The sequence below is a fragment of the Enterobacter nematophilus genome (genome assembly GCF_026344075.1).
Classification (GTDB): Bacteria; Pseudomonadota; Gammaproteobacteria; order Enterobacterales; family Enterobacteriaceae; genus Enterobacter; species Enterobacter nematophilus.
Genome location: NZ_JAPKNE010000001.1, coordinates 1,195,545 through 1,253,215, shown reverse-complemented (window position 1 = coordinate 1,253,215; position 57,671 = coordinate 1,195,545). Strand labels below are relative to the sequence as shown.

51 protein-coding genes (2 of these 51 cut by a window edge) are annotated in these 57,671 nt (G+C 55.5%); 33 read left to right on the top strand and 18 right to left on the bottom strand.

The window, feature by feature from the left end; genetic code table 11:
* The 3 genes from glnS to chiQ form a co-directional block, all read left to right on the top strand.
* Positions 1-1,264, top strand: partial view of a glutamine--tRNA ligase gene (gene glnS, locus OSH03_RS05940; RefSeq protein ID WP_266178525.1) — the 3' portion only. The gene continues 404 nt to the left of window position 1, outside the view; 1,264 of the gene's 1,668 nt are visible here — the last part of the coding sequence; its start codon lies off the left edge, out of view; its stop codon occupies positions 1,262-1,264.
* 447 nt (positions 1,265-1,711) lie between these two features.
* Positions 1,712-3,109, top strand: a complete 1,398-nt coding sequence (chiP, locus tag OSH03_RS05930) for a chitoporin ChiP (protein WP_028012359.1) — start codon at positions 1,712-1,714, stop codon at positions 3,107-3,109.
* 47 nt (positions 3,110-3,156) lie between these two features.
* Positions 3,157-3,483 carry a ChiQ/YbfN family lipoprotein gene (gene chiQ / locus OSH03_RS05925; protein ID WP_266178647.1) on the top strand — a complete coding sequence of 109 codons (327 nt, stop codon included), beginning with the start codon at positions 3,157-3,159 and terminating at the stop codon, positions 3,481-3,483.
* Between the two features lie 92 nt (positions 3,484-3,575).
* Here the strand turns inward: chiQ and fur are convergent, their stop codons facing one another.
* From fur to ybfF, 4 genes are all read right to left on the bottom strand, one after another.
* Positions 3,576-4,022 carry a ferric iron uptake transcriptional regulator gene (gene fur / locus OSH03_RS05920; protein ID WP_028012361.1) on the bottom strand — a complete coding sequence of 149 codons (447 nt, stop codon included), beginning with the start codon at positions 4,020-4,022 and terminating at the stop codon, positions 3,576-3,578.
* 289 nt (positions 4,023-4,311) lie between these two features.
* The gene (gene fldA, locus OSH03_RS05915; protein ID WP_061098867.1) at positions 4,312-4,842 is read right to left on the bottom strand and encodes a flavodoxin FldA; all 531 of its coding nucleotides are present in this window, start codon (positions 4,840-4,842) and stop codon (positions 4,312-4,314) included.
* A 155-nt stretch (positions 4,843-4,997) separates the two neighbouring features.
* Positions 4,998-5,285 carry a LexA regulated protein gene (gene ybfE, locus OSH03_RS05910; protein ID WP_061098866.1) on the bottom strand — a complete coding sequence of 96 codons (288 nt, stop codon included), beginning with the start codon at positions 5,283-5,285 and terminating at the stop codon, positions 4,998-5,000.
* Positions 5,286-5,413: 128 nt separating this feature from the next.
* Entirely contained in the window at positions 5,414-6,187 is a 774-nt protein-coding gene (gene ybfF, locus OSH03_RS05905; RefSeq protein WP_151412741.1) for an esterase, read from the bottom strand.
* A 183-nt stretch (positions 6,188-6,370) separates the two neighbouring features.
* Between ybfF and seqA the strand changes: the two genes are divergently transcribed.
* Positions 6,371-6,919, top strand: a complete 549-nt coding sequence (seqA, locus tag OSH03_RS05900) for a replication initiation negative regulator SeqA (RefSeq protein ID WP_028012363.1) — start codon at positions 6,371-6,373, stop codon at positions 6,917-6,919.
* Positions 6,920-6,943: 24 nt separating this feature from the next.
* Positions 6,944-8,584 carry a phosphoglucomutase (alpha-D-glucose-1,6-bisphosphate-dependent) gene (gene pgm, locus OSH03_RS05895; RefSeq protein WP_028012364.1) on the top strand — a complete coding sequence of 547 codons (1,641 nt, stop codon included), beginning with the start codon at positions 6,944-6,946 and terminating at the stop codon, positions 8,582-8,584.
* 103 nt (positions 8,585-8,687) lie between these two features.
* Here the strand turns inward: pgm and potE are convergent, their stop codons facing one another.
* The 9 genes from potE to kdpF form a co-directional block, all read right to left on the bottom strand.
* On the bottom strand, positions 8,688-10,001 hold the full coding sequence (potE, locus tag OSH03_RS05890; RefSeq protein WP_061098864.1) for a putrescine-ornithine antiporter: 1,314 nt from the start codon (positions 9,999-10,001) through the stop codon (positions 8,688-8,690).
* Positions 9,998-12,196: an ornithine decarboxylase SpeF gene (gene speF, locus OSH03_RS05885; protein WP_266178524.1), complete on the bottom strand. Its 2,199-nt coding sequence runs from the start codon at positions 12,194-12,196 to the stop codon at positions 9,998-10,000. Before speF ends, potE begins: the two co-directional genes overlap by 4 nt.
* Positions 12,197-12,450: 254 nt before the next feature.
* Entirely contained in the window at positions 12,451-12,555 is a 105-nt protein-coding gene (speFL, locus tag OSH03_RS05880; RefSeq protein WP_003858645.1) for a leader peptide SpeFL, read from the bottom strand.
* A gap of 279 nt (positions 12,556-12,834) precedes the next feature.
* The gene (gene kdpE / locus OSH03_RS05875) at positions 12,835-13,512 is read right to left on the bottom strand and encodes a two-component system response regulator KdpE (RefSeq protein ID WP_008501074.1); all 678 of its coding nucleotides are present in this window, start codon (positions 13,510-13,512) and stop codon (positions 12,835-12,837) included.
* Positions 13,509-16,196: a two-component system sensor histidine kinase KdpD gene (kdpD, locus tag OSH03_RS05870; protein WP_061098862.1), complete on the bottom strand. Its 2,688-nt coding sequence runs from the start codon at positions 16,194-16,196 to the stop codon at positions 13,509-13,511. Before kdpD ends, kdpE begins: the two co-directional genes overlap by 4 nt.
* Positions 16,197-16,772, bottom strand: a complete 576-nt coding sequence (kdpC, locus tag OSH03_RS05865) for a potassium-transporting ATPase subunit KdpC (protein WP_266178523.1) — start codon at positions 16,770-16,772, stop codon at positions 16,197-16,199.
* Positions 16,773-16,784: 12 nt separating this feature from the next.
* Complete coding sequence (gene kdpB / locus OSH03_RS05860; RefSeq protein ID WP_266178522.1) at positions 16,785-18,833, bottom strand: potassium-transporting ATPase subunit KdpB; 2,049 nt, start codon at positions 18,831-18,833, stop codon at positions 16,785-16,787.
* A gap of 18 nt (positions 18,834-18,851) precedes the next feature.
* Positions 18,852-20,531, bottom strand: a complete 1,680-nt coding sequence (gene kdpA / locus OSH03_RS05855) for a potassium-transporting ATPase subunit KdpA (protein ID WP_266178521.1) — start codon at positions 20,529-20,531, stop codon at positions 18,852-18,854.
* Entirely contained in the window at positions 20,531-20,620 is a 90-nt protein-coding gene (kdpF, locus tag OSH03_RS05850; protein WP_014069365.1) for a K(+)-transporting ATPase subunit F, read from the bottom strand. The genes kdpA and kdpF overlap by 1 nt, the downstream gene beginning before the upstream one ends.
* 308 nt (positions 20,621-20,928) lie before the next feature.
* On the opposite strand from kdpF, the gene OSH03_RS05845 reads away from it, so the two are divergent.
* From OSH03_RS05845 to nei, 7 genes are all read left to right on the top strand, one after another.
* The gene (locus OSH03_RS05845) at positions 20,929-21,135 is read left to right on the top strand and encodes a YbfA family protein (protein WP_061098857.1); all 207 of its coding nucleotides are present in this window, start codon (positions 20,929-20,931) and stop codon (positions 21,133-21,135) included.
* A 598-nt stretch (positions 21,136-21,733) separates the two neighbouring features.
* The gene (phrB, locus tag OSH03_RS05840; RefSeq protein WP_266178520.1) at positions 21,734-23,146 is read left to right on the top strand and encodes a deoxyribodipyrimidine photo-lyase; all 1,413 of its coding nucleotides are present in this window, start codon (positions 21,734-21,736) and stop codon (positions 23,144-23,146) included.
* Positions 23,147-23,156: 10 nt separating this feature from the next.
* Positions 23,157-23,900 (top strand): type 2 GTP cyclohydrolase I, encoded by a 744-nt coding sequence (locus tag OSH03_RS05835; protein WP_266178646.1) that lies wholly within the window; start codon positions 23,157-23,159, stop codon positions 23,898-23,900.
* A 14-nt stretch (positions 23,901-23,914) separates the two neighbouring features.
* The gene (gene pxpB, locus OSH03_RS05830; protein ID WP_266178519.1) at positions 23,915-24,571 is read left to right on the top strand and encodes a 5-oxoprolinase subunit PxpB; all 657 of its coding nucleotides are present in this window, start codon (positions 23,915-23,917) and stop codon (positions 24,569-24,571) included.
* On the top strand, positions 24,565-25,497 hold the full coding sequence (pxpC, locus tag OSH03_RS05825) for a 5-oxoprolinase subunit PxpC (protein WP_061098854.1): 933 nt from the start codon (positions 24,565-24,567) through the stop codon (positions 25,495-25,497). Before pxpB ends, pxpC begins: the two co-directional genes overlap by 7 nt.
* The gene (pxpA, locus tag OSH03_RS05820) at positions 25,484-26,224 is read left to right on the top strand and encodes a 5-oxoprolinase subunit PxpA (RefSeq protein ID WP_266178518.1); all 741 of its coding nucleotides are present in this window, start codon (positions 25,484-25,486) and stop codon (positions 26,222-26,224) included. Before pxpC ends, pxpA begins: the two co-directional genes overlap by 14 nt.
* Before the next feature lie 18 nt (positions 26,225-26,242).
* The gene (gene nei, locus OSH03_RS05815) at positions 26,243-27,049 is read left to right on the top strand and encodes an endonuclease VIII (protein WP_266178517.1); all 807 of its coding nucleotides are present in this window, start codon (positions 26,243-26,245) and stop codon (positions 27,047-27,049) included.
* 85 nt (positions 27,050-27,134) lie between these two features.
* On the opposite strand, the gene OSH03_RS05810 is transcribed toward nei, so the two are convergent.
* Positions 27,135-28,418 (bottom strand): citrate synthase, encoded by a 1,284-nt coding sequence (locus OSH03_RS05810; RefSeq protein WP_047347070.1) that lies wholly within the window; start codon positions 28,416-28,418, stop codon positions 27,135-27,137.
* Positions 28,419-29,056: 638 nt separating this feature from the next.
* Here OSH03_RS05810 and sdhC point away from each other — a divergent pair.
* The 8 genes from sdhC (at position 29,057) to sucD (ending at position 38,817) form a co-directional block, all read left to right on the top strand.
* Complete coding sequence (gene sdhC / locus OSH03_RS05805; RefSeq protein ID WP_026080740.1) at positions 29,057-29,461, top strand: succinate dehydrogenase cytochrome b556 subunit; 405 nt, start codon at positions 29,057-29,059, stop codon at positions 29,459-29,461.
* Positions 29,455-29,802 carry a succinate dehydrogenase membrane anchor subunit gene (sdhD, locus tag OSH03_RS05800; protein WP_008501088.1) on the top strand — a complete coding sequence of 116 codons (348 nt, stop codon included), beginning with the start codon at positions 29,455-29,457 and terminating at the stop codon, positions 29,800-29,802. The genes sdhC and sdhD overlap by 7 nt, the downstream gene beginning before the upstream one ends.
* Complete coding sequence (gene sdhA, locus OSH03_RS05795) at positions 29,802-31,568, top strand: succinate dehydrogenase flavoprotein subunit (RefSeq protein WP_059355294.1); 1,767 nt, start codon at positions 29,802-29,804, stop codon at positions 31,566-31,568. Before sdhD ends, sdhA begins: the two co-directional genes overlap by 1 nt.
* A gap of 15 nt (positions 31,569-31,583) precedes the next feature.
* Positions 31,584-32,300: a succinate dehydrogenase iron-sulfur subunit SdhB gene (sdhB, locus tag OSH03_RS05790; RefSeq protein ID WP_008501090.1), complete on the top strand. Its 717-nt coding sequence runs from the start codon at positions 31,584-31,586 to the stop codon at positions 32,298-32,300.
* Between the two features lie 344 nt (positions 32,301-32,644).
* Positions 32,645-35,452, top strand: coding sequence for a 2-oxoglutarate dehydrogenase E1 component (sucA, locus tag OSH03_RS05785; protein WP_061098851.1), 2,808 nt, complete (start codon positions 32,645-32,647; stop codon positions 35,450-35,452).
* A 14-nt stretch (positions 35,453-35,466) separates the two neighbouring features.
* Positions 35,467-36,687 carry a 2-oxoglutarate dehydrogenase complex dihydrolipoyllysine-residue succinyltransferase gene (odhB, locus tag OSH03_RS05780; RefSeq protein WP_041910762.1) on the top strand — a complete coding sequence of 407 codons (1,221 nt, stop codon included), beginning with the start codon at positions 35,467-35,469 and terminating at the stop codon, positions 36,685-36,687.
* Between the two features lie 94 nt (positions 36,688-36,781).
* Positions 36,782-37,948 (top strand): ADP-forming succinate--CoA ligase subunit beta, encoded by a 1,167-nt coding sequence (sucC, locus tag OSH03_RS05775; protein WP_059355295.1) that lies wholly within the window; start codon positions 36,782-36,784, stop codon positions 37,946-37,948.
* Positions 37,948-38,817, top strand: coding sequence for a succinate--CoA ligase subunit alpha (gene sucD, locus OSH03_RS05770; RefSeq protein ID WP_008501094.1), 870 nt, complete (start codon positions 37,948-37,950; stop codon positions 38,815-38,817). Before sucC ends, sucD begins: the two co-directional genes overlap by 1 nt.
* A gap of 85 nt (positions 38,818-38,902) precedes the next feature.
* Here sucD and OSH03_RS05765 read toward each other — a convergent pair whose 3' ends face one another.
* From OSH03_RS05765 to OSH03_RS05750, 4 genes are all read right to left on the bottom strand, one after another.
* Positions 38,903-39,676, bottom strand: a complete 774-nt coding sequence (locus OSH03_RS05765) for a hypothetical protein (protein ID WP_266178516.1) — start codon at positions 39,674-39,676, stop codon at positions 38,903-38,905.
* A gap of 13 nt (positions 39,677-39,689) precedes the next feature.
* Complete coding sequence (locus OSH03_RS05760) at positions 39,690-40,613, bottom strand: transporter (protein WP_151412745.1); 924 nt, start codon at positions 40,611-40,613, stop codon at positions 39,690-39,692.
* Positions 40,614-40,675: 62 nt separating this feature from the next.
* Positions 40,676-42,631 carry an alkyl/aryl-sulfatase gene (locus OSH03_RS05755; RefSeq protein ID WP_266178515.1) on the bottom strand — a complete coding sequence of 652 codons (1,956 nt, stop codon included), beginning with the start codon at positions 42,629-42,631 and terminating at the stop codon, positions 40,676-40,678.
* A 329-nt stretch (positions 42,632-42,960) separates the two neighbouring features.
* Positions 42,961-43,677 (bottom strand): GntR family transcriptional regulator, encoded by a 717-nt coding sequence (locus OSH03_RS05750; RefSeq protein ID WP_266178514.1) that lies wholly within the window; start codon positions 43,675-43,677, stop codon positions 42,961-42,963.
* Between the two features lie 181 nt (positions 43,678-43,858).
* On the opposite strand from OSH03_RS05750, the gene mngA reads away from it, so the two are divergent.
* The 13 genes from mngA to cpoB form a co-directional block, all read left to right on the top strand.
* Complete coding sequence (gene mngA, locus OSH03_RS05745) at positions 43,859-45,775, top strand: PTS 2-O-a-mannosyl-D-glycerate transporter subunit IIABC (RefSeq protein ID WP_266178645.1); 1,917 nt, start codon at positions 43,859-43,861, stop codon at positions 45,773-45,775.
* A gap of 24 nt (positions 45,776-45,799) precedes the next feature.
* On the top strand, positions 45,800-48,430 hold the full coding sequence (gene mngB, locus OSH03_RS05740; protein WP_266178513.1) for a mannosylglycerate hydrolase: 2,631 nt from the start codon (positions 45,800-45,802) through the stop codon (positions 48,428-48,430).
* Positions 48,431-49,108: 678 nt separating this feature from the next.
* On the top strand, positions 49,109-50,677 hold the full coding sequence (gene cydA / locus OSH03_RS05735; protein WP_045261075.1) for a cytochrome ubiquinol oxidase subunit I: 1,569 nt from the start codon (positions 49,109-49,111) through the stop codon (positions 50,675-50,677).
* Between the two features lie 15 nt (positions 50,678-50,692).
* Entirely contained in the window at positions 50,693-51,832 is a 1,140-nt protein-coding gene (cydB, locus tag OSH03_RS05730; protein WP_028012386.1) for a cytochrome d ubiquinol oxidase subunit II, read from the top strand.
* Between the two features lie 14 nt (positions 51,833-51,846).
* Positions 51,847-51,960 carry a cytochrome bd-I oxidase subunit CydX gene (gene cydX / locus OSH03_RS05725; RefSeq protein ID WP_003858598.1) on the top strand — a complete coding sequence of 38 codons (114 nt, stop codon included), beginning with the start codon at positions 51,847-51,849 and terminating at the stop codon, positions 51,958-51,960.
* Positions 51,960-52,250 (top strand): cyd operon protein YbgE, encoded by a 291-nt coding sequence (ybgE, locus tag OSH03_RS05720; protein WP_266178512.1) that lies wholly within the window; start codon positions 51,960-51,962, stop codon positions 52,248-52,250. The genes cydX and ybgE overlap by 1 nt, the downstream gene beginning before the upstream one ends.
* Positions 52,251-52,398: 148 nt before the next feature.
* Positions 52,399-52,803 (top strand): tol-pal system-associated acyl-CoA thioesterase, encoded by a 405-nt coding sequence (gene ybgC / locus OSH03_RS05715; RefSeq protein ID WP_003858593.1) that lies wholly within the window; start codon positions 52,399-52,401, stop codon positions 52,801-52,803.
* Entirely contained in the window at positions 52,800-53,492 is a 693-nt protein-coding gene (gene tolQ, locus OSH03_RS05710) for a Tol-Pal system protein TolQ (protein ID WP_008501101.1), read from the top strand. The genes ybgC and tolQ overlap by 4 nt, the downstream gene beginning before the upstream one ends.
* A gap of 3 nt (positions 53,493-53,495) precedes the next feature.
* Positions 53,496-53,924, top strand: a complete 429-nt coding sequence (tolR, locus tag OSH03_RS05705; protein WP_003858589.1) for a colicin uptake protein TolR — start codon at positions 53,496-53,498, stop codon at positions 53,922-53,924.
* A gap of 28 nt (positions 53,925-53,952) precedes the next feature.
* Positions 53,953-55,206: a cell envelope integrity protein TolA gene (gene tolA / locus OSH03_RS05700; protein ID WP_061098844.1), complete on the top strand. Its 1,254-nt coding sequence runs from the start codon at positions 53,953-53,955 to the stop codon at positions 55,204-55,206.
* 134 nt (positions 55,207-55,340) lie between these two features.
* Positions 55,341-56,633 carry a Tol-Pal system beta propeller repeat protein TolB gene (tolB, locus tag OSH03_RS05695; RefSeq protein WP_013097529.1) on the top strand — a complete coding sequence of 431 codons (1,293 nt, stop codon included), beginning with the start codon at positions 55,341-55,343 and terminating at the stop codon, positions 56,631-56,633.
* A 35-nt stretch (positions 56,634-56,668) separates the two neighbouring features.
* Positions 56,669-57,190 carry a peptidoglycan-associated lipoprotein Pal gene (gene pal, locus OSH03_RS05690; protein ID WP_003858578.1) on the top strand — a complete coding sequence of 174 codons (522 nt, stop codon included), beginning with the start codon at positions 56,669-56,671 and terminating at the stop codon, positions 57,188-57,190.
* 9 nt (positions 57,191-57,199) lie between these two features.
* On the top strand, positions 57,200-57,671 hold the 5' portion of the coding sequence (gene cpoB / locus OSH03_RS05685) for a cell division protein CpoB (RefSeq protein ID WP_116343917.1). It continues 323 nt past the right edge of the window; the window shows 472 of its 795 coding nt (coding positions 1-472); the start codon lies at positions 57,200-57,202; its stop codon lies beyond the right edge, outside the window.

The following is a 57,671-nucleotide window of genomic DNA, read 5'->3' as shown; positions in this document are numbered from 1 at the left end:
TACGCTGACCGCGCCGGGTAAAAATAGCCCGTTCCGCGACCGCAGCGTGGAAGAGAACCTGGCGCTGTTTGAAAAAATGCGTGCCGGTGGCTTCGAAGAAGGCAAAGCGTGCCTGCGTGCCAAAATCGACATGGCATCGCCGTTTATCGTGATGCGCGATCCGGTGCTGTACCGCATTAAGTTCGCAGAACACCACCAGACCGGCAACAAGTGGTGCATCTACCCGATGTACGACTTCACCCACTGCATCAGCGATGCGCTGGAAGGCATTACGCACTCGCTGTGTACGCTGGAGTTCCAGGACAACCGTCGTCTGTACGACTGGGTGCTGGATAACATCACCATTCCTGTGCACCCGCGTCAGTACGAGTTCTCTCGTCTGAACCTGGAATACACCGTGATGTCCAAGCGTAAGCTGAACCTGCTGGTGACCGACAAGCACGTTGAAGGCTGGGACGATCCGCGGATGCCAACCATCTCTGGTCTGCGCCGTCGTGGTTACACTGCCGCCTCTATTCGCGAGTTCTGCAAACGCATCGGCGTGACCAAGCAGGACAACACCATCGAAATGGCGTCTCTGGAATCCTGCATTCGTGAAGATCTCAACGAAAACGCCCCGCGTGCAATGGCCGTTATCGATCCGGTGAAGCTGGTTATCGAAAACTACCCGCAGGGTGGAAGCGAGCTGGTCTCCATGCCTAACCATCCGAACAAACCGGAAATGGGAAGCCGCGACGTGCCGTTCAGCGGTGAAATCTGGATCGACCGTGCTGACTTCCGTGAAGAAGCCAATAAGCAGTACAAGCGTCTGGTGTTGGGTAAAGAAGTTCGTCTGCGTAACGCCTACGTCATCAAAGCCGAGCGCGTAGAGAAAGATGCAGAAGGTAACATCACCACCATCTTCTGTTCGTACGACGCAGAGACGCTGAGCAAAGATCCGGCAGATGGCCGCAAGGTGAAAGGCGTGATCCATTGGGTGAGCGCTTCCCACGCGCTGCCGGTAGAAATTCGTCTGTACGATCGTCTGTTTAGCGTGCCTAACCCGGGTGCGGCTGAAGACTTCCTGGCGACGATCAACCCGGAATCTTTGGTGATCAAGCAGGGTTATGCGGAGCCATCGCTGAAAGCCGCTGAAGCGGGCAAAGCGTTCCAGTTCGAGCGTGAAGGTTACTTCTGCCTGGACAGCCGTTACAGCACGGCGGAAAAGCCGGTATTTAACCGTACCGTAGGTCTGCGTGATACCTGGACGAAGATCGGCGAATAATAACGCTGCACTGGTCAATGAGAAACAAACGCCGCTTATAGCGGCGTTTTTTTATTTAATGATCATGTCGTTAAAGTAGGCCCCAAATTAGACCAGCTAAAAATTTAGGTCAATGTGGTGCTACTTATTTTTCTAAAAAAAGTTTGTCTGTTATATGAAATGGCGAATAAAGGAAAATACGGCTTTTTTAATGATATCATTCGCAGAAATTGCCTGTTTTACCCCCGCCATACCTCGCTTCCGGTTAAATGTTACAAAGCACTACCAATTATGTGCACTTCGTCATAATCCTGACTTTTGCCCACCGAAAAGCATTGATAATTCGCGTCGCGAAAAATAACCTAAAGACGGTAGTTAATTCGAGGGTATTTATAACTACCCCTGACCTTTTGGTCTTTTCTATTTTCGCCGTTTAAGGCGCTTTAATTCGTCAAAGAGGAATAATCTATGCGTACGTTCAGTGGCAAACGTAGTGCGCTGGCGCTGGCTATTGCCGGTGTGACAGCAATGTCGGGCCTGGTGGTGACACCAGAGGCGAAAGCAGCAGGTTTCATCGAAGATTCTACCCTCACTGGCGGTATTTATTACTGGCAGCGTGAACGTGACCGTAAAGATGTCACAGAAGATAAATACAAAACCAACCTCTCTCACTCCACATGGAACGCCAACCTGGACTTCCAGTCAGGCTACGCCGCCGATATGTTCGGCCTGGATATTGCCGCATTCACCGCAATTGAAATGGCGGAAAACGGCGACAGCGGCCACCCGAACGAAATTGCCTTCTCCTCCAGCAATAAAGCCTATGACGAAGACTGGTCCGGAGATAAAAGCGGTATCAGCCTTTATAAGGCCGCAGCGAAATTTAAATACGGCCCGGTGTGGGCGCGCGGGGGGTATATTCAGCCAACCGGTCAGACGCTGTTAGCGCCGCACTGGAGCTTTATGCCTGGTACCTATCAGGGGGCAGAAGCCGGGGCTAACTTTGACTACGGTGATGCAGGTGCGTTGAGCTTCTCCTATATGTGGACCAACGAGTACAAAGCGCCGTGGCACATTGAGATGGACAAGTTCTACCAGAACGATAAGAAAACCAAAGTCGATTACCTCCACTCCCTGGGCGCGAAGTACGACTTTAAAAACGATCTGGTTCTGGAAGCCGCGTTTGGTCAGGCGGAAGGCTATATCGATCAGTATTTTGCTAAAGCCAGCTACAAATTTGATATCGCCGGTAGCCCGCTGAGCACCAGCTACCAGTTCTACGGTACGCGCGATAAGGTCAGCGATGGCAGCGTAAATGACATTTATAACGGCACCGCGTGGCTGCAGGCGCTGACCTTCGGCTACAAAGTAGGCCAGGTTGATTTGCGTCTGGAAGGAACGTGGGTGAAGGCGGAAGGGCAGCAGGGCTACTTCCTGCAGCGTATGACGCCGACCTATGCCTCATCCAACGGTCGTCTGGATATCTGGTGGGATAACCGCTCCGACTTCAACGCCGACGGCGAGAAAGCGGTCTTCTTCGGTGCCATGTATGACCTGAAAAACTGGAACCTGCCGGGCTGGGCGGTGGGCGCTTCTTACGCTTATGCCTGGGATGCAAAACCTGCTGATATGGCGACGCCGGATGCGTACTACGATCCAAACTATCGCCTGAAGGAGTCCTCCTACAGCCTGGATGCTATCTACACCCTGCAGGATGGCCGCGCGAAGGGCACGATGTTCAAGCTGCACTTCACCCAGTATGACAACCACTCCGATATCCCAAGCTATGCGGGCGGTTACGGCAACATCTTCCAGGATGAACGTGACGTCAAATTCATGGTTATCGCCCCATTCACCATCTTCTGATGAGCACACCGGCGGGCTGAGTCCCGCCGGTCTGGAGACTGCACATGATGAAAAAAATCGTAATCGTCGCGCTGATGGCATCAGGGCTGGTGGCGTGTGTTCAGACTCAGGCGCCGAAAGAGGACACACGTCTGAAGGAAGCGTATAGCGCCTGTATTAATACCGCGGAAGGTTCGCCTGAGAAAATTGAAGCCTGCCAGAGCGTGCTAAATGTGCTGAAGAAAGATAAAGCGCATGAGGCGTTCGCAACGCAGGAGAATGTTCGCGTGATGGATTATCAGGCCTGTATCCAGGCGCGTAAAACCGGTAACGATCAGGAAGTGGCGAAGCGTTGCGATAAGATCTGGGACGAGATACGCAATAACAACAAATAAGCTGCTTTAAGCCCGGTGGCACTTTGCTTACCGGGCTTTTTTAATGCAAAAAAAAGCCAACCTTGCGGCTGGCTCAGAGTATGAACGCTAACTTATTTTGTGTCGTGAGCGTGTTCATTCTCGCGGCAATCACCTTCAGCGCAGTGACCGTAAAGGTACAGGCTGTGGTTGGTCAGGCGAATGCCATGACGAGCTGCGATTTCACGCTGACGCGCTTCGATGGAATCATCGCTAAATTCAATGACCTTGCCGCAGTCGAGGCAGATCAGGTGATCGTGGTGATGCTGCTGGGTCAGTTCGAATACAGATTTACCGCCTTCGAAATTATGACGGGTAACAATGCCCGCGTCATCAAACTGGTTCAGCACGCGATATACGGTGGCCAGCCCAATCTCTTCACCCATGTCGATAAGACGTTTATAAAGGTCTTCCGCACTGACATGGTGATTGTCTGGACCCTGAAGCACTTCCAGGATTTTTAACCGAGGAAGCGTTACTTTCAGGCCAGCCTTCTTTAATGCGGTATTGTTGTCAGTCATGCGGAATCTGTCCTGTTGCTAAACGATTCACTTCTATAGGAAGTGACAGAAAATGCACCCGGGATAATGCGTCTCATTATAGAACTGCCATGCCTAAATGAAAACTGCAAGTCTCAGGCAAAGTATGCTTATAAAAACGTGGTATCACCAACAAACTTGCTCAATGGAAACCACATTTTGCCAGGGAGACATTGTACAGGTCTGTGCGAAAAAGTTAAAAGTTTGTAGCAATTAATTTAATCGGTTTTACCTGGAAAACGGGCGCAACCTGCGTTGCGCCGTATAAAAATCAGGCGTTGAGAATAGCGTCCAGGTGCAGTTCTTCGCGGATCTGCTTAACCCACTTCTCTACGCGCTCTGCCGTCAGTTCTGGCTGACGGTCTTCGTCAATGGCAAGTCCGACAAAATGATCGTCATCGGCCAGGCCTTTAGAGGCTTCGAAGTGATAACCGGCAGTCGGCCAGTGGCCAACAATAACCGCGCCATTAGGCTCAATGATGTCGCGAATCGTCCCCAGCGCATCACAGAAGTACTCGGCATAGTCTTCCTGATCGCCACAGCCAAACAGTGCGACCAGCTTGCCGTTGAAGTCCACCTCTTCCAGCGTCGGGAAGAAATCGTCCCAGTCGCACTGGGCTTCACCGTAGTACCAGGTTGGAATACCCAGCAGCAGAATGTCATAGCCCTCGAGATCTTCTTTGCTGCTCTTGGCGATGTCATGCACATCAGCAACGTCTTTACCGAGCTGTTTCTGAATGTTTTTTGCGATATTTTCGGTATTGCCGGTATCACTGCCGAAGAAAATGCCGATGATTGCCATGAGTAAAATAACCTCTTGAAACTTAATGGTATGGTGGCGCAATTCGGCCACGGATAAGGGCAATAATAGCAGAACTGGCAACCCTGCGGAAACCGCTATCGCGCAGGACTGCACTCTGTGCTACATGAAAAGGGCGATAAAGGGGTTTTTCAGACTTATGCCTGGCTGCGTAGCGTCTCAAGCTGGGCGATGAGCATCTCTTCAATAAGCTCGCTGCGGCTGATATGACGCGCCTCTGCCAGTTCGTTAAGCGCATCGACAGCGTCGGCGTTGAGCTTCAGTTCGACACGCTTAAGCCCACGATTTTTATCGCGTTTAAGCTGATTGCGTTTATTGATACGCAGCTGTTCATCGCGCGAAAGCGGATTCGTTTTCGGTCGTCCCGGTCGACGCTCATTCGCGAACAGATCTAGTGTCGTACGGTCCGTTTGTTCTTTGGCCATGATTATGAGACTTCGGGGGAAACACGCCGCCCTGCTAAAGCCCGGGCGATAAGCGCGCCATCATACATCACCAAAAACGGCACGCCAACGACTGGAAGCCCGCAGCCTTCCAGTCGCTCTCTTTTTAATCAATTTGCAGTATCAGCGAGGTAGCGGCGGATTGCGCGCAGTACAGCATCCGGTTTTTCCGCATGCACCCAGTGCCCGGCACCGGCAATCACGTGGGCGCGGGCCTGCGGGAATTGTGTAAGCAGCGTGTCGCGGTACGCGTCGGTAATATAAGGAGAGTTACCGCCGCGAATAAAGAGGGTGGGGTGCGGCCAGGCGGGGACGGTTTCCCAGCCCACGATGTTGTTGTACTGGTCCCACAGCACCGGCACGTTAAAACGCCATTGCCCGTCAACAAACGATTTCAAAAGGAACTGCACCACGCCTTCTTCATCAAGATGCTCACGCATAACCGCTGCCGCCTGCTGACGTGTGGAAACGCCAGCTTCGGTTACCGCATTGATCGCCGCGAAAATCTCATCGTGACGGCGAACGTCGTAGTTCACGGGCGCAACGTCAATCACGACAAGCCCGGAAATTCGCTCTGGTGCCAGCGCGGTGAGCGCCATAACCGCTTTACCGCCCATTGAATGCCCTATGAGGGTCACCTTTTGCAGGTTGTGCGCGTCCAGCGTATCCAGCAGATCCTGCGCCATTGCCGAATAGGTCATTTCGTCTGAGCGGCCGGAAAGCCCGTGGTTGCGCATATCGACCTGCAAAATATCGCGATCGGTAACCAAATCGCGGGCCAGCACGCCGAGGTTATCCAGGCTGCCAAAAAGCCCATGAACCAGCACGATGGGGGAATTATTGTTCGGCGATTGTGCAGTTTGCGCTCGGGTATTCAATTTCATGGCAAAGTTCTTTTTTTACGTATGTCAGGTTAGGGTATCATGTTGACCATTCTGCCGCCCGGCTGCAAGGTTCCAGTTTAATCTGACTTTTGCCGCCAACCTGGTTTGACGCTATCCGCTGTTGGGATTTGACCTTATAATCCCAATGACTTGTATTCAGATAAGATATCGCACTGGATTAAGATGAAAACAATCGAAGTTGATGACGAACTCTATCAGTATATTGCCAGCCAGACGCGGCATATCGGGGAGAGCGCGTCCGACATTTTACGGCGCATGCTTAAAATTTCCGCCGCTTCACAGCCTGCCACCCCAGTTACCAAAGATGTCGTGTCTCAGCCGAGCGTTGCTGCACAAGCAAAACCTGCCGTGACGCCGGTAAAAGATAAAGTGCGCGCGATGCGCGAGCTGCTGCTGTCCGACGAATATGCGGAGCAGAAAAAGGCGGTCAACCGTTTTATGCTGGTGCTGTCTACACTTTACTCTCTGGATAACAAAGCGTTTGCTGAAGCGACCGAGTCGCTGCACGGCCGTACCCGCGTCTATTTCGCGGGTGACGAGCAGACGCTGCTGCAAAATGGCAATCAAACCAAACCTAAACATGTCCCTGGCACCCCGTACTGGGTGATCACCAATACCAATACGGGCCGCAAGTGCAGCATGATTGAACACATCATGCAGTCCATGCAGTTCCCGGCGGAATTGATTGAAAAGGTTTGCGGTACAATTTAACCCTTGCATCATAAGGACCCGGTAATGGCAAATCACAGCCGTGCAGGCCAACCTGCACAACAAAGCGATTTGATTAACGTCGCTCAGCTGACCGCGCAGTATTACGTGCTGAAACCGGTCGTGGGCAACGCAGAACACGCAGTGAAGTTTGGTACATCTGGTCACCGCGGCAGCGCGGCGCGCCACAGCTTTAACGAACCGCACATTCTGGCCATTGCTCAGGCCATTGCGGAAGAGCGCGCTAAAAACGGCGTTACCGGTCCGTGCTACGTGGGCAAAGATACCCATGCGCTGTCTGAACCGGCGTTCATTTCCGTGCTGGAAGTGCTGGCGGCGAACGGTGTGGACGTGATTGTTCAGGAGAACAATGGGTTTACTCCAACACCGGCGGTATCAAACGCGATCCTTGTGCACAACAAAAAAGGTGGCGCGCAGGCTGACGGTATCGTCATTACGCCATCCCACAACCCGCCGGAAGACGGTGGTATCAAATACAACCCACCTAACGGCGGCCCGGCTGACACTAACGTCACCAAAGTGGTGGAAGATCGCGCAAACGCGCTGCTGGCAGACGGCCTGAAAGGCGTTAAACGTATTTCTCTTGATGAGGCGATGGCCTCCGGCCACGTGAAAGAGCAGGATCTGGTTCAGCCGTTCGTGGAAGGGCTGGCTGATATCGTCGACATGGCGGCGATTCAGAAAGCCGGCCTGAAGCTGGGCGTGGATCCGCTGGGCGGCTCCGGTATTGAGTACTGGAAGCGCATCGCCGAGCACTACAAGCTGGATCTGACCATCGTGAACGATCACGTCGATCAGACCTTCCGCTTTATGCACCTGGACAAAGACGGCGCGATCCGTATGGACTGCTCCTCCGAGTGCGCGATGGCGGGCCTGCTGGCGCTGCGCGATAAATTCGACCTGGCGTTTGCTAACGACCCGGACTATGACCGTCACGGCATCGTCACCCCTGCGGGGCTAATGAACCCAAACCACTATCTGGCTGTTGCGATCAACTACCTGTTCCAGCACCGTCCGCAGTGGGGCAAAGAGGTGGCTGTCGGTAAAACACTGGTCTCTTCTGCGATGATCGACCGCGTGGTGGACGCGCTGGGCCGCAAGCTGGTGGAAGTGCCGGTGGGCTTCAAGTGGTTCGTTGACGGTCTGCACGACGGCAGCTTTGGCTTCGGCGGCGAAGAGAGCGCGGGCGCGTCCTTCCTGCGTTTCGACGGCACCCCGTGGTCGACCGATAAAGACGGCATCATCATGTGCCTGCTGGCGGCGGAGATTACCGCTGTTACCGGCAAGAACCCGCAGGAACACTACAACGAGCTGGCGGCACGCTTTGGTGCACCAAGCTATAACCGTATCCAGGCTGGCGCGACCTCTGCGCAGAAAGCTGCCCTGTCCAAACTCTCCCCGGAGATGGTCAGCGCAAGCACCCTGGCAGGCGATCCGATCACCGCGCGTCTGACGGCGGCACCGGGTAACGGTGCGTCTATCGGTGGTCTGAAAGTGATGACCGAAAACGGCTGGTTCGCCGCGCGTCCGTCCGGTACGGAAGATGCCTACAAGATCTATTGCGAAAGCTTCCTTGGCGCTGAGCACCGTCAGCAGATTGAGAAAGAAGCGGTAGAGATTGTCAGCGAAGTGCTGAAAAACGCATAAGTAGCGTTCTGGTGCGGGCTGATGCCCTCACCTGGCCCTCTCTCACAGGGAGAGGGAGAAAACAATAAAGACGGCAGCCCAAGGGCTGCCGTCTTGCTTTTACCTAGCTATGCTTATTCTTCAATTCAAATCTCGGCGACACCAGACCGTACAGCGTCCAGCCCATAAAGGTCACCATTGCGCCGTACAGCATCGCCTCCTGGCCGGATGAGTAGAGCGCATAGAAGCTGTATATCGCCCCAACCAGCGCCACGATATTCGCGACTCGTGCTTTGTGCGGATCCACCTTCGCCACCTTCTGAATGATCACCAGCGCCGCCATCGACAGAATATACGGAATGATGTTCGTCACCACCGCCAGGTTGACCAGCACGTTGAACTGGCTGTTCAGCGACGGGCTGATGGTCATCAGCGACAATCCGCTCTGGAAGATAACAATTGCCAGCATACCCTGCACCGGCGCATCCGCTTTGGTCACGCGGGAGAAGATTTTCGGGAAATAGCCTTCGTCAGCCGAGGATTTAAACACCTGTGCAATGGTGAACTGCCAGCCAAGCAGCGAGCCGCAGCAGGACATCACCATCAGCCCCATAATCACTTTCCCGACTTCCGGCGTAAACATCTGCGCAAAGGCCAGTCCGAACGGTGCCGTGGAGTTAGCCAGATCCATGTTTGGCACGATGCCCGCAATCACGTTGGTTGAAACGATATAGATCACCGCCGCGCCCAGCGTCCCGCCGAGGACCGCAATCGGCACGTTCTTCTCCGGGTTTTCCACCACTTCCGCGTTCGCGCAGGCGGATTCCAGGCCCAGAAAAGCCCAGAGCGTCATGGCGATAGACGAGCCCACTGCGGTAAAGAACGGCACGTGGTGCGGGTTCCAGGAGTTGGCGTACAGCGTCGGGCTAAACCAGAACCAGCCGATGATGCACAGGCCGACAACCGGAATAATCACGCCCCAGACGGTGATGCTGGAGAGCTGCCCGGTGATGCGCGCGCCGCCAAAGTTCGCCACGGTGCAGATCCACAGCACCCCGATAGTCGCCAGCCCAATTTGCACCGGGCTGAGCGTCGCGCCAAACAGCTCCGTGCCGTAACCTACGGCGGAAATGGCAATCGCCACGTTGGCGATCAGCAGCGACACGCCGTAGGTGTAGTTCGCCATAAAGTTGCCGGACTTGCCGAAGGCGTACTCGGCATAGCCGCCCATGCCGCCTGATTTGCGGCTGAACATTCCGCACTTGGCAAACGCCCATGCCAGCGCCATCGATCCGACAGCCGTCACCAGCCAGGAGATGATAGAGATGGTTCCAACCTCGGCAAGCTTGGTGGGCAGCATAATAATCCCGGATCCCATCATGTTGACCATGGTGAGGATAGTCAGCTGCACCACGCCCATCTTATTGGACTTGCTCATAATTTTTCTCCTTTCAGCAGCGATGGCTGAGCGGCGGGTTGTTTGATGACGTAGCAGCGAACCTGTTTGCGACCGTCACACTCCTCGACGTACACGCCCTGCAGCTCCGGCGCGAAGCCCGGCAGCAGGTTGATGCCTTCTTCCAGCGCGGCAAAGTAGCGCAGCACGGAACCGCCCCAGACTTCCCCTGGGACCACGCACAGCACCCCCGGTGGGTAAGGGAGCGCGCCTTCGGCGGCGATGCGGCCTTCCGCGTCGCGCAGGGAGACCAGCTCGACCTCACCGCGCAGGTAGGCGTAGTTCGCCTCTTGCGGGTTCATCATTACGCGCGGGAAGTGAGACTTGCGGAACATCTCTTTTTGCAGCTGCTTTACGTTGTGGCGGGCGTACAGATCGTGCATCTCCTGGCAGATCTGGCGCAGGGTGTAGCCCGCGTAACGTTCCGGATGCTGTTTATAGAGAGAAGGCAGGACGTCTTTCAGCGGAACATCGCTCTCGAGCAGTTTTTCGAAGCGCACCAGCTGGGCGACCAGCTGCTGCAGCTTGCCCATATCCTCCGCAGGGGTGAGCAGGAACAGGATCGAATTGAGGTCGCATTTTTCCGGCACGATGCCGTTTTCACGCAGGAAGTTGGCGAGAATGGTGGCGGGCACGCCGAAGTCGTCATATTCGCCGGTATGGGCGTTAATGCCCGGCGTGGTCAGCAGCAGCTTGCACGGGTCGATAAAGTACTGGTGCTCAGCGTAACCTTCAAAGGCGTGCCAGCGTTCACCCGGTACGAAATGGAAGAAGCGCAGATCGGTCGCAATCTCTGCCGTGTCCCAGCTTTCCCACGCGCGGCCATCCACCGTCTCCGGCACGAACGGACGAATAAACCGGCAGTTCTCCAGGATCAGCTTGCGCGCCTCGATGCCCGTCACCACGCAGTCCATCCACATGTTGCGGCCGCTTTGCCCCTCATGCATGCGGGCGTTAATGTCCAGCGCGGCGAACAGCGGATAAAACGGGCTGGTGGAGGCGTGCATCATAAAGGCATTGTTGAGCCGCTTATGTGGGACATAGCGCTGCTGGCCTTTGATATGGCTGTCCTTCTTGTGGATCTGCGAGGTCTGGGAGAAACCGGCCTGCTGTTTATGCACGGACTGGGTGACCAGAATCCCCGGATCGTTTTCGTTCAGCTCCAGCAGCAGCGGCGAGCAGTCGGCCATCATCGGGATAAACTGCTCGTAGCCCACCCAGGCCGAGTCAAACAGGATGTAATCACAGAGATGCCCAATCTTATCCACCACCTGACGGGCGTTATAGATGGTGCCGTCGTAGGTGCCCAGCTGGATCACCGCCAGACGGAACGGACGCGCATCGCGCGCGCGGTCCGGCGCCACCTCGGCGACCAGCTCGCGCAGATAACTTTCTTCAAAGCAGTGCGCGTCAATACCGCCGATAAAGCCGTACGGGTTGCGCGCGGTTTCCAGATAGACCGGGGTTGCCCCAGCCTGCAACAGCGCGCCGTGGTGGTTAGATTTGTGGTTATTACGGTCAAACAGCACCAGGTCGCCAGGGGTAAGCAGGGCATTAAGCACCACTTTGTTGGATGACGAGGTACCGTTCAGCACGAAGTAGGTCTTATCGGCATTAAAGACTTTTGCCGCATGCTGCTGGGCAATGCACGGTGCGCCTTCGTGGATCAGCAGATCCCCCATCGCCACGTCGGCGTTGCACAGGTCGGAGCGGAAAAGCGTTTCGCCAAAGAAATCGACAAACTGATTGCCGGCAGGATGACGGCGGAAAAACTGCCCGCCCTGATGCCCGGGGCAGTCAAACGCGGTGTTGCCCTGGTTTACGTAGTCGACGAGGGCCCGGAAAAACGGCGGGCGCAGCAGGGTTTCATACTTCTGCGCGGCCGCTTCCAGCTGACGTCCGTAAAAGTCGTTGCTGGTGTCCGAATGTTCAAATACGCCGTGAATACGTGATAAATAGTCTGCCGGGATGATCTCTTCTTTGTGCGTCGCGACAAATACGGGAATGCCAAAACCGGTGGCTTCTATTTCTTCCAGAATACCGCTGGCAATATCCGTGACCGCCAGAACAATGGCGGCTACATCAATATAATCAGAAGCGCGGATATCCACCACTTCACGCTGGGTAGTAAAGCAGTCCGGGCATGCACGGCTGGCTGCGATTTTTAAATTTTTCATCTTTCTCTCTTTATTTTAGGTAATAAGCGTCCCTCGATTTCTTGCAAGAAAGAAATCGATAATTTTCCGGAAAAAAAGCAAAGGGTAGCCGCTGATTAAAATCAGCGAATTGCTTTTTTGATGATTGAAATTCAGTCCGCCCGGTGCGGATGAGTCTGAATCAAGATGAATGAGCGCACGAGATTACAGGCAATTGCCTGTAATATAAGGTGTTTCAGGATAACCTGTAAGCGAGTGCGCCAGAAGTCGAAGGACTACCGGGCATTAAAGAGATGAAAGTCAAAGCAGTTTCGGTGGGCAAACATCATGATATGCGTTGTCCGCCTTATATGGGGCATTAAGCGATTGTTGTTTTCCATGTTTCATTTTCCTTTCAGTAATTGAAAGCATGGTCATTTTATCCAGGAAAAGGCGATTAACTGTGAAACAGATCACCATTAACCGATCATTTCAGAAATAAATAGTCGTTTTTGATGAATATCGCAGATCAAAATTCTGATTTGTTGATATCACGTTAATGGATTGTGTTATTAATGTTTGAAGTGAGCAGAAATAATCCAAAAAATAACGATTGCGTTATTTATGAAATATTTTCTGAGGGGTTTCTTTTTTATTTAAAAAATAAAATGAATAGTTATTCAAAGCATAAACCGATAACCGATACCGGTTTCAGTTAATAAATGACGGGGGCGCGCGGGGTCAACTTCAAGTTTCTGGCGAAGATGCCCCATATATATGCGTAAATAGTGACTATGCTCCACCGCGTTGGGTCCCCACACCTGACTTAACAGCTGGCGCTGGGTGAGTACTTTACCGTGATTATTAAGCAGCACGGCGAGCAGGCGAAACTCGATTGGCGTAAGATGGATTTCTTCTTCACCGCGCACAATGCGCCGCGCGGCCAGATCAACCCGGATATCCCCAAACGTGTAGGTCGGGTCAGCAGGCGTGGTTGCGCTGTGGCGGCGCAGGGCCACGCGCAGGCGAGCCTGCAGCTCGCCGATACCAAAAGGTTTTATCAGATAGTCGTCCGCCCCGGCATCCAGCGCGGCGATTTTATCCGTCTCTTCAGTACGGGCGGAGAGCACCAGAATCGGCATCTGGCTCCACTGGCGCACTTCGCGAATAAAATCGATCCCGTCACCGTCCGGCAGGCCGAGATCGAGGATCACCAGGTCCGGCTTGCGGGTCGCGGCTTCAATTAACCCCCGCTGAAGCGTACCCGCATCATGAACGCGCAGACCATCGCCTTCCAGCGCAGCGCGCAGAAACCGGCTAATGGCGATCTCATCTTCAACAATCAGAACGTTGATCACAAATCCTCTGGTAATTCATTCAGTTCTGGCGGGGTTTCCAGAGGAAGTGTAACACAAAAACGCGCGCCGCCTTCCGGACGATTCTCCGCGAAAATGGTTCCGCCATGGACATCAATGATTGCCTGACAAATCGCCAGCCCCAGCCCGACGCCCGGGATGGCAGACTCCTTATTGCCGCGGGCGAATTTTTCGAAAATAGCCATCTCCTGTCCGGCAGGAATGCCCGGTCCGGTATCCCAGACGTCAAGACGAAGCGTGTCATCGTCCACCGTCGCATCCACGCCAATCCGGGCGCTGGCACCCGCATATTTGCCGGCGTTTTCCAGCAGGTTAATTAACACTCGTTCAAACAGCGGACCGTCGACGTGAATTAAGGTCAGCGGTTCCGGCATGTTCAGCGCAATATGCCGCCCACCGAGGCCGGGTTCGAGCATTTTCAGCGCGCTGCCCACCACCTCTTCGAGCGTGAGCCACTCTTTTTTGAGGTTAAAACCGCCTGACTGGATCCGCGCCATATCGAGCAGGTTATTCACCAGACGCGTGGTATTGAGCACGTGCTGACGGATTTCGCTGGCCTGCATGGCGTGTTTTGAACCTTCCGCCGCCAGGTCCAGCGTCAGGATTTCCGACTGACCAAACAGGACGGTAAGCGGCGTACGCAGGTCGTGGGAGAGCGCCGCCAGCAGCGAGTTACGAATGCTTTCACGCTCGCTTGCCAGCCGGGCCTGCTCTTCGCTGGCGGTAAGCGCCAGCCGCTCCAGCGCGCTGGCAACCAGCAGCGTAAAGGTCTCCAGCAGTCGCTGCTGTTCGGGGATCATCAGCTGGCGCAGATTGGAGGGCTCCACGATAACCAGCCCCTGATTTTTATCGGCACTGCGCAGGGGCAGGATTTGATAGGGCACGCCGGGCAAGGTGTCGGTCCCTGCACCCGCCGGTAGCCCTTTATCAAAGCTCCAGCGGGCGATGGCTTCGTCCCAGGGCGTCATGCCCGAGGCCGACGTCAGCGGGCGCAGCTTGCCGTGCTCGTCCGGGAGTAAAATCAGGTTGCTGGCATGAAACGTCGAGCGAATAAACTGCTCGCTGGTCTGCACAATATCCAGCGGCGTGCGGCCCACCGCCAGCGATTTCGACATCTCATAAAGATGCCGCGTGCGCTGTTCGCGATAGCGGGCGATACGCGCCTGGTAGCGCACGCCAGCCGTTAAGTTCCCGATCACCAGCCCGACGGTCAGCATCACGGCGAAGGTGAGGATGTACTGTACGTCCGAAACCGCGAGCGTCCCGCGGGGGGCAATAAAGAACAGGTCGAAGCTGATAACGTTAATAACCGTCGCCAGCACCGACGGCCAGCGTCCGTAAAAGAGCGCCACCACCACCACGCCCAGCAGGTAGATCATCACAAGGTTGGCCGCATCAAAGGCAATCAGCCATTTGCTGGCGATAATGGTGATCAGGGCGCAGAGCACAACGGCGACAAAACAGCCGCGAAGCTGAATGCGCCATTTATCGCTGAAGGCACGGCTGTCCGGCGCGCGGCTGGGAAGGGGAGCAGGTTTATCATCCAGCGCCACGATCACCAGGTCCAGATCCGGCGCGCGCCGGGCCAGCTTATCGGCGAAGGATTCGCGGCTAAACCAGCGGCGATGCTGGCGGCGGCCAATGACAATTTTCCCCAGGTTATGCTCCCGCGCGTAGCGCAGAATTGCCTTATCTTCCTGCGGATCGGAAAGGGTAGCGGTTTCGGCACCCAGCTCCTGCGCCAGGCGCAGCGAGCTCAGGATCGCGCGGCGCTGGTTTTCGGGCAGAGCGTGCAGCTGCGGCGTTTCGACATACACCGCATGCCAGACGCTGCCAAATTTGGCCGCCAGGCGAGCGGCGGTGCGGACCAGCTTTTCATTGCCGCTGCCGTGGCCCACGCACAGCAGAATGGCATCCCGCGTATGCCAGACGCGCTCCTGTCCCTGCAGGTCGCGCCAGGCTCGCATCTGATCGTCGACGCGATCGGCAGTACGCCGCAGGGCCAGCTCGCGCAGGGCAATCAGGTTACCTTTTCGGAAGAAATGTTCGATGGCGCGCTCGGCCTGGCCGGCAATATAAACCTTGCCTTCGTGCAGGCGCTGGCGCAAATCGTCAGGAGGCAGGTCAACCAGCACCACCTCATCGGCAGAATCAAAGAACGGGTCGGGAACCGTTTCCCGTACCTGAATGCCGGTCACGCCGCTCACCACATCGTTCAGGCTTTCCAGATGCTGAACGTTAACCGTCGTGAATACATCGATGCCGGCTTCGAGCAGCTCTTCAACATCCTGCCAGCGCTTTGGATGACGCGAGCCCGGCGCATTGCTGTGCGCCAGTTCGTCCATCAGGATAAGGGCAGGGCGGCGGGCGAGGGCGGCGTCAATATCAAACTCCGTGACTAACCGACCGCGGTGGCTGATGCGGCGGGGCGGCTGGGTAGCCAGCCCCTTCAGCAGCGATGCCGTCTCTTTGCGTCCGTGGGTTTCGACCACGCCGATCAGAATATCGAGCCCCTGTGCCCGAAGCCGCTGGGCTTCCGTCAGCATGGCGAAGGTTTTCCCGACGCCCGCGCAGGCGCCAAAGAAAATTTTCAGTTTGCCGCGATGGGCTTCAGCCGTCTGTTCAAGCAGCCTGTCCGGATCCGGGCGCATGGGCTCGTCGGTCATTTAGTTTTTCCTTAGCGCGTCCAGCGCCAGATTCAGCTCAACAATATTCACCACGGGCATGCCGATGAAGCTGACCAGCGGCTTTTGCGTGTGCTCTGCCACCAGCTTGCTCACCTGTTCGACGGTCAGCTGACGGGCGGCGGCGACGCGCGGGATCTGCCAGGCCACTGCTGCCGGCGTCAGGCTGTAGTCCAGCCCGCTGGCCGAGGCGGTTACCAGCTCGACGGGCACTTCATGGCTGGCCTGCGGATTGGCGGCACGCAGGGCTGCCACGCGCTCAGCGACGGCTTTGTCCAGATCCGGGTTGCTGCCCGCCAGGTTACTGCCGCCGGACGCCATCGGATTATACGGGCTTTCGGCGGTGGCGGAAGGGCGTCCCTGGAAGTAACGGGCATCCGTAAAGTTCTGACCAATCAGGCGCGAACCGCGGTTTTCACCGTTTTGCATAATCAGCGAGCCGTTGGCCCGATCCTTAAACCACCACTGGCCCAGCGCGGTGGTCACCAGCGGGTACAGCCCGCCGGTAATGAGAGACAGCAGAATAAACAAAAGTATAGCGGGGCGTAACATCGTCATTTGATTCACCTTTTAAACCAGCCCGAACAGGGTCAACAGCAGGTCGATAGCCTTGATACCGATGAAAGGCACCACCAGCCCGCCCAGGCCGTAAATCCACAGGTTGCGGCGCAGCATGGCGGCGGCGGTCAGCGGCTTATAGCTCACCCCCTTCAGCGCCAGCGGGATCAGGAAGACAATAATCAGGGCGTTAAAGATCACCGCGCTCAGAATGGCCGATGCCGGAGAGTGCAGGTGCATCACGTTCAGCGCATTGAGCTGCGGATAGGTGGCCGCAAAGGCCGCCGGGATAATAGCGAAATATTTTGCTACGTCGTTGGCGATACTGAACGTGGTCAGCGAACCGCGCGTCATCAGCATCTGCTTGCCGATGTGCACCACCTCAATCAGCTTGGTCGGGTTAGAGTCGAGGTCGACCATGTTGCCCGCCTCTTTTGCCGCCTGGGTGCCGGAGTTCATCGCCACCGCCACGTCGGCCTGCGCCAGGGCAGGGGCATCGTTGGTGCCGTCGCCCGTCATCGCCACCAGACGACCTTCCGCCTGATACTGACGAATCAACGCCAGTTTCGCTTCCGGCGTGGCTTCTGAAAGGAAATCATCCACGCCCGCTTCGGCGGCAATCGCCGCGGCGGTAAGACGGTTATCCCCGGTGATCATCACCGTTTTAATGCCCATTTTACGCAGCTGGGCAAAGCGCTCCTTGATGCCGCCTTTGACGATATCCTTCAGGGCAATCACGCCCAGCACGTTCGCGCCTTCTGCCACCACCAGCGGCGTGGCCCCCTGACGGGCTACGCTTTCGACCAGGTTGTCCACTTCTGGCGGGAAGTGGCCGTTGTTGGCCTCAATGTGGCGACGAATGGCGTCCACAGAGCCTTTACGGATCATGCGATCCTGAATGTTAATCCCGCTCATTCGGGTTTGCGCCGTAAACGGCACGAAGGTTGCATGCAGGCTCTGAACGTCGCGCTGGCGCAGGTTAAAGCGCTGCTTCGCGAGGATCACGATACTGCGTCCTTCCGGGGTTTCATCGGCAAGCGAGGAGAGCTGCGCGGCATCCGCCAGCGTTTTTTCATCCACGCCCGGGGCGGGTAAGAAATCCGACGCCTGGCGGTTACCGAGGGTGATGGTCCCGGTTTTGTCCAGCAGCAGGACATCCACGTCACCGGCGGCTTCAACCGCGCGCCCGCTGGTGGCGATAACGTTGGCACCGAGCATACGGCTCATGCCGGCCACGCCGATGGCCGACAGCAGGCCGCCGATGGTGGTGGGGATCAGGCAGACCAGCAGCGCCACCAGCACGGTGATGGTGACCGGCGCGCCGCCATAGGCGGAAAATGGCCACAGCGTCGCGGTTGCCAGCAGAAAGACGATGGTCAAGGCCACCAGCAGAATGGTCAGGGCAATTTCGTTAGGTGTTTTACGGCGCTGAGCGCCTTCCACCATGGCGATCATCCGGTCGAGGAAGGTTTCGCCCGGGTTGACGCTGCACTGGATCACCAGCCAGTCGGAAAGAATGCGCGTCCCGCCCGTTACGGAGGCAAAATCACCGCCGGATTCACGGATCACAGGCGCGGATTCCCCGGTAATGGCGCTTTCGTCAACCGATGCGCCACCTTCAATGACTTCTCCATCGCACGGGATGATGTCGCCGGCTTCCACCAGCACCACATCGCCTTTACGCAGCTCATCCGCCGGAACGTGGTCCATCTGCGCGCCGTATTTCGGTTCACGTAATTTCCGCGCAAACGCCGTTTTTTTCACTCCTTTCAGGCTGTTGGCCTGCGCTTTACTCCGGCCTTCCGCCAGCGCTTCCGCAAAGTTGGCGAACAGCACGGTAAACCACAGCCACAGGCTGATGGACCCGGTGAACATCGCGTTTCCCGGCATGTGGCCCGTCCCCATGGCAATCGCCAGGGCGGTAGTCAGGACGCTGCCCGCCCAGACGATAAACATCACCGGGTTGTGCCACTGCACGCGCGGGCTCAGCTTTTTGACCGCATCCATAAGCGCCTGACGAACTAACGTCGGTTCGAGCAGGGCCAGTTGTTTACGACTCATGACAAATACTCCGCAAAATCAGCGTAAAGAGAGAGTTTCCGCGACCGGGCCTAACGCGAGGGCGGGGATAAAGGTCAGGGCACCCACCAGCAAAACGGTACCCATCAGCAGGCCGATAAACAGCGCGCCGTGGGTGGGTAAAGTCCCGGTGGTGGTCGGTTGAATTTTCTTATTCACCAGCGATCCGGCAATCGCCATCACCGGCACAATCACCCCGAAGCGACCCACAAACATGCAGAACGCCAGCAGGCAGTTCCAGAACGGGGAGTTGGCGCTTAAGCCCGCAAAGGCGCTGCCGTTGTTGTTGGCGGCAGACGAAACGGCATACAGCACTTCACTAAAGCCGTGAATGCCTGGGTTAAAGATGCCGCTGCGTCCAGCCTCGGTCATCAGCGCCAGCGCGGTGCCGAGCAGCACAAGGGCAGGAGTGACCAGAATCGCCAGCGCGGTTAATTTCATCTCGCGAACGTCGATTTTTTTACCGAGGTATTCCGGGGTGCGGCCAATCATCAGGCCGGCAATAAACACCGCCAGCAGCACGAACAGCAGCATGCCGTAAAGACCCGAGCCCACGCCGCCAAACACCACCTCGCCGATCTGCATCAGCCACATCGGGATCATGCCGCCCAGCGCGGTGAAAGAGTCATGCATGGCGTTCACCGCTCCGCACGAGGCAGCTGTGGTGACGACTGCATAAAGGCTGCTGGCGAGAATGCCGAAGCGGCTTTCTTTACCTTCCATGTTGATATTGCTGTTCGCCCCAAGAGGCATGAAATGGCTGTTACCGCTCCATTCCGCCCACATCACCAGCGCCACGCAGACCACGAAGATCAGCGACATGGTCCAGAGCAGGGTACGCCCCTGACGGCGATCGTTGACCACATCACCAAAGGCGAAGCAGAGCGCGGCGGGGATCAGGAAGATCGCCAGCATCTGCACAAAATTGGTCAGGGCGGTAGGGTTTTCAAACGGATGCGACGAGTTGGCGTTAAAGAAGCCACCGCCGTTGGTCCCGAGCATCTTGATGGCTTCCTGCGACGCCACTGGCCCCATCGGCAGGATCTGTTTTGCTCCTTCAAGCGAAGTATAAGGCGCGTAAGGCAGCAGGTTTTGCAGGGCGCCCTGCTGAATAAAGAACAGTGCGATCAGCAGCGCAATCGGCAGCAGGATCCACAGCGTAATGCGCGTTAAATCCACCCAGGCATTACCCAGAGTACTGATTTTCTGACGCGCAAACGCGCGCGTCAGCGCGAAAATTACCGCGATACCGCTGGCGGCAGAGAGGAAGTTCTGCACGGTTAATCCAGCCATCTGGCTGAAATAGCTCAGCGTGGTTTCACCGGCATAGGACTGCCAGTTGGTATTGGTGACAAAACTGACTGCCGTGTTCAGCGCCAGGTGCCAGGACAGGCCCGGTAACTGCTGCGGATTCAGCGGCAGGCTACCCTGCAGCATCAGCATGGCAAAAAGTGCAAAAAGCCCAACGATATTCAGCAGCAGAATGGCGAACAGATATTCACGCCAGCTCATCTCCCGATCGTCGATTCCCAGTACGCTCCAGATCCCTTTTTCAACGCTTCCCGTGCCGGGCAGGGGGACGTTGTTGATAAGCCTGGCCAGCCCCGTTCCCAGCGGCCTTGCCAGAACGAACAATACCACTAAGAAGCTGGCAATAAGCAAAAACGCCTGAGCAGCCATCAGAATGCCTCCGCGTTAATCAGGGCATAGACCAGATAACCCAATAACAGGAACACCAGCACGATGCCGGCAATAAGACCTGCACTCACAATCCACCTCCGGGTGACTTTTGTTGTTGTGCTAACGGTAGGATTTAAGGCGCAAAGATTTCGCAAAAATCAGAAGGGTGGGTGTAAAAAAAGTATAAAAATGGAAAGACCACAATTTAACTATTGATAAGTAAACCATTAACTTTTTTGTAACTTAGTTACGGCGTGAATGTAAATATTCACTAAATGAATAAAAATAAGTGGTCGGATGAGTAGTAAAATTACACGCAAAGCGATATTATTTTATCCAGGTCACAGATTTCACATTTTCCGGAGAAGGTTTCCGGCCAACTACAGGGGAGAAAAATATGGATCTTTATAAAGAGTATCCGGCTCATATCGTGTTCATGCGTCGCACTTTCGCCGTAGTGGCTGGCGTGCTGGCCCTGCCGGTAATGCTGTTCTGGAAAGATCGTGCGCGTTTTTACAGCTACCTGCACCGCGTCTGGGCGAAAACCAGCGACAAGCCGGTGTGGATGGATCAGGCCGAGAAAGCGACCTGCGATTTCTATTGATACAACGCTGACGCGTAGCCATAAAAAAACCGCCAATAGCAATATGGCGGTTTTTTTGTCCCTCGGGATTCGCGGTCCGTTGGGTGGTCTTGCAGCCCCTACCCGGGATTCTTATCATACCCTCCTGTAAGCAGATGGCAATCCCTCGAAGTCTTTATAAATTCCTAATTTTATTCGGGTATCTTACCTTTGCTGCGGATGTTAATTATGATGCTGCGTCCCTTTCCGCCATCTCGCAAATGGGCATCGGTCCTGGGAAAGGTGTATTTTCAGCCGTAAAGCAGCCCACCTACCCGGGCTTGTGTCCACCGACTTATCACCGGTGGTGAACGGTGGAGCGGTTAGCAGCAGGGACCGCATAATGAAACGCTATTTTTGCATCGCGTTCATTGTCGCCAGCGTACTCGTTGTCAAAAGTGATGAACCAACCGTGTTTATTACATTTACCACGATAGCGCAGGACAAGTAGCGTTAAGGCCGCCCCGGGCGGCCTTTTTTATTTCATCCCGTCTACACTTCATGGCAAAGTAGTTCAATGCATGCTTTTTCCTTTTATGGCATGCCCTTATGGACATAATGGACAATAGCCTGGAGTTTTATGCCCACCCATCTGGTTTGGTTTCGCGCGGATTTACGCGTACATGACAACATCGCTCTCGCGGCAGCCTGCCGCGCAAAAGACGCGAATGTGCTGGCCCTGTTTATCGCCACGCCTGAGCAGTGGCAGCAGCATGATATGGCTCCGCGGCAGGCGGCTTACCTTAAATCACACCTGAACGAACTGCAGCGCGCGCTTGCTGAGAAAGGCATTCCGCTGATCTACAAAGAGGTCAGCGATTTTACCGCGCAGCTTCATATGCTGCAGGAGATATGCCAGCAGAACGGCGTCACGCATCTTTTTTATAACTACCAGTACGAACTGAACGAACAGCAGCGGGACCGCCAGCTGGAGAAAATGCTGGGAGAGGTGGTTTGTGAGGGATTTGATGACAGCGTGATGCTGGCTCCGGGCAGCGTGATGACCGGCGGTCACGAAATGTATAAAGTGTTTACGCCGTTTAAAAATGCTTTTGTTAAGCGCCTGAAAGAGGCGCTGCCGGAGTGCGTACCCGCGCCCGCCGCCAGAGGAGAGGCGATAACCGATCTCCCCGAATTAACGTTCAACTATCCCCAACGGGCATTTGATGAGCTTCTGTTCCCTGCCAGTGAGAAGGCCGCTATTGCGAAGCTGCGCCAGTTTTGCAAGCAGGGCGCGGGAGAATACGACGCGCGCAGGGATTTCCCGGCAATTGAAGGGACAAGCAGGCTATCGGCCTGCCTGGCGCTGGGCGTGCTCTCTCCCCGCCAGTGTTTGCATCGTCTTCTCGCCGAACAGCCGCAGGCGCTGGACGGTGGGGCGGGCTCGGTGTGGCTGAACGAACTTATCTGGCGCGAATTCTATCGCCATCTGATGACGTATCATCCCGATCTCTGTAAGCATCGTCCGTTTATTCCCTGGACCGATAACCTAAAATGGCAGCACGATGAGGCGCTTTTACAGGCCTGGCAAAAAGGGGAGACGGGCTATCCGATTGTTGATGCCGCTATGCGCCAGCTGAATGAAACCGGGTGGATGCACAATCGTCTGAGAATGATTACCGCGAGCTTCCTGGTGAAAGATCTGCTTATCGACTGGCGAATCGGGGAGCGCTATTTTATTTCTCAGCTGATCGATGGCGATCTGGCTGCGAATAACGGTGGCTGGCAGTGGGCGGCCTCTACCGGCACCGATGCAGCTCCCTATTTCAGGATTTTTAATCCGACCACTCAGGGGCAAAAATTTGATGCCAACGGCGACTTTATTCGCCTCTGGTTGCCCGCGCTCAGGAACGTTCCTGAAAAAGCGATCCACGACCCGTGGGCATGGGCGGATAAACAGGGCGTAAAGCTCGATTATCCCCGCCCGATTGTTGACCATAAACAGGCGCGCGTCGCCACGCTGGCGGCGTACGAGGCCGCACGAAAAGTTTGAGAGAATGATGATGAAAAACAGTGAACTGGAACGCCTGATTAACGAAAAACTTAATACCGCCTCCTTCAGCGACTACGGCCCGAATGGCCTGCAGGTCGAAGGGCGGGAAATGGTGCAGAAAATCATCACCGGCGTGACGGCAAGCCAGGCGCTGCTGGATGAGGCGGTGCGTCAGGAAGCCGATGCGGTGATTGTCCATCACGGCTACTTCTGGAAAAACGAATCGCCGATTATCCGCGGCATGAAGCGCAACCGCCTCAAAACGCTGCTGGCGAATGACATCAACCTGTACGGTTACCACCTGCCGCTGGATGCGCATCCTGAGCTGGGCAACAACGTCCAGCTGGCGCAGCTGTTGGGGATTACCGTGATGGGCGAAATCGAGCCGCTGGTGCCGTGGGGCGAACTGTCGATGCCGGTACCGGGGCTGGAACTGGCCTCGTGGATCGAGGCGCGCCTGGGACGCCGTCCGCTGTGGTGCGGCGATACCGGGCCGGATACCGTGAAGCGCGTTGCGTGGTGTACCGGCGGCGGTCAGGGCTTTATCGACAGCGCCGCGCGCTTTGGCGTTGATGCCTTTATTACCGGCGAAGTCTCTGAGCAGACGGTTCACTCTGCCCGCGAGCAGGGGCTGCATTTTTACGCGGCAGGCCACCACGCTACCGAGCGCGGCGGTATTCGCGCCCTCAGCGAATGGCTGACGGAAAATACCGATCTGGATGTGACCTTTATTGATATCCCTAATCCGGCCTGATGAGAGGTGCCCGAGTGCAGAGAGCGCGTTGTTATCTTTTGGGTGAAAGCGCAGTGGTACTGGAACTTGAACCGCCGGTTACGCTCGCCACGCAGAAGCGAATCTGGCGGCTGGCACAGCGTCTGCCCGACATGCCGGGCGTCGTTGAGGCCATTCCGGGTATGAATAATATCACCGTGGTGTTGCGTAACCCGCACACGGGGGCGCTGGATGCGATTGAGCGCCTGCAGCGCTGGTGGGAGGAGAGCGAAGCGCTGGAGCCGGAATCGAGGATGATTGAGATCCCGGTCGTCTATGGCGGTAAGGCCGGCCCCGATCTGGGCGTGGTAGCCGAATACTGTGGGCTCACGGAAAAGCGGGTTGTTGAGCTGCACAGCTCGGTGGAATACGTTGTCTGGTTTCTGGGTTTTCAGCCGGGCTTTCCGTACCTGGGCGGATTATCTCCCCGGCTGCATACCCCGCGTCGGGCCGAACCGCGCCTGAGCGTTCCCGCGGGAACGGTGGCGATTGGCGGCGAACAAACCGGCATTTATCCGCTTACCTCACCGGGCGGCTGGCAGCTTATCGGGCACACCTCTATGCCGCTATTTGAACCGGGGCAGGAGGCGCCGATCCTCCTGCGTCCGGGTGATACCCTGCGCTTTATCCCGCAGAAGGAGGGGGTATGTTAACGCTTATTCGCGCGGGGCTTTATACCTCTGTTCAGGACGCCGGACGCTTTGGCATGCGTCAGTCCGGCGTGAGCTACTGCGGCGCGCTTGATCGTCCATCTCTTGAGATTGCTAACCTGCTGGTTGGCAACCCGGGCAGCACGGCGGCGCTAGAAATTACGCTGGGTCAGTGTGTGATTGAGTTTGGTCAGGAGACCTGGTTCGCCTTAACCGGAGCGGGCTGCGACGCGACGCTGGACGGCAAAGCGGTGTGGACCGGCTGGCGCCTGCGGGCGAAGGCCGGGCAGCGTTTGACCCTGAAGCGCCCTCTGCACGGCGTGCGTAGCTACCTTGCGGTGGCCGGGGGCATTGACGTGCCGGAGATATTGGGTTCATCCAGTACCGATCAAAAAGCGGGCATCGGCGGCCATGAAGGGCGCCTGCTGCGCGACGGGGATCGCCTGGCGATTAAGCCGTCAGCGCGCCATTTCTCCACCACGCAGGGCGTAAAACAGCTTCTGTGGGGGAACGTGATCCGGGCCCTGCCGGGCCCGGAATATCAGGAGTTTGATGAGGCTTCTAAAGAGTCTTTCTGGCGCGCGCCGTGGAAGATCAGCCCGCAGAGTAACCGCATGGGCTACCGTCTGCAGGGGCAGCCGCTGACCCGCACGACGGACCGGGAGCTCCTTTCCCATGGCCTGCTGCCGGGCGTGATTCAGGTGCCGGGCAACGGGCAGCCCATCGTGCTGATGAACGACGCGCAAACCACCGGCGGTTATCCGCGCATTGCCTGCATTATCGACGCGGATCGCTACCATCTGGCGCAAATTCCTCTCGGCCAGCCAATTCATTTCGTACAGTGTTCGCTGGAGGAAGCGCTAAAGGCGCGGCAGGATCAGCAGCGTTATCTCGAACAGCTGGCGTGGAGGCTTGATGGTAAAGATTGATTTAAACGCCGATCTGGGGGAGGGCAGCCGCGCCGATGCGGAACTGATGACCCTGGTCTCCTCGGTCAATATCGCCTGCGGCTTTCACGCGGGGGATGCGCAAACCATGCTGGAGAGCGTGCGTAATGCCATTAGAAATGGCGTCGCGATAGGCGCTCATCCGAGCTTCCCCGACCGGGAAAACTTTGGCCGTACGGCGATGGATCTGCCCCCTGAGACGGTCTACGCTCAGGTGCTCTACCAGATTGGCGCGCTGGAGGCGATAGCGCGCGCTGAGGATGGCGCGCTGCGCCACGTGAAGCCGCACGGCATGCTCTACAATCAGGCGGCGAAAGATCCGGCGCTGGCGGAGGCGATTGCCCGCGCGGTGCGGGACTGTAATCCGCAGCTGATTCTGGTGGGCCTGGCGGGCAGCGAGCTTATTCGCGCCGGAGAGAGGCTGGGGCTGACGACGCGGCAGGAAGTCTTTGCCGATCGGGGATACCTGCCGGACGGCAGCCTGGTTCCGCGCACGCAGGCCGGGGCGCTGATTACTGATGAAGGCGAAGCGCTGGCGCAGACGCTGGAGATGGTGCGCTTCGGGCGGGTGACCGCCGTGGATGGAACATCCGCAAACGTTCAGGCCGAAACGGTGTGCTTACACGGCGACGGCGAGCATGCGCTCCAGTTCGCGCGCCGCCTGCGGGCGGCGTTCTCTGAAGAGGGCATTCTCGTCAGCGCAGATTAAACATGAAAGGATAATAACATGCCAGAAGGTCCGGAGATCCGCCGCGCGGCGGATAGCCTGGAGGCGGCGATAAAGGGCAAACCCCTGACGGATGTCTGGTTTGCCTTTCCTCAGCTTAAGCCGTTTGAATCACAGCTGGTGGGACAGACGGTGACCCACATTGAAACGCGGGGCAAAGCGTTGCTCACGCACTTTTCCCATAACCTGACGTTATATAGCCATAACCAGCTTTACGGAGTCTGGCGCGTAGTCGATGCGGACGAGCAGCCGCAAACTACTCGCGTGCTGCGCGTCAGGCTGCAAACGGCCGAGAAAGCAATCCTGCTGTACAGCGCGTCTGATATCGAAATGTTAACGCCGGAGCAGTTGCTCACGCATCCGTTTCTTCAGCGCGTCGGGCCGGACGTGCTGGACATGCGCCTGACGGCGAGCGAGGTCAAAGCCCGTCTGTTATCCCCCAAATTCCGTAACCGGCAGTTTTCCGGATTGTTGCTCGATCAGGCTTTTCTGGCGGGATTAGGCAACTATCTGCGGGTGGAAATCCTTTGGGAAGTGGGGCTTGCGCCGCAGCACAAGGCCTCTCAGCTGAGCGATGAACAGCTGGACGCGCTGTGTCACGCGCTGCTGGATATTCCGCGGCTGTCGTACAACACGCGCGGCCTGGGGGATGAGAACAAACATCACGGGGCGCTGTTCCGGTTCAAGGTGTTCCATCGGGCGGGGAAAAAGTGCGAGCGGTGCGGCGGGATTATCGACAGGATGATGCTCTCCTCAAGACCCTTTTACTGGTGCCCGCACTGCCAGAAATTAAACAAAAAACGGTAACCCAGAGGTTACCGTTTTTAATGTTTTCACCCTCTCCCTGTGGGAGAGGGCCGGGGTGAGGGCATCAGGCCGCACCCAACTTCTGTTAGCGCTTAATGTCAGACTTAAAATCACGCTGCTCGTAGCCGGTGTACAGCTGACGAGGACGGGCGATTTTCATGCCTTCGCTGTGCATTTCGTTCCAGTGCGCAATCCAGCCCACGGTACGCGCCATGGCGAAGATCACGGTGAACATGGAGGACGGAATACCCATCGCTTTCAGAATAATGCCAGAGTAGAAATCGACGTTCGGGTAGAGTTTCTTCTCGATGAAGTACGGGTCGTTCAACGCGATGTGTTCCAGCTCCATCGCCACTTCCAGCAGGTCATCTTTGGTACCCAGCTCTTTCAGCACTTCGTGGCAGGTCTCACGCATAACGGTGGCGCGCGGGTCATAGTTTTTGTAGACACGGTGACCGAAGCCCATCAGGCGGAAGGAGTCATTCTTGTCTTTCGCGCGACGCACGAATTCAGGAATGTGCTCAACGGTGCTGATCTCTTCCAGCATCTTCAGCGCCGCTTCGTTCGCGCCGCCGTGCGCCGGTCCCCACAGGGAGGCGATGCCCGCAGCGATACAGGCGAACGGGTTCGCGCCTGAAGAGCCTGCGGTACGGACGGTCGAGGTCGAGGCGTTCTGTTCGTGGTCAGCGTGCAGGATCAGAATACGGTCCATCGCGCGTTCCAGCACCGGGTTCACTTCGTACTCTTCGCACGGCGTGGAGAACATCATGCGCAGGAAGTTACCGGCGTAGGAGAGGTCGTTACGTGGGTACACAAACGGCTGGCCGATGGAGTATTTGTAGCACATCGCCGCCATGGTCGGCATTTTGGACAGCAGGCGGAACGCCGCGATATCACGGTGACGCGGGTTATTCACGTCAAGGGAGTCGTGGTAGAACGCCGCCAGCGCACCGGTAATCCCGCACATCACCGCCATCGGGTGAGAGTCACGGCGGAACGCATGGAACAGACGGGTAATCTGCTCATGGATCATGGTATGACGGGTTACGGTGGTTTTGAATTCATCGTACTGTGCCTGCGTCGGCTTTTCGCCGTTCAGCAGGATGTAGCACACTTCCAGATAGTTGGATTCGGTGGCTAACTGATCGATGGGGAAGCCGCGATGGAGCAGGATACCTTCGTCACCGTCAATGTAGGTGATTTTGGATTCGCAAGATGCGGTAGAGGTAAATCCAGGGTCAAAGGTAAATACCCCTTTGGAACCCAGCGTACGGATATCAATAACATCCTGACCGAGCGTGCCTTTTAGCACATCCAGTTCAATAGCATCATCACCATTTAGGGTGAGTTTTGCCTTTGTATCAGCCATTTACGGTCTCCTTAGCGCCTTATGCTTAAGACTGCTTTTACCGGATTTGCATTCAGCTGTTAATCACCGTTACCAGATTGTTATTTGGCTTACCGCTCAGCTCACGAGGAGTAACCAGGGTACAGAGCTATGGCGCCTTGCAGGTAAACGAATGAAATATCAGTGAAACAACAGCAAATCAGCGTTTTTGCAGTCCGAATTATTCAAACCTGTATATCACTAATAACTGTCCTGATAACTTCGGTCAATACCATCACACTGTTACATAACTATTTGTCAGGTGAAAGAGAGACCTCATAACTTTTGCGCATTATATGCCTTTTCTGATGACGTTTGTAACAATATTGTTTAACATTTGTCAAATCAGATGATTAAAAATTAAAAAGATGTTGTTATCGTGACCCTGATCACTGTTCCAGAGAAAACCCAACAAACTGTATGTAGGTTAATTGTAATGATTTTGTGAACGGCCTATACTGCCGCCAGGTCTCCGGAACACCCTGCAATCCCGAGCCACCCAGCGTTGTAACGTGTCGTTTTAGCATCTGGAAGCAATGTTTTGCATGACGCGCAGTTATAGAAAAGGAACGCTGCTTGACCCGCATCGCAGTCCGGAGGAAGGAAACAATAAGAACAGCATGTGGGCGTTATTCATGATAAGAAATGTGAAAAAACAAAGACCTGTCAATCTGGATCTCAAAACGATCCGGTTCCCCGTAACAGCAATAGCGTCCATTCTGCACCGTGTTTCTGGTGTGATTACGTTTGTGGCGGTCGGTATTTTGCTGTGGTTACTGGGCACCAGCCTCTCTTCCCCTGAAGGATTCCTCCAGGCCTCTGCCATCATGAACAGCTTCTTCGTGAAATTCATCATGTGGGGCATTCTCACCGCGCTGGCCTATCACGTCGTTGGCGGCGTTCGCCATATGCTGATGGACTTTGGCTACCTGGAAGAGACATTCGAGGCCGGGAAACGTACCGCTAACATTTCATTTGTGATCACTGTCGTGCTTTCACTTCTCGCAGGAGTTCTCGTATGGTAAGCAACGCCTCCGCATTAGGACGCAACGGCGTACATGACTTCATTCTGGTCCGCGCTACCGCGATCGTCCTCACCCTTTACATCATCTACATGATCGGTTTCTTCGCGACCAGCGGCACGCTGACGTGGGAAATCTGGAGTGGTTTCTTCGGATCGGCCTTCACCAAAGTGTTCACCCTGCTGGCGCTGTTCTCCATCCTTATTCATGCCTGGATCGGCATGTGGCAGGTGTTGACCGATTACGTTAAACCGCTGGCGATTCGCCTGCCGCTACAGCTTGCTATTGTTGTTGCGCTGGTGGTTTACGTCATTTATGGATTTGTTGTGGTGTGGGGTGTGTAATGAAACTGCCAGTCAGAGAATTTGATGCTGTTGTGATTGGTGCGGGTGGCGCAGGTATGCGCGCCGCACTGCAAATTTCCCAGAGCGGCCAGACCTGTGCGCTGCTCTCTAAAGTGTTCCCGACCCGTTCCCACACCGTATCTGCGCAGGGCGGTATTACCGTTGCGCTGGGTAACTCCCACGAAGATAACTGGGAATGGCACATGTACGATACGGTAAAAGGTTCCGACTACATCGGCGACCAGGACGCCATCGAATATATGTGTAAAACCGGCCCGGAAGCGATTCTGGAGCTGGATCATATGGGTCTGCCGTTCTCCCGTCTGGAAAATGGCACCATCTATCAGCGTCCGTTTGGCGGCCAGTCGAAAAACTTCGGCGGCGAGCAGGCGGCACGTACCGCGGCGGCGGCTGACCGTACCGGTCACGCGCTGCTGCACACCCTGTATCAGCAGAACCTGAAAAACCACACCACCATCTTCTCCGAGTGGTATGCGCTGGATCTGGTGAAAAACGCCGATGGCGCGATCGTTGGCTGTACCGCACTGTGCATCGAGACCGGTGAAGTGGTTTACTTCAAAGCGCGCGCGACCGTGCTGGCGACCGGCGGCGCAGGCCGTATTTACCAGTCCACCACCAACGCCCACATCAACACCGGTGACGGCGTCGGTATGGCTATCCGCGCCGGCGTGCCGGTGCAGGATATGGAGATGTGGCAGTTCCACCCAACCGGTATCGCCGGTGCGGGCGTTCTGGTGACGGAAGGCTGCCGCGGTGAAGGCGGCTACCTGCTGAACAAACACGGCGAGCGCTTCATGGAGCGTTATGCCCCGAATGCGAAAGACCTGGCGGGTCGTGACGTGGTGGCGCGTTCCATCATGATCGAAATCCGTGAAGGCCGCGGCTGCGATGGCCCATGGGGTCCACACGCGAAGCTGAAGCTCGACCATCTGGGTAAAGAGGTGCTGGAATCCCGTCTGCCGGGCATTCTGGAGCTGTCCCGCACCTTCGCCCACGTCGACCCGGTGAAAGAGCCGATTCCGGTTATCCCAACCTGCCACTACATGATGGGCGGTATTCCGACCAAAGTGACCGGTCAGGCGCTGACCGTGAACGAGCAGGGCGAAGACGTGGTTATCCCTGGCCTGTTCGCGGTAGGCGAAATTGCCTGCGTATCCGTACACGGCGCCAACCGTCTGGGCGGCAACTCCCTGCTGGACCTGGTGGTGTTTGGTCGTGCAGTGGGTCTGCATCTGCAGGAATCCATTGCCGAGCAGGGCGCGCTGCGTGACGCCACCGACGACGAAATTGATGCCTCTCTTGAGCGCCTCAACCGCTGGAACGGTAACCGTAACGGCGAAGATCCGGTGGAAATCCGTAAGGCGCTGCAGGAGTGCATGCAGCACAACTTCTCGGTATTCCGCGAAGGCGACGCGATGGCCAAAGGGCTTGAGCAGCTGAAGGCGATCCGCGAGCGTCTGAAAAATGCCCGTCTGGACGATACCTCCAGCGAGTTCAACACTCAGCGCGTTGAGTGCCTGGAGCTGGATAACCTGATGGAAACCGCCTTCGCGACCGCGATGTCGGCAAACTTCCGTACCGAAAGCCGTGGCGCGCATAGCCGCTTCGACTTCCCGGAGCGTGACGATGAAAACTGGCTGTGCCATTCCCTGTATCTGCCAGAGTCGGAAACCATGACGCGTCGTAACGTCAACATGGAACCGAAACTGCGTCCGGCGTTCCCGCCGAAGATTCGTACTTACTAATGCGGAGACAGGATAATGAAACTCGAATTCTCAGTTTATCGTTATAACCCGGATGTAGACGATGCTCCGCGCATGCAGGACTACACCCTGGAAGCGGAAGAAGGTCGCGACATGATGCTGCTGGATGCCTTAATCCAGCTGAAAGAAAAAGATCCTACGCTGTCGTTCCGCCGCTCCTGCCGTGAAGGGGTGTGTGGCTCTGACGGCGTGAACATGAACGGCAAAAATGGCCTGGCCTGCATTACGCCAATTTCAGCGCTGCAGCGTCCCGGTCAGAAAATTGTCATCCGTCCTCTGCCAGGCCTGCCGGTCGTGCGTGATTTGGTGGTAGACATGGGACAATTCTATGCACAGTATGAGAAGATTAAGCCTTACTTATTGAATAATGGGCAAAATCCACCCGCTCGCGAGCACTTACAGTCTCCTGAGCAGCGTGAAAAACTCGATGGGTTGTACGAGTGTATTCTCTGTGCATGTTGTTCAACGTCCTGCCCGTCGTTCTGGTGGAACCCGGACAAGTTTATCGGCCCGGCCGGTCTGCTGGCTGCCTATCGCTTCCTGATCGATAGCCGCGACACCGAAACCGACAGCCGTCTGGAAGGACTGAGTGACGCTTTCAGCGTATTCCGCTGCCATAGCATCATGAACTGCGTCAGTGTGTGTCCGAAGGGGCTGAACCCGACGCGCGCCATCGGCCATATTAAGTCGATGCTGCTGCAGCGCAGTGCGTAAGTAGTGAGAGGGGAGCGCAGTTCCCCTCACCCTAACCCTCTCCCAAAGGGAGAGGGAACAGATTGCAGAAACCTTTAAAAACTGCCAGTTAAGTAAATAATCGAGACGTTCAGCGCGAGACAAGGCGCGGTTGAACGAATCCCCAGGAGCATAGTGAACTATGTGACTGGGGTGAGTGAAAGCCGCAACGCAGTCGCAGCCGGAACGACGAAGATTATTTAGACAGTTTCTAAAGGTTCCTTCGCGGGCCACAAAGAGCTCGCAGGTGAACCCCGGCACGTACACGCGGTGTGCGTGGTAGTTTCTACGGCGAAAGTAAGCATAAAAATGCTTAAGGGATCACGATGCAGAACGGCGCAATGAAAGCCTGGCTGGACTCTTCTTACCTCTCTGGTGCCAACCAGAGCTGGATAGAACAGCTCTATGAAGACTTCTTAACCGATCCTGACTCAGTGGACGCAAACTGGCGTTCCATGTTCCAGCAGTTGCCTGGTACAGGGGTCAAACCGGATCAATTCCATTCCAAAACACGTGATTATTTCCGTCGTCTGGCGAAGGATGCCTCACGTTACTCTTCTGCGATTTCCGACCCTGACACCAATGCGAAGCAGGTTAAAGTCCTGCAGCTTATCAACGCTTATCGCTTCCGCGGTCACCAGCATGCGAATCTCGATCCGCTGGGACTGTGGCAGCAGGAACGTGTGGCCGATCTCGATCCGGCGTATCACGATCTGACCGAGGCCGATTTCCAGGAAAGCTTTAACGTAGGTTCCTTTGCCATCGGCAAAGACACGATGAAGCTGGGCGATCTGATTGACGCGCTCAAGCAAACCTACTGCGGCTCCATCGGCGCGGAATATATGCACATTACCTCTACCGAAGAGAAACGCTGGATCCAGCAGCGCATCGAATCCGTAGCGGGCCACGCGACCTTCTCGGCTGACGAGAAAAAACGCTTCCTTAACGAACTGACCGCAGCGGAAGGGCTTGAGCGCTATCTGGGCGCGAAGTTCCCGGGCGCAAAACGCTTCTCGCTGGAAGGCGGCGACGCGCTGGTGCCGATGCTGAAAGAGCTGATTCGCCATGCAGGCAAGAGCGGCACCCGTGAAGTGGTGCTCGGCATGGCGCACCGTGGTCGTCTGAACGTGCTGGTCAACGTGCTGGGTAAAAAACCGCAGGACCTGTTCGACGAATTCGCGGGCAAACATAAAGAACACCTCGGCACCGGCGACGTGAAGTACCACATGGGCTTCTCGTCGGATATCGAAACCGAAGGCGGTCTGGTTCACCTGGCGCTGGCGTTTAACCCGTCGCACCTGGAAATCGTCAGCCCGGTGGTTATCGGCTCCGTGCGCGCGCGTCTGGATCGTCTGGACGAGCCGAGCAGTAACAAAGTGCTGCCAATCACCATCCACGGCGATGCGGCGGTCACAGGGCAGGGCGTGGTTCAGGAAACCCTGAACATGTCGAAAGCGCGTGGTTACGAAGTGGGCGGTACCGTTCGCATCGTGATCAACAACCAGGTGGGCTTCACCACCTCTAACCCGCTGGATGCGCGTTCTACGCCATACTGCACCGACATCGGTAAGATGGTGCAGGCGCCGATCTTCCACGTTAACGCGGATGACCCTGAAGCCGTGGCGTTCGTTACCCGTCTGGCGCTGGACTTCCGTAACACCTTCAAACGCGATGTGTTCATTGACCTCTTCTGCTACCGCCGTCACGGCCACAACGAAGCGGATGAGCCAAGTGCAACCCAGCCGCTGATGTACCAGAAAATCAAAAAACACCCGACGCCGCGAAAAATCTATGCTGACAAGCTGGAAAGCGACAAAGTGGCGACGCTGGAAGACGCGACCGAAATGGTCAACCTCTACCGCGACGCGCTGGACGCGGGTGAATGCGTGGTGAAAGAGCTGCGCCCGATGAACATGCACTCCTTTACCTGGTCGCCGTACCTCAACCACGAGTGGGATGAGAGCTACCCGAACAAGGTTGAGATGAAGCGCCTGCAGGAGCTGGCTAAACGCATCAGCACCGTGCCGGACGCTATCGAGATGCAGTCTCGCGTGGCGAAAATCTACGCTGACCGTCAGTCCATGGCGGCAGGCGAGAAGCTGTTCGACTGGGGCGGCGCGGAAACGCTGGCTTACGCAACGCTGGTTGACGAAGGTATTCCTGTTCGTCTGTCCGGTGAAGATGCGGGCCGCGGCACCTTCTTCCACCGCCACGCGGTGGTTCACAACCAGTCTAACGGTTCAACCTACACCCCGCTGCAGCACGTGCATAACGGTCAGGGCCAGTTCAAGGTCTGGGACTCCGTGCTGTCTGAAGAAGCGGTCCTGGCATTCGAATACGGCTACGCCACGGCGGAACCGCGCACCCTGACCATCTGGGAAGCGCAGTTCGGTGACTTCGCCAACGGTGCGCAGGTGGTTATCGACCAGTTCATCTCCTCCGGCGAGCAGAAGTGGGGCCGCATGTGTGGCCTGGTGATGCTCCTGCCGCACGGCTATGAAGGCCAGGGTCCGGAGCACTCCTCCGCGCGTCTGGAACGTTATCTGCAGCTCTGCGCCGAGCAGAACATGCAGGTCTGCGTGCCGTCCACCCCGGCTCAGGTGTACCACATGCTGCGTCGTCAGGCGCTGCGCGGTATGCGCCGTCCGCTGGTGGTAATGTCGCCGAAATCCCTGCTGCGTCATCCGCTGGCGGTCTCCAGCCTGGAAGAGCTGGCGAACGGCACCTTCCTGCCGGCCATCGGTGAAATTGACGAGCTGGATCCGCAGGCCGTGAAGCGTGTGGTGATGTGTTCTGGTAAGGTTTATTACGACCTGCTGGAACAGCGCCGTAAGAACGATCAGAAAGATGTCGCCATCGTGCGTATCGAACAGCTTTATCCGTTCCCGCATCAGGCGATGCAGGAAGTGCTGAAACAGTACGCTCACGTACATGATTTTGTCTGGTGCCAGGAAGAGCCGCTCAACCAGGGCGCATGGTACTGCAGCCAGCATCATTTCCGTGAAGTGATTCCATTTGGGTCAGCCCTGCGCTATGCAGGTCGCCCGGCCTCCGCCTCTCCGGCGGTAGGGTATATGTCCGTTCACCAGAAGCAGCAACAAGATCTGGTCAATGACGCGCTGAACGTCGATTAATTAAAGGATACAAAATGAGTAGCGTAGATATTCTTGTTCCCGACCTGCCTGAATCCGTAGCAGATGCGACCGTCGCTACCTGGCACAAAAAACCAGGCGATGCCGTTAAGCGCGATGAAGTGCTGGTAGAAATCGAAACTGACAAAGTGGTACTGGAAGTACCGGCTTCGGCGGATGGCGTTCTGGACGCGGTGCTGGAAGATGAAGGCACCACCGTTACCTCTCGTCAGATCCTGGGTCGCCTGCGTGAAGGCAACAGCGCGGGCAAAGAGTCCAGCGCCAAGTCTGAAGAGAAAGCCTCTACGCCGGCTCAGCGCCAGCAGGCTTCTCTGGAAGAACAGTCTAACGACGCCCTCAGCCCGGCGATCCGTCGCCTGCTGGCTGAACACAGCCTTGACCCGGCAGCCATCAAAGGCACCGGTGTGGGCGGTCGTCTGACGCGTGAAGACATCGACAAACACCTGGCGAAAGCGCCTGCTCAGGCAGAAGCGAAAGCCCCTGTGGCCGCGCCGGCAGCTCAGCCTGCTCTGGGTGCCCGCAGCGAAAAACGCGTACCGATGACGCGCCTGCGTAAGCGCGTGGCCGAGCGTCTGCTGGAAGCGAAAAACTCCACCGCGATGCTGACCACCTTCAACGAAGTCAACATGAAGCCAATCATGGACCTGCGTAAGCAGTACGGTGACGCGTTTGAAAAACGTCACGGTATCCGTCTGGGCTTTATGTCCTTCTACGTGAAGGCGGTGGTTGAAGCGCTGAAACGCTACCCGGAAGTGAACGCGTCCATCGATGGCGATGACGTGGTTTACCACAACTACTTCGACGTCAGCATGGCGGTTTCTACCCCACGCGGCCTGGTGACCCCGGTACTGCGTGATGTGGATACCCTGGGTATGGCTGACATCGAGAAAAACATTAAAGAGCTGGCTGTTAAAGGCCGCGACGGCAAGCTGACCGTAGACGACCTGACCGGCGGTAACTTCACCATTACCAACGGCGGCGTATTCGGCTCGCTGATGTCTACCCCGATCATTAACCCGCCGCAGAGCGCGATCCTGGGTATGCACGCCATTAAAGATCGCCCGATGGCGGTAGACGGTAAAGTAGAGATCCTGCCGATGATGTACCTGGCGCTCTCTTACGATCACCGCCTGATCGACGGCCGCGAGTCCGTGGGCTTCCTGGTTGCCATTAAAGAGCTGCTGGAAGATCCAACGCGCCTGCTGCTGGACGTCTAGTCACTTTTAGCATCACCTGCCCCGTAGGCCGGCACACGCTGCGCCGGTCTACAGGTTTGAAGATAACGATTACCCTGAAGGATGGATAGAACACATGAACTTACATGAATATCAGGCCAAACAGCTGTTTGCCCGGTATGGCTTACCGGCTCCGGTGGGTTATGCCTGTACTACCCCGCGTGAAGCAGAAGAAGCCGCATCTAAAATCGGTTCCGGCCCGTGGGTAGTTAAATGTCAGGTTCACGCTGGTGGCCGTGGTAAAGCGGGCGGTGTGAAGGTTGTTAAGAGCAAAGAAGAGATTCGTGCGTTTGCTGAACATTGGCTCGGCAAGCGTCTGGTGACCTACCAGACAGATGCGAACGGCCAGCCGGTTAACCAGATCCTGGTGGAAGCGGCGACCGACATCGCGAAAGAACTGTACCTGGGCGCGGTTGTTGACCGTAGCTCCCGTCGCGTGGTGTTCATGGCGTCTACCGAAGGCGGCGTGGAAATTGAAAAAGTGGCGGAAGAGACCCCGCACCTGATCCACAAAGTGGCAATCGATCCGCTGGCGGGCCCAATGCCTTACCAGGGTCGCGAGCTGGCGTTCAAACTGGGCCTGGAAGGTAAGCTGGTTCAGCAGTTCACCAAGATCTTCATGGGTCTGGCGACTATCTTCCTGGAGCGCGACCTGGCGCTGATCGAGATCAACCCGCTGGTGATCACCACCCAGGGCGACCTGATCTGCCTCGACGGCAAGCTGGGCGCTGACGGCAACGCGCTGTTCCGCCAGTCGGATCTGCGCGAAATGCGCGACCAGTCTCAGGAAGACCCGCGTGAAGCGCAGGCTGCTCAGTGGGAGCTGAACTACGTCGCGCTGGACGGCAACATCGGCTGCATGGTTAACGGTGCGGGCCTGGCAATGGGCACCATGGACATCGTTAAGCTGCACGGCGGTGAGCCAGCAAACTTCCTCGACGTTGGCGGTGGCGCCACCAAAGAGCGCGTAACCGAAGCGTTCAAAATCATCCTCTCTGACGACAACGTTAAAGCGGTACTGGTTAACATCTTCGGCGGCATCGTCCGTTGCGACCTGATTGCTGACGGCATCATCGGTGCGGTAGAAGAAGTGGGTGTTAACGTTCCGGTGGTTGTGCGTCTGGAAGGTAACAACGCTGAACTCGGCGCGAAAAAACTGGCTGACAGCGGCCTGAATATTATTGCAGCGAAAAGTCTGACGGATGCAGCTCAGCAGGTTGTTGCCGCAGTGGAGGGGAAATAATGTCAGTTTTAATCAATAAAGATACCAAGGTTATCTGCCAGGGCTTCACCGGTAGCCAGGGGACTTTCCACTCCGAACAGGCGATTGCCTACGGCACGCAGATGGTTGGCGGCGTAACGCCAGGTAAAGGCGGCACCACGCACCTCGGCCTGCCGGTGTTCAACACCGTGCGTGAAGCGGTAGAAGCGACGGGAGCAACCGCGACCGTTATCTACGTACCGGCACCGTTCTGCAAAGACTCCATTCTGGAAGCGATCGACGCAGGCATCAAACTGATCATCACCATCACCGAAGGCATCCCGACCCTGGATATGCTGACCGTGAAGGTGAAGCTGGACGAAGCAGGCGTGCGCATGATCGGCCCGAACTGCCCAGGCGTTATCACCCCGGGCGAATGCAAAATCGGCATCATGCCGGGCCACATTCACAAGCCGGGCAAAGTGGGCATCGTGTCCCGTTCCGGTACGCTGACCTATGAAGCGGTTAAGCAGACCACCGATTACGGTTTCGGCCAGTCCACCTGCGTGGGCATCGGCGGTGACCCGATCCCGGGCTCTAACTTCATCGACATCCTGAAGCTGTTCCAGGAAGATCCACAGACCGAAGCGATCGTGATGATCGGTGAGATCGGCGGTAGCGCGGAAGAAGAGGCGGCTGCTTATATCAAAGAACACGTAACCAAGCCTGTTGTCGGTTACATCGCGGGTGTGACCGCGCCGAAAGGCAAGCGTATGGGTCACGCAGGCGCGATCATCGCCGGCGGTAAAGGTACGGCTGATGAGAAATTCGCAGCGCTGGAAGCTGCGGGCGTGAAAACCGTTCGCAGCCTGGCGGATATCGGCGAAGCACTGAAATCCATCATTAAGTAAGTCCTCTCTGCTCCCCGAATGGGGAGCGATGAAGTATAAAAATGTCCGTTTCGACATGGTTGGCCGCTGTAAAGCGGCCTTTTTTTTACATTATGATACTGACACCTGCGAACAGGGTGAACTCCGGTAAATAGTCCCCTTTATGCGCCACGGTCCATTGCGGCTCTATAAAAGCGCTCATTACTTTATCGCCCATCGCCCAGGCGCGTCCGCCGCCAAAACCGAGTGGGATGTAATAATCGTCACTTTTCATATTCCAGGTCCAGATGCCGGAGGTGCGTAAATACCAGCCTTTTGGCAACTTATAGACCACGATGGGCTGAAACGTACCCGTTTCTACGTCATCGCGTTCGCCATCCCCCGCAAAACTTTTTTGCCACTGCACCAGCGTGCCCGCCATCCATCTGGGGTTGGATTTGATGGCGACAGCGGATAGTCCCGCCTGCCATTTGCCGCTTCCCAGTTCGTCTTCCGAGGCGGAAGAGGCCGTGATTAGCGGGCCGACGCCGATTTTAACCCCGTCCTGTTTAAGCAGAAAAATATCGAACAGATTGATATCACCTAACCCGGTGCTGTAGCCGCTGCCGGGCTGGGGACGGGTAGCCAGCGGGGCGGTCATCCGAAGAATCTGCGGCACGGGCACCCAGTCGTTAGCGGCAATCGGCACGGTTGCGCGCAGCAGGGTATCGTTAGTGTGCTGATCGCTACCGTAAAGCTCCGGGGTGTAATAGTCCTGAAGCGCGATGGAAGTGGAAAGATGTAACGGATTGGTGGCTTTTTCTACTGCATCCGTCTCCTCCGCCAGGCTCAGCGCTGGCAACGCGCCCAGTAGCGCGATAAACAATGTCATACAGCGCATTGGCGTCGTCTCCTTACCAGAAATACTGGAGCCTGAAGGTCCACGTTGTGATGTCAGGTGAGGCATCCCGGTGTTTGGCTGTATCGGTGTAAGCGACCATTCCGCCGAGGTGGGGGCTCAGCATAAAGCCGACGGAGCCGCCCAGCAGCACGTTTTCCTGCTCATCGTCCTGTAGCTGGCCATCGACGCGCGTTTCACCTCCTTTTGCCCAGCTTCCGTCTAATGACAGCCACAGCGCGGGGGAGAGGGTGTAGCTCCAGTGGCCTTCCAGCGCATAGAGCGGGCGCTGCTCAAGGCGGCTGTTTTGCTGATAGTCTTTATTGTCGGTGTAAAAACTTACCCAGCTGTTTAGCTCCAGCCAGGTTGGGCCAAGGGGTAAACCAAACGCCAGCTCGGGTTTAAACGACCAGCGGTTCGCGCCGATATTGATCGTATTGCCGCTGTCATAGTCGCCGGTCGGTAACGTTAGCCACATGGCGGCGCTGAGAAACATTTCAGGCTGCCAGCGGCGAAACTCCTCTTCGCTTAGCGCGGGGGCACCAAACAGGTTATGGGCAAAAATAACCTGCGTATCGCCGAGATTTTCATGGCTTAACGATCCGGTGAAATAACGGGCGTTATCGAGTGAGGCCGTCACGCTGGCGTAAGGTTGAATGATTTGTATCGCCGATATTCGCCCGTCAATATCAAAAGAGCGGGCATAGCGCAGCAGGTAGAGATCGGCATCGACGCTCGCGCCGTCCACGGGCAGTGCGCTGTCAATGGATGTGTTGGTATGAATATTACTGTAGTAACCGAAAATCAGGTTTTTATCTTTTGGCATGTTTTGCCAGTCGCGGGCATTATCGGCGCGCACGTAGACCGGCAATAAGACGAGCAGCATTCCCACTATCAAAACAATAATGGCGACCAAAAGGTTACGCTCAGAGCTTCGCATAAAGCCCTCCTGTTATTTTAGGCGCACGGCTCCCGCCCGCTTAAGCCGGGAGCCGTCAGAGTTTAAGGGGTGACGATATTGAACATCTGCGGGAAGACATCCAGTAGCCCGAGTAATTCGTCCAGCTTCTGCGGGTTACCCTTCAGAGATACCGTGCCGTCACCGAGGATTTTATCCACGGGAACGGTGTGGCTGATTAGCCGCGCCACGTCGACGACATTGGCTTTGAGGCTGAATGCCGCATCGGTAAACGGCAGCCCTTTGTGATAGATAATTACGCTGTTATTGAGCTCCACGCCGTAGGTGTCGCCCTCTGGCAGCGTCCAGTTGAAACGAAGGGTTTTGCCGTTCGCTTTCGGACCGTTTAACGTCACGCCCATATAATCAAGCAGGGTGCCAGGTTCGATACTGGCGGTTAAATCGCTATCCAGCGTACTGGCGACCGGCAGGACAGGAACGCCATCACGAAGCTCCTTCGCTCCGCTGAGGTATTCGTTGCGCCAGATGGCGTTTTCGCTTTGATAGCCCAGCTGCGTAAAGATTTCCGCCTGCAGATCTTTCGCCTGCTTGTTGTCAGGATTGGCGAAAATAAGATGATTGAGCAGCTGCGCCGCCCAGCGATAATTCCCGCTGTCCGCCGCCTGTTTTGCCTGCTGATAAACCTTCTTCTCGCCCCCCATCAGGCGAACGTATCTCGGGGCGGCCTCTTTCTCTGGTAGCGGGTGCAGGTTGGCAGGGTTGCTGTCATACCAGCCCATGTAATACATATACATCGCTTTGGCGTTATGGCTGAGCGAGCCGTAGTAGCCCCGGTTGAACCAGCGTTTGCCGATGCTGTCCGGCAGGGTGAGTTTTTCAGCCACTTCATCCATGCTGTAGCCTTTGTTGATGAGGTTCAGCGACTGGTCGTTGATGTATTTGTACATGTCGCGCTGGGCAGCGATGTAATCTTTCACCCGCGCATTATCCCAGACGGGCCACAGATGCTGGCTGAGCGCGATCTCTGCCTTATCGCCATATTTCACCAGCGCTTTATCCAGCGCCTTCCACCAGTTAACGGCGCTGCGGACTTTTGCACCGCGCAGGGTGTACAGGTTGTGCATCGTGGCGTTGAAGAGTTCGGAGCCATCAAACACTTTGAACTGCGGGAACCACATCATCATTTCCGATGGTGCCTCGGTGCCCGGCGCGAGAATAAAGTTCACCTCAACACCATCAATCATTACGCGCTGCTCTGGCTGGCTGATGATATTGGTGGGGGCGATGAGCGTGTTTTTGCTGGTGGCGATAGTTTTACCGATCCCGTTGTCCACGTGGCCCACAGCGCTCGGTTTGACCATCATCGCGTACATATAAAGCGCGCGGCGACTCATCGCGTTACCGGCCAGGAAGTTTTCGCTGGCGGCTTCTTCCATAAACCCTTCCGGCGCGTATATTTTGACTTTGCCGCTCTTAACATCCGTTTCGGACGCTACGCCTTTGACGCCGCCGAAATGGTCGAGATGGCTATGGGAATAAATCACCGCGACAACCGGCTTTTTGGACCGATGCTGATAATAAAGCTCCAGCCCGGCACGTGCTGACTCGGGAATAACCAGTGGGTCGATGATAATTAATCCGCTATCCCCTTCTATGATGGTCATGTTTGAAACATCGATACCGCGTATTTGATATACGCGATCGGTAACCTTAAAGAGACCGTTAATATTATTCAGCTGTGCGTGGCGCCAGAGGGAAGGGTTAACGGTATCGGGCGCTTCGCCTTTTAAAAATGACCAGTTCTCAAGGTTAACAACGGTTTTTCCATTGTCGTTTTTTATGATCAAAGGATTTATGGTGGCGATAAATCCCCGTTTTGCATCTTCGATATCGCGCTTGTCATCGAAGTTGAGCTTCTGATACATCGCCGCGTTATATTCACGGGTGTAGGCAGAGGCGGAGGGGGCGACGCCGGTTGCGCAGGCCTGCGCAGATGCCGCCAGGGTGAGCATGAGGAAAGCAATTTTCTTGAGTTTCATAGCCTGAATCCCTTTGTGTAAAAGACCACGCCAAGAATGAGGCATAACGAAACCGGAAAAGAGAAATTATATCCGCGAGTAGTATGAACTGTGCGGAAAGAAAACGAAAGTTTGGCAATTCATCTCTTGAGTGAATGAATGACGCAGAGCCAGCGTTGATAAGGGGTAAAAGCGCAGGGTTTGTTAAAATGAAAATAATAAGCGTGAGCGCGCTCACTTTATATTATTTATGTCGTAAATAGTAAACTTGTCAGGCCTTACAAAAAGGTACAGACAGAAATATTTCAATCTATCAATTATTATGCCCTGCTGTAATACAGGGCGTAAAATTAGCGATGGCGACGCGCAATTAACGTGAAGCGGTAATCATCGCTTTTAAAACGATTGCGGCTGTATTCAAAAACTCTGCCGTCTTTGAGAAAGCCGCGCGAAATTTTTTCCAGGATCGGTCTGGTGGGATCAATACCCAGTGCGGCGATCGTTTCCTCATCCGGCATGACCGGGACGATCTCCTGCTCGCTGCGATCGATAACCATTTTTTTGATCTGCTCAATGTAGTGGTATTTGGAGTTTTCCATCACTTCCCAGGTCAGGTCAGGAAAGAGCGCGAGCGGCATCCATGTCTCTTCCAGCGTCACCGGTTTTTGCTTAATAAAGCGTACGCGTTTGACGTGCCACACTTTCTCGCCCGCTGTCAGCAGCAGCGTCTGCGCCAGCGATTCATCCGCTTTGACAACCTCAAAAATCTGCACGTCGCTGTGGGTTTCAACGTTCCGGTCCGCGAGTTTTTCGTAAAAACTGGTGAGCTGATAAATATCGTAATTGACCCGCTCCTCTTTCACATACGATCCGCTGCCCTGAATGCTCTCAATAATGTTCTGTTCGGTGAGCAGCTTAAGCGCCTGACGTACCGTGACGCGGCTGACTGCGTAGGTTTCCTGCAGGGCAGACTCTGTGGGTAACGCATCGCCAGCTTTAAGTTCGCCGCGCTGAACTTGCTCGCGCAACGCGTCTGCAATCTGTCGATACATCGGTTTGCTGGTCATGTTATTCCGTTTTTGTATTGTTTTCTTAATACTATTCTCGCTAATTATGCACCGTCATTGAACTTTGTAAATAATACAAATAAAATACAAATATTGCACCTTAAGTGAAAGTGATCACATAAATGTATGGTTTGTTCTGGCACACTCGGCGCATACATTTTTTCTTATGGTGAGAATGATGATTAACCTGACGGCGTTAACGCATCCAGATGCGCTGTGCCTCAACGCACATTTCAGTAGCCGTGACGACGCTATTCACGCGCTGGCCGAGCGGCTGGTCTCGCTTGGCAAAATTACCGACTCGCAGGCTTTCATTGATGAAGTCTTTGCTCGCGAAAGCCTGGGGCCAACGGCGCTGGGCGAGGGGCTGGCCGTGCCGCACGGTAAAAGCTCCGCGGTGAAAGAAGCGGCCTTTGCGGTGGCAACATTGCGCGAGCCGCTGCTGTGGGAAGGCGTGGAGGGTCCGGAGCCGGTGGACCTGATTTTTCTGCTGGCAATCCCTCCTGCGGAAGCAGGCAGTACGCATATGCAGCTGCTGACGGCGTTGACCACCCGGCTGGCGGATGATGATTTACGGGCACGCGTGCAGGCAGCGTCCACCCCTCAGGCGCTGCTTGAGGCACTGGATACGAAAGAGGATGCGCAAGTAAGTGCGTTCTCGCAGGATGCCCCGACCGTCGTCTGCGTCACCGCCTGTCCGGCCGGGATCGCCCATACCTATATGGCTGCGGAGTATCTGGAAAAAGCGGGACGCAAGCTTGGCGTCAACGTGGTGGTCGAAAAGCAGGGGGCGAACGGCATTGAGGGACGCATCACCGCGCAGCAGCTGCGGGAGGCTAAAGCGTGCATTTTTGCCGCAGAAGTGGCGATCAAAGAGAGCGAGCGTTTTCAGGGGATCCCCGCTATCTCCGTGCCCGTCGCAGAGCCCCTACGCCATGCTGAAGCGCTTATTGAGCGCGCGCTGGCGCTGCAGCCTGCATCCGATACGCGTCCTGCGCATGTCGATACCGAAACGAAAAAGAGCGTTAAAACTGAACTCAAGCAGGCGCTTCTCAGCGGTATCTCTTTTGCGGTGCCGCTGATCGTCGCTGGCGGTACGGTGCTTGCCGTGTCGGTACTGCTGGCGCAAATTCTGGGCCTGCAGCACCTGTTTGATCAGGAAAACTCGTGGCTGTGGATGTACCGCAAGCTTGGCGGCGGCATGCTCGGCATTCTGATGGTGCCTGTTCTGGCGGCCTATACCGCTTATTCGCTGGCGGATAAACCCGCGCTGACGCCGGGTTTTGCGGCCGGTCTTGCTGCGAATATGATCGGCTCCGGTTTTCTGGGCGCTATCGTCGGGGGACTGATCGCGGGCTACCTGATGCGCTGGGTGAAAAATCACATCCGCCTGAGTAGCCGCTTCAACGGCTTTTTGACCTTTTATCTCTATCCGGTCATCGGCGTGCTGTGCGCGGGCAGCCTGATGCTGTTTGTAATCGGCGAACCGGTGGCCTGGCTCAATAACGCGCTCACCGCCTGGCTTAACGGTCTGTCCGGCGCGAATGCGCTGCTCCTCGGGGCGATACTCGGGTTTATGTGCTCATTCGACCTCGGCGGGCCGGTTAATAAAGCCTCTTACGCGTTCTGCCTGGGGGCGATGGCGAACGGGGTATACGGACCCTATGCGATCTTTGCCTCCGTCAAAATGGTGTCGGCCTTTACCGTGACGGCGTCAACGATGCTGGCGCCGAAGCTGTTCAAACCATTTGAAATTGAAACCGGTAAATCGACGTGGCTGCTCGGCCTGGCGGGCATTACCGAAGGGGCGATTCCGATGGCGATTGAAGATCCGCTTCGCGTCATTGGCTCATTTGTGCTCGGCTCGATGGTAACAGGCGCGATTGTCGGCGCGATGGGGATCGGGTTATCCACGCCGGGGGCCGGTATTTTCTCTCTCTTTTTACTTCACGATGCAGGGCTGGGCGGTGTGGTTGCGGCGGCGGGCTGGTTTGGCGCGGCGCTGGCGGGTACCGCTATCTCCACATTTGTTCTGCTGCTCTGGCGACGTCAGGCGGTAAAAAAGGGCAAGTACGTCACTGAAGACGCCATACCGTAAAAACTCACAAAACAGGAAACGAAGATGAAAGCTGTATCTCGCGTTCATATCACGCCGCATATGCACTGGGACCGTGAGTGGTACTTCACCACTGAAGAGTCGCGTATTCTTCTGGTCAATAATATGGAAGAGATCCTGGCCCGCCTGGAGCAGGATGACGAATATAAATATTACGTCCTCGATGGCCAGACGGCGGTGCTGGAGGATTATTTTGCCGTCGTGCCCGAAAACCGGGCACGCGTGAAGGCGCTCGTCGAGCGCGGAAAGCTGATTATCGGCCCCTGGTATACCCAGACCGATACCACCCTTGTCAGCGGCGAGTCGATTGTCCGCAACCTGATGTACGGCATCCGGGACTGTATGGCATTCGGCGAGCCGATGAAGATCGGTTATCTGCCGGATTCGTTTGGTATGTCCGGCCAGCTTCCGCATATCTATAACGGATTTGGCATTACCCGCACCATGTTCTGGCGCGGCTGCTCTGAACGGCACGGGACCGATAAAACCGAATTTCTCTGGCAGAGCCAGGACGGCAGTGAAGTCACGGCACAGGTGCTGCCGCTGGGCTACGCGATTGGTAAGTACTTACCGGAGGACGAAGCCGGGCTGCGCAAACGGCTCGACAGCTATTTCGACGTTCTGGAAAAGGCCTCCGTCACCAAAGAGATTTTGCTGCCCAACGGCCACGATCAGATGCCGCTGCAGCAGAACATTTTCGCGGTGATGGATAAGCTGCGTGAAATCTATCCGCAGCGTCAGTTTGTGATGAGCCGCTTTGAGGAGGTGTTTGACCATATCGAGGCGCGCCGCGATGAGCTGGCAACCCTGAAAGGGGAGTTCATCGACGGGAAATACATGCGCGTGCACCGGACCATCGGCTCCACGCGCATGGATATCAAAATCGCCCATGCGCGTATCGAGAATAAAATTGTCAACATCCTCGAACCGCTGGCGACGCTTGCCTGGACGCTGGGCTTCGATTACCACCACGGCCTGCTGGAGAAGATGTGGAAAGAGATCCTCAAAAACCACGCTCACGACAGCATCGGCTGCTGCTGCAGCGACAAGGTGCATCGCGAGATTGTCTCCCGCTTTGAACTGGCTGAAGACATGGCGGACAACCTGGTGCGTTTCTATATGCGCAAGATTGTCGACAACATGCCGCAAAGCGACGCCGACAAGCTGGTGATGTTCAACCTGATGCCCTGGCCGCGTGAAGAGGTGATGAACACCACGATTCGACTGCGCGCCAGCCAGTTCCGTCTGTTGGATGATAAAGGAAACGAGATCCCGTATTTCATTCGCAGCGTGCGCGAGCTGGACCCTGGCCTCATTGACCGGCAGATTGTCCATTACGGCAATTATGAGCCGTTTATGGAGTTTGATATTCAGCTCAGCCAGATACTGCCGTCGATGGGCTACCGTACGCTGTTTATCGAGCCAAACGTGGCCGGGAAGGTTCTCCCTCCGCTGAAAAACACCGAATCCCTGCTTGAAAACGCCTTCTGGCAGATTGATTTAAATAACGACGGTACGCTGCGCCTGCGCGACAAAGAAACCGGGCTGATTTATGACCGGGTGCTGGAAATCGAAGAGAGTTCGGATGATGGGGATGAGTACGACTACTCGCCTTCGCGGGAAGAGTGGAGACTCACTTCAGCACAGGGCGAGCATCAGGTCGAGGTGATACACGAAGGCTGGCAGAGCAGGGCGGTGATCCGCCATCGAATTGCTGTACCGGCGAATCTGGCCGAACGCGCGGCGCGCCAGCTAAATGGCTTTCTCAACGTAGAGTTTGACGTCACGCTTAGCCATAACAGCAGGCGTATTGATGTGGCCGTGCGTCTGGATAATCAGGCTGACGACCACCGCGTTCGCGTGCTGATCCCAACGCCGTTTATGACAGAGGACGTGTTAGCGGATACGCAGTTTGGCACGCTCACTCGTCCGGTGAAGGACCCTGCGATGGAAAACTGGCAGGAGGAGGGGTGGAAAGAAGCGCCGGTTCCCGTCTGGAACTTACTCAACTATGCCGTCCTGCAGGAAAAACGAAACGGGCTTGCGCTGTTCACCGAAGGACTACGCGAGTTTGAAGTGGTAGGCGAGGATAAAAAAGCCTTTGCCCTGACCCTGCTGCGCGGCGTGGGGTTACTCGGCAAAGAAGATTTGCTGTTGCGCCCCGGCAGACCTTCAGGAATCAAAATGCCCGTCCCTGACTCCCAGGTGCGCGGCTCGTTAAGCTGTCGCTTTAGCCTCTTTAGCTTCAGCGGCACGCCGGAAAACGCGGGCGTCGCGCAGCAGGCTAAATCGTGGTTAACGCCGGTGCAGTGCTATAACAAAATTCCCTGGGACGCGATGAAGCTGAATCGCTCATCGTTTACCACGCCAGAAAGTTACAGCCTGCTGGCGCTTTCGCCAACGGGATGCGTGCTCAGTACGCTCAAAAAGGCTGAAGATCGAGACGAGCTCATTCTTCGCTTGTTCAACCCTTCGGAGTCCAGCGCATGTGACGCGACCTTATCAGTGAATCCGACGGTGAAGCGGTGCTGCGAAACGGACATGAATGAACGGGTAATTGACAATCGTGAAGAAGAGGGCATTGTCGGGGCGTTCAGACCGGGACAGTCACGGACCTTTAGCATCCTTCTTGCCTGAAAACCGCTGACGCGATCAAAAGGCCGCAGAGTTTGCGGCCTTTTTTCATTAAATAGTCACGCTTCGGTGTTAACTTCCGGGATAATAAAAGTAAATCAAATGTAATTTCTAAGGGTTGCAAAAACAGAATGGAAAAATAAACTGGCCCAGCTACGCTTATTGTTTGTCCCGCTTCGGCAGGGCGTTTTCTCTCGCGTTAAATAAAATCACTTCTGTTTATATTTTTTTCGTCTTCGATAACCAATCGCATCTTTGCATGCACATATCATTAACATGGCTTTTACCATTCTTACCGCGGATAAACATGATTAACATCAGGACCTGTTTTTGATTTAAATCAAAGTTTAATGCTTGGAAAAAGATGCTGAAAAGCGCTAAATTGTCCCCGATCAAAATGGCCGAAAAGTGGTAATTTTGCTATAAATTGATCGCCGTCGAAAAACGTAAATGTGATTCAATAAAAACCTGTTTATTGTAAGGGTTTTGCAGCGTATTATATTTGCGGGATCAATTTGAGTTTTTTATTAACCTATTTGTAACCTGTCGTCATCGTTTTTATCCTTCTCCAGGGTAATAACGACGACCAGGATGCGAATAATTTGTATTGGGGCATGCGTGTGGATCTCTCTCTGACGGGGTTCACTCTCGGAGTCTTCATGCGATGAGCAAGGAGTCATAATGTTAGACGTAGTCGAACTGTCGCGCTTACAGTTTGCCTTGACCGCGATGTACCACTTCCTGTTTGTGCCACTGACGCTCGGTATGGCGTTCCTGCTGGCAATCATGGAAACGGTTTACGTCCTCTCCGGCAAACAGATTTATAAAGATATGACCAAGTTCTGGGGCAAGTTGTTTGGTATCAACTTTGCGCTGGGCGTGGCAACCGGTTTGACCATGGAGTTCCAGTTCGGGACTAACTGGTCTTACTATTCCCACTATGTAGGGGATATCTTCGGTGCGCCGCTGGCCATTGAAGGTCTGATGGCCTTCTTCCTCGAATCCACCTTTGTAGGTCTGTTCTTCTTCGGCTGGGACCGTCTGGGTAAAGTCCAGCACATGGCCGTAACCTGGCTGGTGGCATTAGGTTCGAACCTGTCCGCGCTGTGGATCCTGGTGGCGAACGGCTGGATGCAGAACCCGATCGCGTCTGACTTCAACTTCGAAACCATGCGTATGGAGATGGTCAGCTTTGCCGAGCTGGTTCTGAACCCGGTCGCTCAGGTTAAATTTGTTCACACCGTCGCATCTGGCTACGTGTGCGGCGCGATGTTCGTGCTGGGTATCAGTTCCTACTACATGCTGCGCGGTCGTGACTTCGCGTTTGCCAAGCGCTCCTTTGCTATCGCAGCAAGCTTCGGTATGGCTGCAATCCTCTCCGTTATCGTTCTGGGTGATGAATCCGGTTACGAAATGGGCGACGTGCAGAAAACCAAACTGGCCGCTATCGAAGCCGAATGGGAAACCCAGCCGGCGCCTGCTGCCTTTACGCTGTTCGGTATTCCCGATCAGGACGCGCAGGAAAACCGCTTCGCCATTCAAATTCCTTACGCGCTGGGTATCATTGCAACCCGTTCTGTCGATAAGCAGGTAACGGGTCTGAAAGAGCTGATGGTTCAGCACGAAGAGCGTATCCGTAACGGTATGAAGGCCTACTCGCTGCTGGAACAGCTGCGTGCTGGCTCTACCGACCAGGCCGTTCGCGATCAATTTAACGACGTGAAGAAAGACCTGGGCTACGGTCTGCTGCTGAAGCGTTATACCCCGAACGTTTCTGACGCGACGGAAGCACAGATTCAGATGGCGACCAAAGACTCGATTCCACGCGTTGCGCCACTGTACTTCGCATTCCGTATCATGGTGGGCTGCGGCATCATCATGCTGCTGATCATTGCGGCGTCCTTCTGGTCCGTGATTCGTAACCGCATCGGCGAGAAAAAATGGCTGCTGCGCACCGCGCTGTACGGTATTCCACTGCCGTGGATCGCGATTGAGTCCGGCTGGTTTGTTGCAGAGTACGGCCGTCAGCCATGGGCGATTGGTGAGGTGCTGCCAACGGCGGTCGCGAACTCTTCCCTGACGGCAGGCGACCTGATCTTCTCCATGCTGCTGATCTGTGGTCTGTACACCCTGTTCCTGGTGGCTGAACTGTTCCTGATGTTCAAGTTCGCGCGCCTTGGCCCAAGCAGCCTGAAAACCGGTCGCTATCACTACGAGCAGTCTACTGCGACTACTCAGCCGGCACGCTAAGACAGGAGTCATCAAATGATCGATTATGAAGTATTGCGTTTTATCTGGTGGCTGCTGGTTGGCGTTCTGCTGATCGGTTTCGCCGTCACGGATGGTTTCGACATGGGGGTGGGGATGCTCACCCGTTTCCTCGGTCGCAATGACACCGAGCGTCGAATCATGATTAACTCCATCGCCCCTCACTGGGACGGTAACCAGGTGTGGCTGATCACCGCAGGCGGCGCGCTGTTCGCTGCCTGGCCGATGGTCTACGCGGCTGCGTTCTCCGGCTTCTATGTGGCGATGATTCTGGTGCTGGCCTCTTTATTCTTCCGTCCGGTCGGTTTCGACTACCGTTCCAAGATTGAAGATACCCGCTGGCGCAACATGTGGGACTGGGGCATCTTCATTGGTAGCTTCGTTCCACCGCTGGTGATTGGCGTAGCGTTCGGTAACCTGCTGCAGGGCGTACCGTTCCACCTCGACGAATACATGCGTCTTTACTACACCGGTAACTTCTTCCAGCTGCTGAATCCGTTTGGCCTGCTGGCCGGCGTGGTGAGCGTGGCGATGATCATCACTCAGGGCGCAACTTACCTGCAGATGCGTACTGTCGGTGAACTGCACCTGCGTTCCCGTGCTACTGCTCAGGTTGCGGCACTGGTGACCCTGGTCTGCTTCGCTCTGGCAGGCGTGTGGGTGGTGTACGGTATTGATGGTTACGTGGTGACGTCTGCGATCAACCACTCGGCACCGTCTAACCCGCTGACCAAAGAAGTGGCGCGTCAGGCTGGCGCATGGCTGGTGAACTTCAACAATACCCCTGCGCTGTGGGCGATCCCGGCTCTGGGCGTGCTGCTGCCGCTGCTGACCGTGCTGACGTCTCGTCTGGAGAAAGGTGCTCTGGCGTTCGTGTTCTCTTCACTGACGCTGGCGTGCATCATCCTGACTGCGGGTATTGCCATGTTCCCATTCGTCATGCCATCCAGCACCATGCTGAATGCTAGTCTGACCATGTGGGATGCAACCTCCAGCCATATGACGCTGAACTTAATGACTTACGTTGCTTGCGTGTTCGTTCCGATTGTTCTGGCATACACCATCTGGTGTTACTGGAAAATGTTCGGTCGTATCACTAAAGAACATATCGAAAGCAACACCCACTCTATGTACTAAGTAAGGAGCTGAATATGTGGTATTTCGCATGGATTTTAGGGACGCTTCTTGCCTGTGCTTTTGGTGTCATCACTGCCCTGGCGCTTGAGCACGTGGAAGCGACCAAAGCGGGTGAAGAAAAACACTGATGAATATTATCGCGAAGCTTTACGCGGTAATGGATAAGCGCCCGTTACGGGCGCTTTCTTTAGTGATGGCATTACTGCTGGCAGGCTGTATCTTCTGGGACCCGTCGCGCTTTGCGGCAAAGACCAGCGAGCTTGAAATCTGGCACGGCTTCCTCATCATGTGGGCGGTGTGTGCTGGGGTGATCCACGGCGTGGGCTTTCGTCCGAGAGCGGTCCACTGGCAGGGTATCTTCTGCCCGCTCGTTGCCGACCTGGTTCTCCTCGCAGGTCTGATTTTCTTCTTCTTCTGAATAAGAAATGTCCGTTAACGTTATGGGCTTACCCGAGCCCATAAAAATTTACTCTCCGTTTACTTTCTCCCATTCCAAACCATCTTTCCCGCGCGTATAGTAGCGAAGTTTGAAAGCTCCAACTTTTATTGCATTACCGGGATGTAAAGTGAATACAACGCTGTTTCGATGGCCGGTTCGTGTCTATTACGAAGATACCGATGCCGGTGGTGTGGTTTACCACGCCAGCTACGTTGCTTTTTATGAACGGGCACGCACAGAGATGCTGCGCCATCATCACTTTAGTCAACAGGTGCTGTTGGCTGAGCGAGTTGCCTTCGTGGTACGCAAGATGACGCTTGAGTATTTTGCGCCTGCCAGACTCGACGATATGCTCGAAGTCCAAACTGAAATTACATCAATGCGCGGGACCTCACTGGTATTCACGCAGCGGATAGTCAACGCAGAGAACACCGTACTGAACTCAGCTGAAGTACTGATTGTTTGTGTTGATCCAACCATAATGAAGCCTCGTGCGCTTCCTAAGTCTATTGTCGCGGAGTTTAAGCAGTGACTGACATGAATATCCTTGATTTGTTCCTGAAGGCAAGCCTTCTGGTTAAACTTATCATGTTGATTTTGATTGGTTTTTCAATCGCATCCTGGGCCATCATTATCCAGAGAACGCGTATCCTCAATGCTGCTGGCCGTGAAGCGGAAGCGTTTGAAGATAAGTTCTGGTCGGGTATTGAGCTTTCTCGTCTGTATCAGGAGAGCCAGGGACGCCGTGAAAACCTGACCGGCTCCGAGCAAATCTTCTATAGCGGATTCAAAGAGTTTGCTCGCCTGCATCGTGCAAACAATCATGCGCCGGAAGCGGTTGTGGAAGGGGCCTCGCGTGCGATGCGTATCTCCATGAACCGTGAACTGGAAAACCTTGAAACGCACATTCCTTTCCTCGGTACCGTCGGCTCCATCAGCCCGTATATCGGTCTGTTTGGTACCGTGTGGGGGATCATGCACGCCTTTATCGCGCTGGGCGCGGTGAAGCAGGCGACGTTGCAGATGGTTGCACCGGGTATCGCTGAAGCACTGATTGCGACCGCTATCGGTCTGTTTGCGGCAATCCCGGCGGTAATGGCATACAACCGTCTGAACCAGCGCGTGAACAAACTGGAACTGAACTACGACAACTTTATGGAAGAGTTCACCGCGATTCTGCACCGTCAGGCGTTTACCAGCACCGAGAGCAACAAGGGGTAAACCATGGCCAGATCGCGTGGACGAGGTCGTCGCGAGCTCAAGTCCGAAATCAATATCGTTCCACTGCTGGACGTCCTGCTGGTACTGCTGCTGATCTTCATGGCGACAGCGCCGATCATCACCCAGAGCGTGGAAGTCGATCTGCCGGATGCGACAGAATCACAGGCGGTGAGCACCAATGACGATCCTCCGGTCATCATTGAAGTTTCCGGCGTAGGGCAGTACAGCGTGGTGGTAGAAAAAGATCGTATGGATCAGCTTCCACCCGAGCAGGTGATTGCTGAGGCGCAGCGTCGCCTGGAATCAAATCCGAAAACGGTCTTCTTGATCGGTGGCGCGAAAGACGTACCTTACGATGAAATTATTAAAGCGCTGAACTTGCTACATAGTGCGGGTGTTAAGTCAGTTGGCTTAATGACTCAACCTATTTGATCATCCGCGTAGTTTTTGGGAACCGATAGTGTCAAAGGCAACCGAACAGAACGACAAGCTTAAGCGAGCGATAATCGTCTCCGCAGTGCTGCACGTGATTCTTTTTGCAGCGCTGATCTGGAGTTCGTTCGACGAGCATATTGATGCATCAGCAGGCGGCGGTGGGGGATCTTCCATTGACGCCGTAATGGTGGATCCCGGTGCGGTAGTGCAAAACTATAATCGCGAACAACAGCAGAAGGCGAGTGCCAAACGGGCTGAAGAGCAGCGTGAAAAACAGGCGCAACAGCAGGCGGAAGAGCTGCGTGAAAAGCAGGCCGCCGAGCAGGAGCGTTTGAAGCAGCTTGAGAAAGAACGTTTGCAGGCGCAGGAAGCCGCGAAAGCGCAGGCGGAACAGCAGAAGCAAGCCGAAGAGGCCGCGAAGAAAGCGCAGGAACAGCAAAAGCAGGCGGAAGCGGCGGCAGCAAAAGCCGCAGCGGATGCCAAAGCGCAGGCTGATGCCCAGGCGAAATTAGCGGCAGAAGCGGCGAAGAAAGCGGCTGCCGATGCCCAGAAGAAAGCTGAGGCGGAAGCCGCGAAGAAAGCCGCTGCGGATGCTCAGAAGAAAGCCGAAGCGGAAGCCGCGAAGAAAGCCGCTGCTGACGCTCAGAAGAAAGCTGAAGCGGAAGCCGCGAAGAAAGCCGCTCAGGAAGCAGAGAAAAAAGCGGCTGCCGAGGCTGCGAAGAAAGCCGCTGCGGCTGAGAAGGCTGCTGCAGAAAAAGCTGCCGCCGCTGAAAAAGCCGCTGCTGATAAAAAAGCTGCAGCCGAGAAGGCTGCTGCCGATAAGAAAGCTGCTGCTGAAAAAGCGGCTGCCAAAAAGGCTGCTGCCGCTGAAAAAGCCGCTGCCGCTGCAGGGGTTGACGATCTGCTGGGCGACTTAAGCTCCGGTAAGAATGCACCGAAAACGGGCGGTGGTGCGAAAGGAAACAACGCAGCGCCGACCGGAAGTGGTAACACTAAGAGTAACGGTGCGACAGGGGCTGAAATCAACGGCTATGCCGCGCAGATTAAATCGGCGATTGAAAGCCGGTTCTATGATGCGTCTTCCTACGCCGGTAAAACGTGTACGCTGCGTATAAAACTGGCTCCGGACGGCATGCTGCTTGATATTAAGTCTGAAGGTGGCGACCCGGCTTTATGTACTGCGGCTCTGGCTGCAGCGCGTCAGGCGAAGATGCCTAAACCGCCTTCTCAGGCAGTCTACGAAGTCTTCAAAAATGCGCCGCTGGACTTCAAACCTTAAGTTACATTTTCCCCGTGCAAACGGGGAAAAATAGACCAGGTTTAGTCACAGGGTTCTGGTAGTTTTGTCTATTTGAGTTTGTTAACATTCTGCTAAATTATCGTGGGTAAGGTTACCCGGATAAGGGAGATATGATGAAGCAGGCATTACGTGTAGCATTTAGTTTTTTAATGCTGTGGGCAGCAGTCCTGCACGCAGAAGTACGTATCGAGATCACCCAGGGGGTGGACTCGGCACGTCCAATCGGTGTTGTTCCGTTCCAGTGGGCCGGTCCTGGCGCTGCACCTGAAGATGCCGGCGGCATCGTGGCGGCTGACCTGCGTAACAGCGGTAAATTCAACCCGTTAGATCGTTCTCGTCTGCCTCAGCAGCCGGGCAGCGCGCAGGAAGTACAGCCTGCAGCATGGTCTGCGCTGGGTATTGATGCGGTGGTTGTGGGTCAGGTTACGCCTAACCCGGACGGTTCTTACAACGTGGCCTGGCAGCTGGTTGATACCGGCGGTGCACCGGGTACCGTTCTGGCACAGAACTCTTACAAGGTCACTAAACAGTACCTGCGCTATGCGGCACACGCGGCCAGCGACGCGGTGTTCGAAAAGCTGACCGGCATTAAAGGTGCGTTCCGTACCCGTATTGCTTATGTGGTGCAGACCAACGGCGGTCAGTTCCCGTACGAGCTGCGCGTTTCTGACTACGACGGTTACAACCAGTTCCTGGTGAAACGCTCTTCACAGCCGCTGATGTCTCCAGCCTGGTCTCCGGACGGGTCTAAACTGGCCTACGTGACCTTCGAGAGCGGTCGTTCTGCGCTGGTTATCCAGACGCTGGCTAACGGTGCGGTGCGTCAGGTAGCGTCGTTCCCACGTCACAACGGTGCGCCTTCCTTCTCTCCAGATGGGTCTAAACTGGCGTTTGCGCTGTCTAAAACCGGTAGCCTGAACCTGTACGTGATGGACATTGGCTCCGGCCAGATCCGTCAGGTGACCGACGGTCGCAGCAACAACACTGAACCATCATGGTTCCCGGACAGCCAAAACCTGGCGTTTACCTCTGACCAGGCCGGCCGTCCACAAATCTATAAAGTGAACATCAACGGCGGTGCTCCGCAGCGTATTACCTGGGAAGGTTCGCAGAACCAGAACGCAGACGTGAGCAGCGACGGTAAATTCATGGTAATGGTCAGCTCCAACGGTGGGCAGCAGCACATTGCCAAACAAGATCTGGTAGCGGGTGGCGTCCAAGTTCTGTCGTCAACGTTCCTGGATGAAACGCCAAGTCTGGCACCTAACGGCACTATGGTAATCTACAGCTCTTCTCAGGGGATGGGATCTGTGCTGAATCTGGTTTCTACAGATGGGCGTTTCAAAGCGCGTATTCCGGCCACTGATGGACAGGTAAAATCACCTGCCTGGTCGCCGTATCTGTAAATAATAATTAATTGATTACTAAAGGAATCATAGAAATGCAACTGAACAAAGTGCTGAAGGGGCTGATGATCGCTCTGCCTGTAATGGCAATCGCAGCGTGTTCTTCTAACAAGAACGCCAGCAATGACCAGAGCGGCGAAGGCATGATGGGTGCCGGTACCGGTATGGACGCGAACGGCAATGGCAACATGTCTTCTGAAGAGCAAGCGCGTCTTCAGATGCAGCAGCTGCAGCAGAACAACATCGTTTACTTCGATCTGGATAAATACGACATCCGTTCTGACTTCGCTGCGATGCTGGATGCTCACGCTAACTTCCTGCGTAGCAACCCATCTTACAAAGTCACCGTAGAAGGTCACGCGGACGAACGTGGTACTCCAGAGTACAACATCTCCTTGGGTGAACGTCGTGCTAACGCCGTTAAGATGTACCTGCAGGGTAAAGGCGTTTCTGCTGACCAGATCTCCATCGTTTCTTACGGTAAAGAAAAACCTGCAGTACTGGGTCACGACGAAGCGGCTTACTCCAAAAACCGTCGTGCCGTACTGGTTTACTAAGAGAATTGCATGAGCAGTAACTTCAGACATCATCTGTTGAGTCTGTCGTTACTGGTTGGAATAGCGGCCCCCTGGGCCGCTTTTGCTCAGGCACCAATCAGTAGTGTCGGCTCAGGCTCGGTAGAAGACCGGGTCACTCAGCTCGAGCGTATTTCTAACGCTCACAGTCAGCTTTTAACCCAACTCCAGCAGCAACTTTCCGATAACCAAAACGATATTGACTCTCTCCGCGGCCAGATTCAGGAAAGCCAGTATCAGCTTAACCAGGTTGTGGAACGTCAGAAGCAGATTTTATTGCAGATAGATAGCCTGAGCAGCGGTGGTGCAGCAGCACAGCCAGCGGCAGGCGATCAGAGCGGTGCAGCGACCTCCGCACCTGCGCCGTCTGCTGATGCTTCAGCCTCAACAGGGGCGCCTGTACAGAGCGGTGACGCGAATACGGATTACAATGCGGCCATTGCCCTGGTGCAGGATCAATCTC

Bases quoted from the DNA above. Each gene is read 5' to 3' on its own strand.
- OSH03_RS05765 (WP_266178516.1), bottom strand. From the start codon at position 39,676: ATGCGCTGTATGACATTGTTTATCGCGCTACTGGGCGCGTTGCCAGCG.
- kdpB (WP_266178522.1), bottom strand. From the start codon at position 18,833: ATGAGTCGTAAACAACTGGCCCTGCTCGAACCGACGTTAGTTCGTCAG.
- speFL (WP_003858645.1), bottom strand. From the start codon at position 12,555: ATGGAAAACAACAATCGCTTAATGCCCCATATAAGGCGGACAACGCAT.
- tolB (WP_013097529.1), top strand. From the start codon at position 55,341: ATGAAGCAGGCATTACGTGTAGCATTTAGTTTTTTAATGCTGTGGGCA.
- kdpA (WP_266178521.1), bottom strand. From the start codon at position 20,531: ATGGCTGCTCAGGCGTTTTTGCTTATTGCCAGCTTCTTAGTGGTATTG.
- OSH03_RS05750 (WP_266178514.1), bottom strand. From the start codon at position 43,677: ATGACCAGCAAACCGATGTATCGACAGATTGCAGACGCGTTGCGCGAG.
- fldA (WP_061098867.1), bottom strand. From the start codon at position 4,842: ATGGCAATCATCGGCATTTTCTTCGGCAGTGATACCGGCAATACCGAA.
- phrB (WP_266178520.1), top strand. From the start codon at position 21,734: ATGCCCACCCATCTGGTTTGGTTTCGCGCGGATTTACGCGTACATGAC.
- chiP (WP_028012359.1), top strand. From the start codon at position 1,712: ATGCGTACGTTCAGTGGCAAACGTAGTGCGCTGGCGCTGGCTATTGCC.
- pgm (WP_028012364.1), top strand. From the start codon at position 6,944: ATGGCAAATCACAGCCGTGCAGGCCAACCTGCACAACAAAGCGATTTG.
- pxpC (WP_061098854.1), top strand. From the start codon at position 24,565: ATGTTAACGCTTATTCGCGCGGGGCTTTATACCTCTGTTCAGGACGCC.
- speF (WP_266178524.1), bottom strand. From the start codon at position 12,196: ATGAAAAATTTAAAAATCGCAGCCAGCCGTGCATGCCCGGACTGCTTT.
- sdhB (WP_008501090.1), top strand. From the start codon at position 31,584: ATGAAACTCGAATTCTCAGTTTATCGTTATAACCCGGATGTAGACGAT.
- odhB (WP_041910762.1), top strand. From the start codon at position 35,467: ATGAGTAGCGTAGATATTCTTGTTCCCGACCTGCCTGAATCCGTAGCA.
- pal (WP_003858578.1), top strand. From the start codon at position 56,669: ATGCAACTGAACAAAGTGCTGAAGGGGCTGATGATCGCTCTGCCTGTA.
- sdhA (WP_059355294.1), top strand. From the start codon at position 29,802: ATGAAACTGCCAGTCAGAGAATTTGATGCTGTTGTGATTGGTGCGGGT.
- nei (WP_266178517.1), top strand. From the start codon at position 26,243: ATGCCAGAAGGTCCGGAGATCCGCCGCGCGGCGGATAGCCTGGAGGCG.
- mngB (WP_266178513.1), top strand. From the start codon at position 45,800: ATGAAAGCTGTATCTCGCGTTCATATCACGCCGCATATGCACTGGGAC.
- kdpD (WP_061098862.1), bottom strand. From the start codon at position 16,196: ATGACCGACGAGCCCATGCGCCCGGATCCGGACAGGCTGCTTGAACAG.
- pxpA (WP_266178518.1), top strand. From the start codon at position 25,484: ATGGTAAAGATTGATTTAAACGCCGATCTGGGGGAGGGCAGCCGCGCC.
- ybfE (WP_061098866.1), bottom strand. From the start codon at position 5,285: ATGGCCAAAGAACAAACGGACCGTACGACACTAGATCTGTTCGCGAAT.
- sdhD (WP_008501088.1), top strand. From the start codon at position 29,455: ATGGTAAGCAACGCCTCCGCATTAGGACGCAACGGCGTACATGACTTC.
- fur (WP_028012361.1), bottom strand. From the start codon at position 4,022: ATGACTGACAACAATACCGCATTAAAGAAGGCTGGCCTGAAAGTAACG.
- sucD (WP_008501094.1), top strand. From the start codon at position 37,948: ATGTCAGTTTTAATCAATAAAGATACCAAGGTTATCTGCCAGGGCTTC.
- ybfF (WP_151412741.1), bottom strand. From the start codon at position 6,187: ATGAAATTGAATACCCGAGCGCAAACTGCACAATCGCCGAACAATAAT.
- sdhC (WP_026080740.1), top strand. From the start codon at position 29,057: ATGTGGGCGTTATTCATGATAAGAAATGTGAAAAAACAAAGACCTGTC.
- kdpC (WP_266178523.1), bottom strand. From the start codon at position 16,772: ATGACGATGTTACGCCCCGCTATACTTTTGTTTATTCTGCTGTCTCTC.
- cydX (WP_003858598.1), top strand. From the start codon at position 51,847: ATGTGGTATTTCGCATGGATTTTAGGGACGCTTCTTGCCTGTGCTTTT.
- OSH03_RS05845 (WP_061098857.1), top strand. From the start codon at position 20,929: ATGGATCTTTATAAAGAGTATCCGGCTCATATCGTGTTCATGCGTCGC.
- cydA (WP_045261075.1), top strand. From the start codon at position 49,109: ATGTTAGACGTAGTCGAACTGTCGCGCTTACAGTTTGCCTTGACCGCG.
- seqA (WP_028012363.1), top strand. From the start codon at position 6,371: ATGAAAACAATCGAAGTTGATGACGAACTCTATCAGTATATTGCCAGC.
- chiQ (WP_266178647.1), top strand. From the start codon at position 3,157: ATGAAAAAAATCGTAATCGTCGCGCTGATGGCATCAGGGCTGGTGGCG.
- tolR (WP_003858589.1), top strand. From the start codon at position 53,496: ATGGCCAGATCGCGTGGACGAGGTCGTCGCGAGCTCAAGTCCGAAATC.
- potE (WP_061098864.1), bottom strand. From the start codon at position 10,001: ATGAGCAAGTCCAATAAGATGGGCGTGGTGCAGCTGACTATCCTCACC.
- OSH03_RS05810 (WP_047347070.1), bottom strand. From the start codon at position 28,418: ATGGCTGATACAAAGGCAAAACTCACCCTAAATGGTGATGATGCTATT.
- OSH03_RS05760 (WP_151412745.1), bottom strand. From the start codon at position 40,613: ATGCGAAGCTCTGAGCGTAACCTTTTGGTCGCCATTATTGTTTTGATA.
- OSH03_RS05755 (WP_266178515.1), bottom strand. From the start codon at position 42,631: ATGAAACTCAAGAAAATTGCTTTCCTCATGCTCACCCTGGCGGCATCT.
- sucA (WP_061098851.1), top strand. From the start codon at position 32,645: ATGCAGAACGGCGCAATGAAAGCCTGGCTGGACTCTTCTTACCTCTCT.
- ybgE (WP_266178512.1), top strand. From the start codon at position 51,960: ATGAATATTATCGCGAAGCTTTACGCGGTAATGGATAAGCGCCCGTTA.
- cydB (WP_028012386.1), top strand. From the start codon at position 50,693: ATGATCGATTATGAAGTATTGCGTTTTATCTGGTGGCTGCTGGTTGGC.
- sucC (WP_059355295.1), top strand. From the start codon at position 36,782: ATGAACTTACATGAATATCAGGCCAAACAGCTGTTTGCCCGGTATGGC.
- OSH03_RS05835 (WP_266178646.1), top strand. From the start codon at position 23,157: ATGAAAAACAGTGAACTGGAACGCCTGATTAACGAAAAACTTAATACC.